This window comes from Micromonospora sp. NPDC023956 (assembly GCF_040639195.1).
Lineage (GTDB): Bacteria > Actinomycetota > Actinomycetes > Mycobacteriales > Micromonosporaceae > Micromonospora.
On sequence record NZ_JBEZZN010000007.1, the window covers coordinates 172664 to 229908 of the forward strand.

General features: G+C 73.4%; 46 protein-coding genes (2 of these 46 running past the window's edge). 26 read left to right on the forward strand and 20 right to left on the reverse strand.

The genetic code is table 11. The annotated features are described in order from the left end of the window. Positions 1–341 carry the final stretch of a 3-hydroxyacyl-CoA dehydrogenase family protein gene (locus tag AB0F58_RS16145; RefSeq protein WP_145836718.1) on the forward strand. Its footprint begins 508 nt before the window's first position, so the window shows 341 of its 849 coding nt (coding positions 509–849); its start codon lies off the left edge, out of view; the stop codon is at positions 339–341. A gap of 92 nt (positions 342–433) precedes the next feature. On the opposite strand, the gene AB0F58_RS16150 is transcribed toward AB0F58_RS16145, so the two are convergent. From AB0F58_RS16150 to AB0F58_RS16165, 4 genes are all read right to left on the reverse strand, one after another. Continuing rightward, on the reverse strand, positions 434–1279 hold the full coding sequence (locus AB0F58_RS16150) for an ABC transporter permease (protein WP_357142969.1): 846 nt from the start codon (positions 1277–1279) through the stop codon (positions 434–436). Then, positions 1276–2124: an ABC transporter ATP-binding protein gene (locus tag AB0F58_RS16155; protein WP_357142971.1), complete on the reverse strand. Its 849-nt coding sequence runs from the start codon at positions 2122–2124 to the stop codon at positions 1276–1278. The genes AB0F58_RS16150 and AB0F58_RS16155 overlap by 4 nt, the downstream gene beginning before the upstream one ends. Before the next feature lie 252 nt (positions 2125–2376). Next, positions 2377–2664: a DUF1540 domain-containing protein gene (locus AB0F58_RS16160; RefSeq protein ID WP_357142973.1), complete on the reverse strand. Its 288-nt coding sequence runs from the start codon at positions 2662–2664 to the stop codon at positions 2377–2379. Positions 2665–2716: 52 nt separating this feature from the next. Further along, the gene (locus AB0F58_RS16165; RefSeq protein ID WP_357142975.1) at positions 2717–3670 is read right to left on the reverse strand and encodes a polysaccharide deacetylase family protein; all 954 of its coding nucleotides are present in this window, start codon (positions 3668–3670) and stop codon (positions 2717–2719) included. A gap of 367 nt (positions 3671–4037) precedes the next feature. Here AB0F58_RS16165 and AB0F58_RS16170 point away from each other — a divergent pair, with 367 nt between their 5' ends. Next, complete coding sequence (locus AB0F58_RS16170; RefSeq protein WP_357142977.1) at positions 4038–4631, forward strand: hypothetical protein; 594 nt, start codon at positions 4038–4040, stop codon at positions 4629–4631. Positions 4632–4696: 65 nt separating this feature from the next. On the opposite strand, the gene AB0F58_RS16175 is transcribed toward AB0F58_RS16170, so the two are convergent. Beyond that, the gene (locus AB0F58_RS16175; RefSeq protein ID WP_357142979.1) at positions 4697–5296 is read right to left on the reverse strand and encodes a DUF4126 domain-containing protein; all 600 of its coding nucleotides are present in this window, start codon (positions 5294–5296) and stop codon (positions 4697–4699) included. 71 nt (positions 5297–5367) lie between these two features. On the opposite strand from AB0F58_RS16175, the gene nucS reads away from it, so the two are divergent. Further along, positions 5368–6027, forward strand: a complete 660-nt coding sequence (gene nucS / locus AB0F58_RS16180; protein WP_357142981.1) for an endonuclease NucS — start codon at positions 5368–5370, stop codon at positions 6025–6027. Positions 6028–6039: 12 nt separating this feature from the next. Here nucS and AB0F58_RS16185 read toward each other — a convergent pair whose 3' ends face one another. Further along, positions 6040–7536: an aldehyde dehydrogenase family protein gene (locus AB0F58_RS16185; RefSeq protein ID WP_357142983.1), complete on the reverse strand. Its 1497-nt coding sequence runs from the start codon at positions 7534–7536 to the stop codon at positions 6040–6042. 333 nt (positions 7537–7869) lie between these two features. Between AB0F58_RS16185 and AB0F58_RS16190 the strand changes: the two genes are divergently transcribed. The 4 genes from AB0F58_RS16190 to AB0F58_RS16205 all read left to right on the forward strand — a co-directional run bounded on the left by AB0F58_RS16190 (position 7870) and on the right by AB0F58_RS16205 (position 11555). Then, on the forward strand, positions 7870–8358 hold the full coding sequence (locus AB0F58_RS16190; protein WP_357142985.1) for an FHA domain-containing protein: 489 nt from the start codon (positions 7870–7872) through the stop codon (positions 8356–8358). A gap of 104 nt (positions 8359–8462) precedes the next feature. Next, on the forward strand, positions 8463–10253 hold the full coding sequence (locus AB0F58_RS16195; protein ID WP_357142987.1) for a 3-hydroxybutyryl-CoA dehydrogenase: 1791 nt from the start codon (positions 8463–8465) through the stop codon (positions 10251–10253). Positions 10254–10405: 152 nt separating this feature from the next. Then, positions 10406–10687 carry a hypothetical protein gene (locus AB0F58_RS16200; protein ID WP_357143260.1) on the forward strand — a complete coding sequence of 94 codons (282 nt, stop codon included), beginning with the start codon at positions 10406–10408 and terminating at the stop codon, positions 10685–10687. A gap of 67 nt (positions 10688–10754) precedes the next feature. Next, a complete protein-coding gene (locus tag AB0F58_RS16205) occupies positions 10755–11555 on the forward strand; it encodes an alpha/beta hydrolase (RefSeq protein ID WP_357142989.1) in 801 nt (266 codons plus the stop codon). Positions 11556–11604: 49 nt separating this feature from the next. Here AB0F58_RS16205 and bla read toward each other — a convergent pair whose 3' ends face one another. From bla to mce, 4 genes are all read right to left on the reverse strand, one after another. Continuing rightward, positions 11605–12540, reverse strand: a complete 936-nt coding sequence (gene bla, locus AB0F58_RS16210) for a class A beta-lactamase (RefSeq protein ID WP_357142991.1) — start codon at positions 12538–12540, stop codon at positions 11605–11607. A 10-nt stretch (positions 12541–12550) separates the two neighbouring features. Continuing rightward, positions 12551–14539 (reverse strand): hypothetical protein, encoded by a 1989-nt coding sequence (locus AB0F58_RS16215; RefSeq protein ID WP_357143262.1) that lies wholly within the window; start codon positions 14537–14539, stop codon positions 12551–12553. Positions 14540–14721: 182 nt separating this feature from the next. Next, positions 14722–15984: a DivIVA domain-containing protein gene (locus AB0F58_RS16220; protein ID WP_357142993.1), complete on the reverse strand. Its 1263-nt coding sequence runs from the start codon at positions 15982–15984 to the stop codon at positions 14722–14724. A 359-nt stretch (positions 15985–16343) separates the two neighbouring features. After that, complete coding sequence (gene mce, locus AB0F58_RS16225) at positions 16344–16808, reverse strand: methylmalonyl-CoA epimerase (protein WP_357142995.1); 465 nt, start codon at positions 16806–16808, stop codon at positions 16344–16346. 63 nt (positions 16809–16871) lie between these two features. On the opposite strand from mce, the gene AB0F58_RS16230 reads away from it, so the two are divergent. The 5 genes from AB0F58_RS16230 to AB0F58_RS16250 all read left to right on the forward strand — a co-directional run bounded on the left by AB0F58_RS16230 (position 16872) and on the right by AB0F58_RS16250 (position 23077). Continuing rightward, entirely contained in the window at positions 16872–18071 is a 1200-nt protein-coding gene (locus tag AB0F58_RS16230) for an acetyl-CoA C-acetyltransferase (RefSeq protein WP_357142997.1), read from the forward strand. Between the two features lie 50 nt (positions 18072–18121). Further along, positions 18122–19057 carry a methylmalonyl Co-A mutase-associated GTPase MeaB gene (gene meaB, locus AB0F58_RS16235; protein ID WP_357143264.1) on the forward strand — a complete coding sequence of 312 codons (936 nt, stop codon included), beginning with the start codon at positions 18122–18124 and terminating at the stop codon, positions 19055–19057. Between the two features lie 97 nt (positions 19058–19154). Continuing rightward, positions 19155–20843, forward strand: coding sequence for a methylmalonyl-CoA mutase family protein (locus AB0F58_RS16240; protein WP_357142999.1), 1689 nt, complete (start codon positions 19155–19157; stop codon positions 20841–20843). Positions 20844–20969: 126 nt separating this feature from the next. Continuing rightward, the gene (locus tag AB0F58_RS16245) at positions 20970–21887 is read left to right on the forward strand and encodes a tetratricopeptide repeat protein (protein ID WP_357143001.1); all 918 of its coding nucleotides are present in this window, start codon (positions 20970–20972) and stop codon (positions 21885–21887) included. A gap of 62 nt (positions 21888–21949) precedes the next feature. Further along, positions 21950–23077, forward strand: a complete 1128-nt coding sequence (locus AB0F58_RS16250; protein ID WP_357143003.1) for an arginase family protein — start codon at positions 21950–21952, stop codon at positions 23075–23077. An 81-nt stretch (positions 23078–23158) separates the two neighbouring features. Here the strand turns inward: AB0F58_RS16250 and AB0F58_RS16255 are convergent, their stop codons facing one another. Further along, positions 23159–25114, reverse strand: coding sequence for a penicillin-binding transpeptidase domain-containing protein (locus tag AB0F58_RS16255; protein ID WP_357143005.1), 1956 nt, complete (start codon positions 25112–25114; stop codon positions 23159–23161). A gap of 274 nt (positions 25115–25388) precedes the next feature. On the opposite strand from AB0F58_RS16255, the gene AB0F58_RS16260 reads away from it, so the two are divergent. Then, entirely contained in the window at positions 25389–30461 is a 5073-nt protein-coding gene (locus tag AB0F58_RS16260) for an NAD-glutamate dehydrogenase (protein WP_357143007.1), read from the forward strand. 69 nt (positions 30462–30530) lie between these two features. On the opposite strand, the gene AB0F58_RS16265 is transcribed toward AB0F58_RS16260, so the two are convergent. Beyond that, positions 30531–31253 (reverse strand): class F sortase, encoded by a 723-nt coding sequence (locus AB0F58_RS16265; protein WP_357143010.1) that lies wholly within the window; start codon positions 31251–31253, stop codon positions 30531–30533. After that, on the reverse strand, positions 31240–32268 hold the full coding sequence (locus tag AB0F58_RS16270; RefSeq protein ID WP_357143012.1) for a hypothetical protein: 1029 nt from the start codon (positions 32266–32268) through the stop codon (positions 31240–31242). Before AB0F58_RS16270 ends, AB0F58_RS16265 begins: the two co-directional genes overlap by 14 nt. Positions 32269–32760: 492 nt before the next feature. Between AB0F58_RS16270 and AB0F58_RS16275 the strand changes: the two genes are divergently transcribed. Then, positions 32761–34539, forward strand: a complete 1779-nt coding sequence (locus tag AB0F58_RS16275) for a glycoside hydrolase family 6 protein (protein ID WP_357143014.1) — start codon at positions 32761–32763, stop codon at positions 34537–34539. 113 nt (positions 34540–34652) lie between these two features. On the opposite strand, the gene AB0F58_RS16280 is transcribed toward AB0F58_RS16275, so the two are convergent. The 3 genes from AB0F58_RS16280 to AB0F58_RS16290 all read right to left on the reverse strand — a co-directional run bounded on the left by AB0F58_RS16280 (position 34653) and on the right by AB0F58_RS16290 (position 36856). Beyond that, the gene (locus AB0F58_RS16280) at positions 34653–35021 is read right to left on the reverse strand and encodes a hypothetical protein (protein ID WP_357143016.1); all 369 of its coding nucleotides are present in this window, start codon (positions 35019–35021) and stop codon (positions 34653–34655) included. A gap of 232 nt (positions 35022–35253) precedes the next feature. Continuing rightward, entirely contained in the window at positions 35254–36240 is a 987-nt protein-coding gene (locus AB0F58_RS16285; protein ID WP_357143297.1) for a hypothetical protein, read from the reverse strand. Positions 36241–36253: 13 nt separating this feature from the next. After that, positions 36254–36856 (reverse strand): hypothetical protein, encoded by a 603-nt coding sequence (locus tag AB0F58_RS16290; RefSeq protein ID WP_357143018.1) that lies wholly within the window; start codon positions 36854–36856, stop codon positions 36254–36256. Positions 36857–37340: 484 nt separating this feature from the next. Between AB0F58_RS16290 and AB0F58_RS16295 the strand changes: the two genes are divergently transcribed. The 7 genes from AB0F58_RS16295 to AB0F58_RS16325 all read left to right on the forward strand — a co-directional run bounded on the left by AB0F58_RS16295 (position 37341) and on the right by AB0F58_RS16325 (position 45975). Then, positions 37341–39881, forward strand: a complete 2541-nt coding sequence (locus AB0F58_RS16295; RefSeq protein WP_357143266.1) for a nitrate- and nitrite sensing domain-containing protein — start codon at positions 37341–37343, stop codon at positions 39879–39881. Next, the gene (locus AB0F58_RS16300) at positions 39881–40303 is read left to right on the forward strand and encodes a roadblock/LC7 domain-containing protein (RefSeq protein WP_357143020.1); all 423 of its coding nucleotides are present in this window, start codon (positions 39881–39883) and stop codon (positions 40301–40303) included. Before AB0F58_RS16295 ends, AB0F58_RS16300 begins: the two co-directional genes overlap by 1 nt. After that, positions 40293–40682: a DUF742 domain-containing protein gene (locus AB0F58_RS16305; RefSeq protein ID WP_357143022.1), complete on the forward strand. Its 390-nt coding sequence runs from the start codon at positions 40293–40295 to the stop codon at positions 40680–40682. Before AB0F58_RS16300 ends, AB0F58_RS16305 begins: the two co-directional genes overlap by 11 nt. Beyond that, positions 40663–41259, forward strand: coding sequence for an ATP/GTP-binding protein (locus tag AB0F58_RS16310; protein ID WP_357143024.1), 597 nt, complete (start codon positions 40663–40665; stop codon positions 41257–41259). Before AB0F58_RS16305 ends, AB0F58_RS16310 begins: the two co-directional genes overlap by 20 nt. A 108-nt stretch (positions 41260–41367) precedes the next feature. Next, entirely contained in the window at positions 41368–42405 is a 1038-nt protein-coding gene (locus AB0F58_RS16315) for a lactonase family protein (protein WP_357143026.1), read from the forward strand. Positions 42406–42549: 144 nt separating this feature from the next. After that, complete coding sequence (locus AB0F58_RS16320; RefSeq protein ID WP_357143029.1) at positions 42550–44286, forward strand: substrate-binding domain-containing protein; 1737 nt, start codon at positions 42550–42552, stop codon at positions 44284–44286. 219 nt (positions 44287–44505) lie between these two features. Further along, positions 44506–45975: a sugar transferase gene (locus AB0F58_RS16325; protein WP_357143268.1), complete on the forward strand. Its 1470-nt coding sequence runs from the start codon at positions 44506–44508 to the stop codon at positions 45973–45975. 135 nt (positions 45976–46110) lie between these two features. Here AB0F58_RS16325 and AB0F58_RS16330 read toward each other — a convergent pair whose 3' ends face one another. Further along, the gene (locus AB0F58_RS16330) at positions 46111–47241 is read right to left on the reverse strand and encodes a PP2C family protein-serine/threonine phosphatase (RefSeq protein ID WP_357143031.1); all 1131 of its coding nucleotides are present in this window, start codon (positions 47239–47241) and stop codon (positions 46111–46113) included. Positions 47242–47298: 57 nt separating this feature from the next. Here AB0F58_RS16330 and AB0F58_RS16335 point away from each other — a divergent pair, with 57 nt between their 5' ends. Next, positions 47299–47928, forward strand: a complete 630-nt coding sequence (locus AB0F58_RS16335; protein ID WP_357143033.1) for a MarR family transcriptional regulator — start codon at positions 47299–47301, stop codon at positions 47926–47928. Between the two features lie 114 nt (positions 47929–48042). On the opposite strand, the gene AB0F58_RS16340 is transcribed toward AB0F58_RS16335, so the two are convergent. The 3 genes from AB0F58_RS16340 to AB0F58_RS16350 form a co-directional block, all read right to left on the reverse strand. After that, positions 48043–49047, reverse strand: coding sequence for a cobalamin-dependent protein (locus tag AB0F58_RS16340; RefSeq protein WP_357143035.1), 1005 nt, complete (start codon positions 49045–49047; stop codon positions 48043–48045). After that, positions 49044–50780 carry a PP2C family protein-serine/threonine phosphatase gene (locus AB0F58_RS16345; protein WP_357143037.1) on the reverse strand — a complete coding sequence of 579 codons (1737 nt, stop codon included), beginning with the start codon at positions 50778–50780 and terminating at the stop codon, positions 49044–49046. Before AB0F58_RS16345 ends, AB0F58_RS16340 begins: the two co-directional genes overlap by 4 nt. A 91-nt stretch (positions 50781–50871) precedes the next feature. Continuing rightward, entirely contained in the window at positions 50872–52110 is a 1239-nt protein-coding gene (locus tag AB0F58_RS16350; protein ID WP_357143039.1) for an ROK family protein, read from the reverse strand. Positions 52111–52186: 76 nt separating this feature from the next. On the opposite strand from AB0F58_RS16350, the gene xylA reads away from it, so the two are divergent. The 4 genes in view from xylA to AB0F58_RS16370 are tightly spaced (at most 52 nt apart) and all read left to right on the forward strand, a layout consistent with a single transcriptional unit that may run on beyond the window. Continuing rightward, positions 52187–53374 carry a xylose isomerase gene (xylA, locus tag AB0F58_RS16355; RefSeq protein WP_357143041.1) on the forward strand — a complete coding sequence of 396 codons (1188 nt, stop codon included), beginning with the start codon at positions 52187–52189 and terminating at the stop codon, positions 53372–53374. Between the two features lie 11 nt (positions 53375–53385). Continuing rightward, on the forward strand, positions 53386–54837 hold the full coding sequence (gene xylB, locus AB0F58_RS16360) for a xylulokinase (RefSeq protein WP_357143043.1): 1452 nt from the start codon (positions 53386–53388) through the stop codon (positions 54835–54837). Positions 54838–54877: 40 nt separating this feature from the next. Continuing rightward, positions 54878–56053 (forward strand): DUF5925 domain-containing protein, encoded by a 1176-nt coding sequence (locus tag AB0F58_RS16365; protein ID WP_357143045.1) that lies wholly within the window; start codon positions 54878–54880, stop codon positions 56051–56053. A 52-nt stretch (positions 56054–56105) separates the two neighbouring features. Then, positions 56106–57245: the 5' portion of an MFS transporter gene (locus tag AB0F58_RS16370; RefSeq protein WP_357143047.1), read on the forward strand. It continues 264 nt past the right edge of the window; only the first 1140 of its 1404 coding nucleotides appear in the window; its start codon is at positions 56106–56108; its stop codon lies beyond the right edge, outside the window.

A 57245-nucleotide genomic window follows, 5' to 3' on the forward strand; every position in this document is an offset into this window, starting at 1 on the left:
CCGAGGAGGTCGGCAAGACGGTGGTGGTCGTCAACCGGGACATCGCCGGTTTCGTCACCACCCGGCTGATCGCCGCGCTGGTGGTCGAGGCGGTCAAGCTGGTCGAGTCCGGGGTGGTCTCCGCCGAGGACCTGGACACCGCCTGCCGGCTGGGCTTCGGCCACGCCATGGGGCCGCTGGCCACCACCGACCTGACCGGCGTGGACGTGCTGATGCACGCGGCGAAGAACATCTACACCGACACCGCCGACGAGAAGTTCTTCCCGCCGGAGCTGCTCCAGCGCATGGTCACCGCCGGCGACCTGGGCCGCAAGAGCGGCAAGGGCTTCTACACGTACTGAGTGGCCGCCCGGCGGCCAGGTCGCAGGGGCCCTCCTTCACCGTTCGGTGGGAGGGGCCCCTGCCACCACCTCAGTCCGACGTCGCCGGATCGTCAGCCGTCGCGGCGGGTGGTCCAGCGGAAGGTGCCGAGGCAGAGCACCAGACCGATCACGCACCAGGCGGCGAGGACCAGCGCGACCCGGTCGAGTTCGAAGGAGCCGCCCGGCTCGCGGGCACCGAAGCTCTCCGGCAGGAAGACCGAGCGCAGTCCCTGGCACATCCACTTGAGCGGGAACAGCGCCGCCACCTGCTGCATCCACGCCGGCAGGTTGGTGAAGACGAAGAAGACCCCGGAGATGAACTGGAGCACCAGTGCCACCGGGGTGACCACCGCCGAGCCACTGCGCGCGGTGCGGGCCAGCGACGAGATGGCGATGCCGCACAGGGTGCAGGCGGTCACCCCGAGCACCGAGACCCAGCCGAAGGTGAGCCACTTCCCGGCGGTGCCCGGCAGGTCCAGGTCGAACAGCGCCACCGAGACGGCGAGCAGGAGCGCGGTTTCGGCGACGCCGATCACCACCACCATGATCACCTTGCCGGCGAAGTAGACCCACTTCGGCATCGGGGTGCCCCGGTAGCGCTTGAGCACCCCCCGGTCCCGTTCGATCGGGATCCAGATGCCGAGGTTCTGGAAGCTCACCGTCATCAGCCCGGCCGCGATCATGCCGGTGATGAAGTACTGCGTGTAGCTGACGCCCGGGGCGATCTCGTCGCTGAAGATCGACGCGAAGATCAGGATCATGATGATCGGGAAGCCCATCGTGAACACGACGGACTCCCGGCTGCGCAGGAACTGCGTGATCTCCAGCCGTCCCTGACGCAGACCGAGGGCGGGCGCACCGGCCCGCCGGGTCCGGGCCGCGTCGGCGGGCGGGGCCGGCTTCGTCGTGGTGGTCATCTATGTCCGATCATCCGCAGGTAGACGTCTTCCAGGGTCGGCCGGGTCACGGTGAGGCCGGGCACCTCGCCGCCGTAGCGCGCGGCTAGCTCGGCCACCAGCGCCGTCGGCGTCGCGCTCTCCGCGTTCTCCACCCCACCCTCCGGGGTACGCCAGGAGACCGTCGCGACGGCCTCCTGGCGGTTGCCCAGCCGGCTCGGCGGGGCCACCTCGACCACCCGGCCGGCGGCGATCACCCCGACCCGGTCGGCGAGCGTCTCCGCCTCGTCAAGGTAGTGCGTGGTCAGCAGGATGGTGGTGCCGGCGGCGTTCAGGTCCCGGATCAGCTCCCAGAACTCGCGTCGGGCCTCCGGGTCGAAGCCGGTGGTCGGCTCGTCGAGGAAGAGCAGCTCAGGTCGGCCGACGATGCCGAGCGCCACGTCGAGGCGACGCTTCTGCCCGCCGGAGAGGGTGTGGGTACGGGCCTTCGCCTTGCCGGTCAGCCCGACCCGTTCGATGACCTCGGCCGGGTCGTCGGCGCCCGGGTAGAACGCGGCGAAGTGCCCGACCACCTCGGCGACGGTCAGCTCGTCGAACTCCCCGGTGCCCTGGAGCACGATGCCGATCCGGGCCCGCCAGTCCGGGGACGGGTGCGCCGGGTCGGTGCCGAGGACCCGCACCTCGCCCGCGTCGCGTTGCCGGTAGCCCTCGAGGATCTCCACCGTGGTGGTCTTGCCCGCGCCGTTCGGGCCGAGCAGGGCGAACACCTCACCGCGTCGGACGGCCAGGTCCACGCCGGCCACCGCGGCATTGCCGCCGTACGCCTTGCGCAGCCCCCGTACCGAGATCGCCAGCTCGTCATCCATGCCGTCAAGTGTGCGACCTGCGCCGGCCGGGCCGACGGTCGGGGCACGGACGGTCCGTGCCGTTCGTGCCCGATGGTCCGGCGCCGACGCCGGAGCGAGCTGTGTGGTTTTTCACCGGCCCAACGTGATGCCGGCCCCGCTGGACTGCGGAGCCGGCCGAGTGGACCTGCCGGTGCCGGTCGGCGGGATCATCCCGGCGGCCGACGCGGAGGAGCTGCGGGCCGCCGGGGTGGGCCGGGTGGCGGACGTGGCTCAGGCCGGCACGTAGGTCAGGCAGTCGGCGCTCTCCTCGCCGACCCGGATGCCCGGGGCGTGGCACTCCAGTTCGGAGTTGTGCCGGCAGTCCGCGCGCTGGCACGCGCCGACCTGGGCGATGAGCATCTCGATCCCGCCCCGCACCGGCATCTCCACGAAGGTGTGGCAGCGGGCGTGGGCACTGCTGCCCACCGTGATCGCGAAGGCGCGACAGCCGTTCTCGTTGTACGAACACCGGGTGACGGTGCACTCCTCGACACGGGGCATTTCGATGGCGCTGGTCATGACGGCCTCCTCTGGTCGTTATGACCGTATTTTACGTCTTTGCGGCCTTCGGTCAGGCGGGATCGGCGGGAAGCGGCCCGTCCCCGAGGACCTCGGACAGGGGGGCCGGCGTCAGACCGCGCTCGGCCAGCCCGGCGAGGATGTGCGGCAACGCCTCGTCGGTCATCGCGGCGTTCGCCTCGGTCACGTGCAGGACGATCACGGAGCCCGGCTTCACCTGGCTGAGCACGGCCCGGACGATCGGACGCCAGGCGGTGGCGAACGGGTCCCCGCTCACCACGTCCCCGTCGACCACCGTCGTACCCAGTGGTGCGAGCGCGGCGAGGGCGGGGCCGTCGTGGCAGAGCCCGGGAAAGCGGAAGTACCGCGTCTGCCGCCCGCCGTACGCCTCCACCAGTTCGAACGTCCGGGCGACGTCCGAGGTCATCTGGGCGGCCGGGATGCGGGGCAGGTTGTAGCAGTCCGACGTGAAGGCCAGATGCCCGTAGCTGTGGTTGGCCAGCTCGAAGCGCGGGTTCCCGGCCAGTCGCCGGGTCACGTCGGGATACCGCTCCACCCACTTGCCGGTGAGGAAGAAGGTGGCCGGCACCTCCTTCCGCTCCAGCAGCTCGATGATCCGCAGGTTCGCGTACGACCGCACCCGTCCGGTCCGCAACTGGTAGAGCATCGCGTCCGTCATGTCCGCGTCGAAGGTGAGGGCGACCTTGTCGCCGGTGCGGGGTCCGTGGTCGACGACCGGCGGCCGGGTGCCGGGCCGGGTGGCCCCGGGGATCCGCCCCGGGGTTCCGGTCGGCCCGCCCGACCGGTCCGGCCCGCCGGTTCCGTTCGGGGTCGGTCGTGCCGTGGAATCGCCGCCCGGGGCGCGGTCGGGCGTGCCGGGGGCCTGGGTGACCCAGGCGTCCGTTCCGGCGAAGCGCTGACCACCATCCCAGGTCAGCAGGGCGACGCCGGCCACGGCGACCAGGGCGGTGGCGAGCAGGACAACATGGATCTTCCTCAGGATCACCGCATGATGATCGCAGTGCCGGGTCCGCCGCCCGACCGTCGGACGGTGGTCGACTGTCCGGTTCAGCGGATCATGTCGGGTTCGTCGGTGTCATCGGGTCGGGGAATGGCGGGGGCGGGTGGGTGGTTGTACCGGGTCGACGGCCGAGGAGCCGCCCCGCTGGTGAGCGGGTGTGCGGGCCCGGTCGGTGGAATGCCGGCGGGTGCCGGATGGTTGTACATGGTTCGCCGGCGTGGACGGGCGGTACGTGGAGGCCCTCCGCTGGTACGGAAAATCCCCCGTTGTTCGTTCGGGTGCCTGCTGGGTGCTCGCGTGTCCCGGTGTCCCCTGTGCCGCCGGGCGTCGACCCCCCGATTGGAGTTCCCCCATGAACACGATGCTGCTGCGTAAGAGCGTGCTGGGTGTGGCCGGTGTGGCGTTCGCCGCGGGTGTGGTGGGCGGTCCGGTCGCCGCGACCGTCGACTCCCCGGCGGGGGCCGCGACCCCGGTGTCGTCGGTGGTGCAGGCGGAGAAGCCGGATGCGGGCAAGTTGATGCCGCACGGTGTGCAGGGCGCGCAGTCCCGGATCCCGCTGGACGCCGAGCAGACCGCCAACGTCAAGGCGATCGTCGAGGCGACGAAGAAGGCCGGCATGGACGAGCGGGCCGCCGTGGTCGCGATCGCGACCAGCCTCCAGGAGTCGAAGCTGGAGAACCTGGGTCACCTGGGTGACCGCAACGACCACGACTCGCAGGGCCTGTTCCAGCAGCGCCCGTCGTCCGGGTGGGGCACGGTCGAGCAGATCACCGACCCGCAGTACTCCACGACGGCGTTCCTGAAGGGCCTGAAGCAGGTCGACGGGTGGCAGGACATGCCGCTGACCGAGGCCGCGCAGACGGTGCAGGTGTCGGCCTACCCGGACCACTACGCCCAGTGGGAGAAGCAGGCCGCCGACCTCGTCACCGAACACTGGACCAGCTGACCCGCAACGTCGATGGGCCGGCACCCCGACCAGGGGTGCCGGCCCACTCGGGTGTCCGCCCTCCGTCAGGCCCGCACCCGACGTCGCCGACGGCGGTCGGCCCGTCGACGCAGGAACCAGAAGACGAAGACGACGAGCCCGGCCAGGAGGACGAGCACCAGCACCGGCAGGAGGATCGCCACCACGGACATCACCACGCTGGTGGCGTCCTCGGCGGTGCTGGCGACCGGCGCACCCACGCCGGCCGTGGTGGCGTTGACGATCGGCCGGGCGGCCGACTTCAGCAGGTGCACACCGAGCGCGATCAGCACGCCCACCACCACCGGCACCCAGTCGCTGGACGAGAAGAACTGCCCCGGATCGCTGACGGTCACGGTCTCCGAACTGGAGCCGGCCCCGAAGGCGAGGCCACCGGCGGTCGGGCGGACCACCGTCTGGACGACGTCGTTGACGTGGTCGACCACCGGCACCTTGTCCGCGACCACCTCGACGGCCAGCAGGACGACGAGGATCGCGATCACCCAGCCGTCGCCGAGCCACTGCCAGCCGGCCGGCAGGGTGATCACGTCGGTGTAGCGCGCCAGTAGCCCCATGGTGAGCAGCGGGATGTAGGCGTTCAGGCCGGCCGAGGCGGCCAGGCCGGTTCCGGTGAGGATTTCGAACACCAGTTCAGGATGGCACCGGCGCGCCAGCGGTGCTCGGTGGCGCCCGGCGGCCACTCCGCTACCCTCGTCGGGTGCGTCTGGTGATTGCGAAGTGCTCGGTGGACTATGTCGGACGGCTCTCGGCCCACCTGCCGCTGGCCACCCGGTTGCTGATGGTGAAGGCGGACGGGTCGGTCTCCATCCACGCCGACGACCGGGCGTACAAGCCGCTGAACTGGATGAGCCCGCCCTGTCGGCTGGAGGAGGCCCCCGGGGTGTGGCGGGTGGTCAACAAGGCCGGTGAGGAGCTGCGGATCACCCTGGAGGAGATCTTCCAGGACACCTCGTACGAGCTGGGTGTCGACCCGGGGCTGCGCAAGGACGGGGTGGAGGCGCACCTCCAGGAACTGCTCGCCGCCAATCCGGAGACCCTGGGGGAGGGGTACACCCTGGTCCGCCGCGAGTACATGACCGCGATCGGCCCGGTCGACCTGCTCTGCCGGGACGCCGCCCAGGGCACCGTCGCGATCGAGGTGAAGCGGCGCGGCGAGATCGACGGGGTCGAGCAGCTCACCCGGTACCTGGAACTGCTCAACCGGGATCCGCTGCTCGCTCCGGTCGCCGGTGTCTTCGCCGCCCAGGAGATCAAGCCCCAGGCGCGGGTGCTCGCCACCGACCGGGGCATCCGGTGTGTGGTCGTCGACTACGACAAGCTGCGCGGCATCGAGCGCAACGACCTGACCCTCTTCTGAGCGGCGGCCGGCTCAGCGGCCGTACATCAGCTTGGCCGCCTTGACCAGACGGGCGACGTCCCGTGGCGTCCGCTCGAAGGTCATCGCGGGTAGCAGCGACGGGCCACGCCGCCGGGTGATCGACTTCGGTCGGCCGAACTCGCGCAGGCCGTCCTCGCCGTGGATCCGGCCGAAGCCCGACTCGCCCACCCCGCCGAAGGGGAGGGTGGACATGCCGGCGAAGGAGAGCACCGAGTTCACCGAGGCCATCCCGGAGCGCAGCCGCCGTGCGACGGCCACTGCCCGCCGCCGGCCGAAGACCGCGCCACCCAGGCCGTACGGGACGGCGTTGGCGCGCGCCACCGCCTCGTCCATGTCGCGTACCCGGTTGATGGTCAGGGTCGGGCCGAAGGTCTCCTCGCGCACGGCGGCCGAGTCCTCCGGTACGTCCACCAGCACGGTCGGGTGCACGAAGGGCGGCTGGACGGCGTCCGCGCCACCGAGTACGGCCCGACCGCCCCGGGCCAGCGCGTCGTCGATGTGCCGGCGGATGACGTCGATCTGGGCGGGCATGGTGATCGGGCCGATGTCCGCGCCCTCCGCGCCGACGGTCAGCCGGCCGGCGCGCTCCACCACCTTGGCCACCAGGGTGTCGAAGACCGGCTCGGCCGCGTACACCCGCTCGATGCCGATGCAGGTCTGGCCCGCGTTCATCAGCGCGCCCCAGACGGCCGCCTCGGCCGCCGCGTCCAGGTCGGCGTCGACGTCCACGACCATCGCGTCCTTGCCGCCGGCCTCCACCAGCACCGGGGTCAGCGACTCGGCGCAGGCCGCCATCACCTTCTTGGCGGTGGCGGCGGACCCGGTGAAGGCCACCTTGTCCACCCCCGAGCGGCAGAGCGCCGCGCCGACGTCGCCGAACCCGTGCACGGCGGTGAGCACCGACTGCTCGCCGACCGCCTCGGTGAAGCTGTCGACCAGCCACTGCCCGACCAGGGGGGTGTACTCGCTGGGCTTGAGGACCACCGCGTTCCCGGCCGCCAGGGCGTACGCGACGGAGCCGACCGGGGTGAAGACGGGGTAGTTCCACGGGCCGATGACCCCGACCACGCCGTACGGCTGGTATTCCAGGTGGCCGGAGAACTCGGCGAGGATCAGCCGGGAGCGGACCCGGCGTGGCCCGAGCACCCGGCCGGCGTTACGGGCCGCCCAGTCCACGTGCTCGATGGCGGTGACCACCTCGACGACGGCGTCGGCTACCGGCTTGCCACCCTCGGCGTGCACCAGCTCGGCGAGCTGCTCGATCCGTTGGGCCAGCAGCGTCCGCCAGCGCAGCAGCCGGGCGCGCCGGCCGGTGAAGCCGAGCCCCGCCCACCGGGCACCCGCGGCACGGGCCCGCTCCACCGCGCGGCGGACGTCCTCCTCGGTGGCCAGCGGGAGGCGGCCCACCTCGACACCGGTCGCGGGACTGGTCGAGACGAGTCGGCCGTCGTCGATGAGGGGTGTACCCGGTGCATTCGCAACCGTCATGGACGAAGTCTAGACCGGGGGTCTACCGCCCGGTAGGGTCACGTTACGAGGTGACGGCACCGCGTACGGTGGCCGACCCCGAGGTGCTTCCCGCCGCCGGCGGTGTCACCGCGTTCCCGGCTCCGGCCCACGGTTGTTCCCCGGCTCCGGCCCACGGTAACGTCGCCGGACCCCGCCCGCCCTGCACCCGACGGCGGCCCGGTCGGCCGAATCGGTGAACGGGAGTCGCCCGGCCGTGGTCGGTGAGGTGTCCGGCCGGTGGTGGGATCGACGGCCGTGTGGTGGCAACCTGTGTCGTGGGGCGTACGGGTGTGGTGGAGGGGCGGACTGTCCATGGAGGATCATCCAGAGCTTCTGCCGGTCCTGACGGTGGCCGCCGGTCCGATGCGGGGTGCCCGCTTCCGGCTCCGGCCGGGTCCACTCGTGATCGGCCGCTCGCCGGCCGTGGACATCGTTGTCGACGACGCGCACCTGAGCCGGCGGCACGCCGTCGTCTGGAGCGGGGGCGACATGGTGACCCTGAACGACCTCGGCTCGACCAACGGCACCTGGCTCAACGACCGTCGCATCGTCGACGTGGAGCCGCTCACCGACGGTGACGTCATCCGGCTCGGCCGGACGGAGCTGCGCTTCTTCGACCCCGGCGTGGCCCGGACCGACCCGGTGGGGCTCAGCTTCGGCGTGATGCGCCGGCACCAGCGGGCGACCCTGCCGCTACCGGTCGCCGCTCCGCCGGCCCTGCCGGTCGCCGGTCCGCCGATCCTGCCGGTCGCCGCTCCGCCGGCCCTGCGCGCGGCCGGGGCGGTCGACCGGGGTCGGTGACATGTCCCACCGTGTGTCGGAGAACCGGCGTCACGTGGCAGACTCGCGCGCAGAACCTTAGCGACCGTTCACGTGGCGGTCCGGAAGCGACGGGGAGGCGGCTCGTGGCGCGCGAGTTCACCAGTGTGGGCGTGGTCGGGCTGGGCACCATGGGTGCCGGGATCGTCGAGGTCTTCGCCCGCAACGGCGTCGACGTCGTGGCGGTCGAGATCTCCGACGCCGCGGTGGAGCGGGGCCGCCGGAACCTGACCGGTTCCACCGACCGGGCCGTGGCCCGGGGCAAGCTCGCCCCCGCCGACCGGGACGCCCTGCTGTCGCGGGTGCGCTTCGCCGTCGGGCTCGACGCCCTCGACGCGGTGGACCTGGTGATCGAGGCCGTGCCGGAGCGTCTCGACCTGAAGCGACCGCTCTTCGCCGAACTGGACCGGATCTGCAAGCCCGAGGCCATCCTGGCCACCAACACGTCGTCGCTGAGCGTCACCGAGATCGCCGTCGCCACCGAGCGCCCCCAGCAGGTCGTCGGCGTCCACTTCTTCAACCCGGCACCGGTCATGAAGCTGGTCGAGGTGGTCAAGACGGTGGTCACCGCCCCCGACGTGGTGACCGACGTGCAGGCCCTCTGCGCCCGCCTCGGCAAGGTCGGCGTCACCATCGGCGACCGGGCCGGCTTCATCGCCAACCACCTGCTCTTCGGCTACCTCAACCAGGCCGTCGGGATGGTCGAGACGCACTACGCCACCCGCGAGGACGTCGACGCCGCGATGAAGCTCGGCGGCGGGCTGCCGATGGGCCCGCTGACCCTGCTGGACCTGATCGGCCTGGACACCGCGTACGAGATCCTGGACACGATGTACCGGCGGGGCGGGCGGGACCGCCGGCACGCGCCGGCGCCGCTGCTCCGGCAGATGGTCACGGCGGGACTGCTCGGCCGCAAGTCCGGCCGGGGCTTCTACACCTACGAGCGGCCGGGGTCCCCGAAGGTCGTACCGGACGAGCGGACGCCGGTGGTCACGGAGGCCGCGCTCCTCGACGGCGCGCGGACGGTCGCCACGGTCGGCGTGGTCGGCGACGGGCCGACCGCCACCGGGACCGTCGAGGCCCTGGCCCGCGCCGGCTATCAGGTGGTGGCGGTGGCCCGGGGCGGGGAGGGGCCCGTCCTCGTCCGGGAGACGGTCACCACCTCGCTGGACGGGGAGGTGGCCGCCGACCGGCTCGACCCGGCCGGCCGGGACGCCGCCCTGGCCCGGATCACCTGGGCGACGGCGCTCGACCAACTCGCCGACGTCGACCTGGTGGTCGAGGCGGTGGCCGAGGAGCTGAGCGCGAAGAAGGCCCTCCTCGCCGACCTCGACGGGATCTGCAAGCCGGGCGTGGTGCTCGCCACCACCACCGCCTCCCTGCCGGTGATCGACCTGGCGATGGCCACCGGGCGTCCGGCCGACGTGGTGGGGCTGCACCTCTTCGACCCGGTACCGGCGACGTCGCTGGTGGAGATCGTCCGGACCGTCCGCACCTCGCCGGAGGCCGTGGCGACCACCCGCGCGCTCGCCGCCCGGCTGGGCCGGACCGCCGTGCTCTGCGGGGACCGGGCGGGCTTCGTGGTCAACGCGCTGCTCTTCCCGTACCTCAACGACGCGGTGCGGATGCTGGAGGCCGGCTACTCCACCCCGGACGACATCGACCACGCGATGAAGCTCGGCTGCGGCTACCCGACCGGTCCCTTCGAGCTGCTGGACGCGGTCGGGCTGGACGTCGCCCTGGCCGTGGAGCGCCGGCTCTACCGGGAGCTGCGTGACCCCGGCTTCGCGCCCGCGCCGTTGCTGGAACACCTGGTCACCGCCGGTCACCTGGGCCGGGTGAGCGGCCGGGGGTTCCGCGACCACACCCCCCGCTGACCGCCGCCGCGCCGGGCCCGGCCGTCGCCCGGAGCGTGTCGATCCCGCCGCCGGACCGCCGTCGGCCGGAACGTCGACGATCGTGGTGCGCCCGTACGCTGGACGACGTGAGCCCTCGTCGCAACCGCCCCCGCCGGGACGACACCGCCCACCTGGACCCCGACCGGGCCCGACACGGGATCCCCACCGTCGAGCGATGGCGGGACGGCGAGTGGCAGGTACGCGGCATCAGCGGTGGCGCGTCGAGCAAGACGTACCGCTGCCCCGGGTGTGACCAGGAGATCCGCCCCGGGGTGGCGCACCTGGTGGCCTGGCCGGCGGACGGCCGGGGCGACCTGACCGACCGGCGGCACTGGCACAGCGGGTGCTGGCGGGCACGGGACCGGCGGGGCCCGGCCGTCCAGCGCGGTCGCGGCGCCCCACGACACGGTTGAGCGATCTCGGTCACCCCGTGGCCGCCCCCGCCCGGCGCGCGGCCCGGTGACGCGGGAGACTGGACGGGTGAGCACCCCGATCCGTGCGTCCTCGATCCTGCCCGGTCACCGCGAGGACATCGAACTGCACACCGCGGACGGCCTGACCCTCGTCGGCGAGCTGGCCCGGCCGCTCGACCGCGAGCCGGTGGCCACCCTGGTCTGCCTGCACCCGTTGCCCACCCACGGCGGGATGATGGACAGCCACGTCCTCCGCAAGGCCGCCTGGCGGCTGCCGGCCCTGGCCGACCTGGCCGTGCTCCGCTTCAACACCCGGGGCACCACCAGCGTCCGCGGCACCAGCGGTGGCGAGTTCGACAACGCCGTCGGCGAGCGCTACGACGTCGCCGCCGCCGTCGAGTACGCCGAGTTCGCCGAGCTGCCCAACGTCTGGCTGCTGGGCTGGTCGTTCGGCACCGACCTGGCCCTGAAGCACGGCTGCGACCCGACGGTCACCGGTGCCGTCCTGCTCTCCCCGCCACTGCGCTACTCGACCCCGGAGGACCTGACCGTCTGGGCCGACAGCGGCAAGCCGCTGGTCGCGCTGGTGCCCGAGTTCGACGACTACCTCCGCCCGGACGAGGCCCGGCAGCGGTTCGGCGCGGTGCCGCAGGCCGAGGTGGTGGGGGTGCCGGGAGCGAAGCACCTCTGGGTCGGTGACGCGGAGACCGTCCTCGACGAGGTGGTCCGTCGGGTGAACCCGGCGGTGCCGGTGCCGTTGCTCACCACCTGGGACGGCCCGATGGAGACCGGTGACGTCAGCGCGTACGCCGACCGGACGGTGGCCTCCTTCGCCGACCGCCCGGTCCCCGGCCCGCCCGCGACCTGACCGCCCCGGCCCGGCCGAGCCCGCGACCTGAGCGCCCCGGTCCGGCCGGTCAGTGGCCCAGGGCGTCGAGGGCCGCCCGGGTGGCCTCGGCGATCAGCGCGTCGTCGTGTTCGGCGTCCTCGGCGGCCCGGCTGGAGAGCACCGCCAGCACGATCGGCGCGCCCCCGGGCGGCCAGAGCACGGCGATGTCGTTGCGGGTGCCGTAGCCGCCCGTGCCGGTCTTGTCGCCGACCGCCCAGCCGGCCGGCACGCCGGCCCGGACCAGCCCGTCGCCGGTGGTGTTACGGCGCAGCCAGTCGGTGAGCAGCGCGCGGTCCGCGGCGTCGAGCGCGTCGCCGAGCACGTACGCCCGCAGGTCGGTGGCGAGCGCCCGGGGCGTGCTGGTGTCCCGGTCGTCGCCGGGAGCGGCCTCGTTGAGGCCGGGCTCGGTACGCGCCGGTTTCGTGGTCCGGTCGCCCAGCGCCTGCAGGTGCCGGGCGAAGCCGGCCGGCCCGCCGAGTTCGGCCAGGATCAGGTTCGCCGCCGTGTTGTCGCTGTACCGCACCGCCGCCTCGGCGAGGTCACGGAGGGACATGCCGGTCCCGACGTTCCGCCCGGTGACCGGCGCGTGGGGCAACAGGTCGGCCCGGGTGTAGCGGACCACCCGGTCGAGCTCCGCGGGACTGGTCGCGTCCAGCAGCGCGGCGGCGGCCAGCGCCTTGAAGGTGGAGGCGTAGCCGAAGCGCTCGTCGGCGCGGTGGGCCACGGTGGCGCCGGAGCCGGTGTCCACCGCGTAGACGCCGAGCCGCGCTCCGAACCGCGCCTCCAGCGCGCCGAACGCCCGGCCCGCCACCGGGCCGGCGGCGGGCGTCGGCGTCGACGCGGCAGCGCTGGTCGGTCCCGGGGCGGGGGACGGCGGCTCCCCGGGGCCGCAGGCGGTCGACGCGAGGAGCCCGGTCAGGGCGACCCCCGCCGCCACCCGTCGGACCCGTGTCGTCGGATGCATACCGGTTCGGCTACTCCGATTCGACGCGAACCTTGGTGGGCTTCGCGCTGCGCTCGTCGGTGGTCGGCTTGGTCGGTCGCTTCCCGCCCTCCCCGGTGCTGGTGATCTTCGTCGGGGTGGCGCCCCGACCCCCCTCGCCGGGCACCGCGGCCACCGTCGGCTCACCGTCGACCCCGGCGCTGGCGGCGCCGCCGTCCATGGTGGTGACCGGTTCGGCCACCGGTCGGGTCTTCGGCTTGCCGGCGTCGCCGTCCGCGGCCACCTCGGCCAACCGGCGGGCCTCCACCTGGGCCCGGGCCACCGACTCGCCGGCCTGCCGGACCGAGGCATCCGTCTCGTCCAACCGGGAGCGCTCGGTGCCCAACTGCTGACGGATCTCCTCCAGGGTGTGCTGGAGGTCGTCGGACTCCTGCCGGGACTTCCAGGTCTCCTGGCGCAGGTCGGCCAGCTCCTGCTGGGCCTGGGCGATCTCCAGCATTACCTGGGCCAACTGCTGCCGGCCGGCGGCCACCTCCTGCTGGGTGGCGGCGAGGTGCTGCTGGGTGGTCGCCAGGTGCTGCTGGGTGGTGGCCGCGTACTCCTCGAACTGCCGCCGGGAGGTCGACACGTGGTCGTCGGCCTTGCGCCGCTTCGCGGTGGCCTCCGCCTCGGCGTTGCCCAGCAGCTCCGCGGCCCGTTCCTCGGCCTCCCGGAGCAGCGTCGCCACCCGCTCCTCGGTCTCCCGGCGCAGCGTCGCGACCTCCTGCTCGGTGGTCTGCCGCAGGGTCGTCGCGTCCCGCTCGGCCTCCTGCCGGATCCGGGCGGCGCCCTGTTCGATCTCGTCCCGGCGCGCGGTGTACTCCCGCTCCAGTTCGTCCTGGCGGGCGGTGTACTGCTGCTCCAGTTCCTCGCGGCGGGTGGTGAACTCCCGGTCGGCGGTCTCCCGGCGCCCGGTCAGCTCCCGCTCGGCCGCCTCCCGCTGCGCCGCGACCTCCTTCTCCACCCCGGCCCGCCAGGTGCCCAGCTCCTGCTGGGTCTGGGCCCGTGCCTGCTGCACGTACGCCTCGGTCTCGGCGCGCATGCGCTGCACGTACGCCTCGGTCTCGGCCCGGCTGCGCTTGGCCGCCTCGGCCGCCTGCGTGGTGAGCTGGTGCGCCTCCTGCTGGGCCTTGGACCGGGCGGCCTGCGCCGCCTCGGCCGCCTGGTCGGTGAGCCTCTTGGCGTCCTGCTGCGCCTTGGCGTGCGTCGCCCGGCCGGCCTCGGTGGCCTGGTCGGTCAGGCGCTTCGCCTCCTGCTGCGCCTTGAGGTGCACCTCCTTGGCCGCGTCGCGGAGCTGGGCGGCCTCCTGCTGCGCCTTGGCGTGTGCCTCCTTGGCCGCCTCGCGCAGCTTGGTGGCCTCCTGCTGGGCCCGGTTGTGGATCTCCTTGGCGGCGTCCCGGAGCTGGGCGGCCTCCTGCTGGGCCTTGGCCAGCGCGGTCTGCGCGGCCTCGCGGAGCCGGGCGGCCTCCTCCTTGGCGGCGGTGACGGTCGCCGCCGCCTCGGCCCGCCGGCCGGCGCTGTGCCGCTCCTCCTCGGCCCGTCGGGCGGCCAGCGCGAGTTCGAAGTCCTTGAGCGCCTTCGCGGCCTGTTCGCGGGCTTCCTCGATGATGTGTTCGGCCGCCGTGCGGCGCGCCTCGATCTCCTCGTTGGCAGAGGCGAGGATGTCGTCGGCCTGCTCCTCGGCGAGGGTCAGGATCTGCTCCACCCGGGGCCCCAGGTGCCGGAACGAGGCCCGGTCCACCACGGTGCCCTGCCTGCGCACCTGCGCCAGGTCGCGCTGGAGGACCTCCACCTGGCCGGCGAGCTTGTGTATCTGGGTGTACGCCTGTTCCCGCTCGGCTGTCAGCGCCGCGATCTCGTGTTCGGCCCGGGCAACGTACCGGTCAACCTGTCGTTTTTCGTACCCCCGCAGGGCGGACTCGAAGCTGGGCTCCGTGGTCACTTCCCCGCCGAGAGCGAACAGTTCCTCGCCGTGCGACATGTCCCCATCCTCACACGCGTCCGCCCGCAGTGCGGCGATACGCACGGCGACGATGGGAGCCAGTTCACCCGGCGCGGGGGAGGCGCCGATCGGCGTCGGTGGACAGCGTATTGCGCGAGGTGCACCCGTTCAAGGTGACACCCCGCGCAATACGACTCATGCCCCGGATGACGTGCGGGCCGTCAGTTGGACTTCTCCGCGGGAACCCGCTCGGCGGCGGCCTGCTCGGCCTTGGCCGGTGCCGCGGCGGGCTCGGCCTTCTGCTGCGGTACGCCCGGGACGATGCCGGCCAGGCCGGAGAGCATCTGCCCGAGCTGCGAGGTGACCGCGTCCTTCTGGCGGGTGAGGTCCTCGACCTCGCGCCGGGCGGCCTGGGTGGTCAGCTCCGCCTCGGTGCGCGCCTCGTTCAGCAGGCGCTGCGACTCGGCCTTGGCCTCGGCCAGCGTCTTCTCCGCCAGCGACTTGGCCTTCTCGACGGTCTCGGAGGCGGTGCGCTCCGACTCGACCCGCCGGGCCTCGGCGCGCTGCTCGATCTCCTTGGCGCGCTCCTGCGCGGCGCGGGCCCGCTGCTCGGCCTCGCCGACCAGCTTCTGGGTCTGCGTGACCTGCGCGGCGTGCCGCTCGGACTCCTCGCGCTCGGCCTTCTCCCGCCGCTCGGCGAGCTGGAGTTCCAGGGCCTGAAGGTCCTTGTCCCGCTTGTCGCGGGCGTCGGTGAGCAGCTTGGTCGCCTCGGCGCGCTTCTCCTCGGCCTCGCGGGCCGCCTTGGCCCGCTGCTGGGTGATCTCCCGCTCGGCGGTGGCCCGCATGGTGGCCACCTCCCGCTCGACGGTCGACTTCAGCTCGGCCACCTCGTGCGCGGTCACCGTACGGAGCTGCTTGGTCTCCCGTTCGGCGTCGGCGCGCAGCGTGTCGGCCTCCCGCCGGGCCTGCACCCGGACCTCGGCAGCCTCCCGCTCGGCGGTGGTGCGGACGCTGCCCGCCTCGCGCTCGGCGGTGGCCTTCATCGCCGCCGCCTCGGCCCGCGCCTTGTCGGTGATCTCGCGGGCCTCCAGGCGGGCCGCGGAGAGGATGCCCTCGGACTCGCGCTTGGCCTCGTTGCGGTGGTCGTTGGCCTGCTCCTCGGCCAGCCGCAGGATCTGCTCGACGCGGGTGCCGAGGCCGGAGAGGGTCGGCCGGCTGTTCTCCTCGAGCTGCTTGTTCGTCTCGGCGAGCTTCTGCTCCAGCGCCGCCAGGCGCTGCTCAGCCTGCCGGAGCCGACGCTGCGCGTCGTTCATCCGCTGCTCGGCCTCGGCGCGGGCCTGCTCGGACTGGGTCAGCGCGGCGGTCAGCCGCCCGATGAAGTCGTCGACCTGGCCGGTGTTGTATCCGCGCAGGCCAACGGTGAAATCCGGCTGGGAGTTCGCGTTATCGAAGAACGCGAGAGGGGAGGACTGCTGCTGGGGCATTGGCCCATACTCGCAGACGCCCCGGGGTGCTTCGCAAGAGCGGTGCGGAGCTTTCGTGTCCTCTTTACATGGTCACCTCGGCGCGTCCCGCAGCTCGTCCGTACAGCCGATCTTGGCAGGTCCGGGCCGGGGCGCGGGGCGTGCCCGTTCGGCTGGAAAAGAACGCCCGCCGGTCGGGCCGCCCTTTTCCGCGTCACCGTGAGTATCGATCGATATGGTGCGCGCCGGGCACCGACGAAAGCCAATGCCGGCCACCGCAATCACGATCCCCTTCGGTCACGACGGGCGTGGCGGGTCGGGGTGGGTGCGGGGTCCCCTGGTCGCCCGGAAAGCGGTGACCGGGAACCCCTGCCACCACCTCAGGCGGGCTGGACCAGTTCGACGAGGACGCCCCCGGCGTCCTTCGGGTGGACGAAGTTGACCCGGGAGCCGGCGGTGCCCCGGCGCGGCGTCTCGTAGAGCACCCGCATGCCGCGCTCGCGCAGCGCCGCAGAGGCCGCGTCGACGTCGGTGACCGTGTAGGCGACCTGCTGTACCCCCGGCCCGTTGCGGTCCAGGAACTTCGCGATCGTCGACTCGGGAGTGAGCGGGGCGAGCAGTTGCAGGCAGCCGCCCTCGGTGGTCGGGCCGACCGCCAGCATCGCCTCGCGGACGCCCTGCTCCTCGTTGATCTCGGTGTGCACGCAGCGCATGCCGAAGGTGCGCTGGTAGAAGTCGATCGCCGCGTCCAGGTCCGCGACCGCCACACCGACGTGGTCGATTCGGCGGATACCGATGTCTGTGACGTAGTCCGCAGCGGGCTCGACGGGGGAGTTCTCAGCCATGGCGCTAGTCTGACCGAACAAACGTTAAGGCGTACAGGTTCGGCACCCCTTCGGAGGCAGACCATGGCTTCGGTGATCGTCAGCGGCGCGCGGACCCCCATGGGGCGCCTGCTGGGCAATCTCAAGGACCTCTCCGCGACCCAGCTCGGCGGGGTGGCGATCAAGGCCGCCCTGGAGCGCGCCGGGGTCGCCCCGGACCAGGTGCAGTACGTGATCATGGGTCAGGTCCTCCAGGCCGGCACCGGCCAGATCCCCGCCCGGCAGGCGGCGGTCGAGGCGGGCATCCCGATGACCGTGCCGGCCCTGACCATCAACAAGGTCTGCCTCTCCGGGCTCGACGCGATCGCCCTGGCCGACCAGCTCATCCGGGCCGGCGAGTTCGACATCGTGGTGGCCGGCGGCATGGAGTCGATGACCAACGCCCCGCACCTGCTGCTCGGCCAGCGCGCCGGCTACAAGTACGGCGACGTGACGATCAAGGACCACATGGCCCTGGACGGGCTGACCGACGCCTGGGACTGCTGCTCGATGGGCGAGTCCACCGAGCGGCACGGCGCCCGGCACGGCATCACCCGCCAGGAGCAGGACGCCTTCGCCGCGGCCAGCCACACCAGGGCCGCCGCCGCCCAGAAGAACGGCCACTTCGCCGAGGAGATCACCCCGGTGCTGATCCCGCAGCGCAAGGGCGATCCGCTGGTGATCAGCGAGGACGAGGGCATCCGGCCGGACACCACCGTCGAGTCGCTGGGCAAGCTCCGGCCGGCGTTCGCCAAGGACGGCACGATCACCGCCGGCAGCGCGTCGCCGATCTCCGACGGGGCCGCCGCCGTGGTGGTGATGAGCAAGGCCAAGGCCAAGGAGCTGGGGCTGACCTGGCTGGCCGAGGTCGGCGCGCACGGTAACGTCGCCGGCCCGGACAACTCCCTGCACTCGCAGCCCTCGAACGCGATCGTGCACGCCCTGAAGAAGGGCGGGCTGAGCATCTCCGACCTCGACCTCATCGAGATCAACGAGGCGTTCGCCGCGGTCGGCATCCAGTCCACCCGTGACCTCGGCATCGACCCGGCGATCGTCAACCCGAACGGTGGGGCGATCGCGCTCGGTCACCCGATCGGCATGTCCGGTGCCCGGTTGGTGCTCACCCTCGCGCTGGAGCTGAAGCGGCGAGACGGCGGGACCGGGGCGGCGGCGCTCTGCGGGGGCGGCGGCCAGGGCGACGCGCTGATCATCCACGTTCCGGCCGAGGGCGAGAACGCTCAGTGAGTGAGCACGGCACCACCGCACCGTCGATCCGACGCAGTCGGGACGTACCGATGCTGGTGGAGCGGGCCCGCGCGGGCGACCCCCGCGCGGTGGCCCGGCTGATCACCCTGGTCGAGTCCGGCGACGAGGCGCTGCCGCAGGTCGCGGCGGCCCTCGCGCCGTACTCCGGGCAGGCCCAGGTGGTCGGGCTGACCGGTTCGCCCGGGGTGGGCAAGTCGACCACCACGAACGAGCTGGTCCGGGCGCTGCGGGCTCGGGGGCACCGGGTCGGGGTGCTCGCCGTCGACCCGTCCAGCCCGTTCACCGGCGGGGCGATCCTCGGCGACCGGGTCCGGATGCAGGACCACGCCACCGACCCCGGCGTCTACATCCGTTCGATGTCCAGCCGGGGGCACCTCGGCGGACTGTCGGCGGCCACCCCGCAGGCGGTCCGGGTGCTGGAGGGCGCGGGCTGCGACGTGGTGCTGGTCGAGACGGTCGGGGTCGGGCAGGCCGAGGTCGAGGTGGCCTCGCTCGCCGACACCACGCTGGTGCTGCTCGCCCCCGGCATGGGCGACGCGATCCAGGCGGTCAAGGCCGGCATCCTGGAGATCGCCGACGTCTTCGTGGTCAACAAGGCCGACCGGGACGGGGCCGACGCCACCGTCCGCGACATCAACGGCATGATCGCGCTGGGCGAGCGGGGGCCGGGCGAGTGGCGACCCCAGGTGGTCCGCTCGATCGCCGCGCGGGGCGAGGGGATCGACGACATCGCGGCCGCGATCGACAAGCACCGGGGCTGGTTGGTCGAGCACGACCAGCTGCGCCGTCGCCGGGAGACGCGAGCCGCCGCCGAGATCGAGGCGATCGCACTCGGCGTGCTCCGCGCCCGGATCGGCTCGCTCCGCGACGGTACGGGCCTCCCGGCGCTCGCCGGGCGGGTGGCCGAGGGGGCGCTCGACCCGTACGCGGCGGCCGACGAGCTCCTCGCCGAACTGGAGCGGTGAGTTCGTGGCTACCGCCCGGTAGCAGATTCCTTAGCGATCGTTCAGGCTGCGCTCTACACTCGACGTGCAGTCGAGGACTCGAGGAGGAGCCCTGCGCATGAACGCCGACGAGATCGCCGCCGGACGGGCCCGCTGGCAGGCCCGCTACGACGCCGCGCGCAAGCGGGACGCGGACTTCACCACGCTCTCCGGCATGCCGGTCGAGCCGGTGTACGGCCCGCCGGAGGGGGTCGCGCACCCGGGCTTCGAGCGCATCGGCTGGCCGGGGGAGTACCCGTACACCCGAGGGCTGTATCCGACCGGCTACCGGGGCCGTACCTGGACGATCCGGCAGTTCGCCGGCTTCGGCAACGCCCAGCAGACCAACGAGCGCTACAAGATGATCCTTGGCGCGGGTGGCGGCGGACTCTCCGTGGCCTTCGACATGCCCACCCTGATGGGGCGGGACTCCGACGACCCGCAGTCGCTCGGCGAGGTCGGCCACTGCGGCGTGGCCATCGACACCGCCGCCGACATGGAGGCGCTCTTCGACGGCATCGACCTGGCCGGGGTCACCACCAGCATGACCATCTCCGGTCCGGCGGTGCCGGTGTTCTGCATGTACCTGGTCGCCGCCGAGCGGCAGGGCGCCGACCTCGGCAAGCTGGACGGCACGCTCCAGACCGACATCTTCAAGGAGTACATCGCGCAGAAGGAGTGGCTCTTCGACCCCGAGCCGCACCTGCGCCTGATCGGCGACCTGATGGAGTACTGCGCCCGGGACATCCCGCGCTACAAGCCGCTGTCGGTCTCCGGTTACCACATCCGCGAGGCGGGCTCGACCGCCGCGCAGGAGCTGGCGTACACCCTCGCCGACGGGTTCGGCTACGTCGAGCTGGGCCTCTCCCGTGGGCTGGACGTCAACGTCTTCGCCCCCGGGCTGAGCTTCTTCTTCGACTCGCACGTCGACTTCTTCGAGGAGATCGCCAAGTTCCGCGCCGCCCGCCGGATCTGGGCCCGCTGGCTGCGCGACGTCTACGGCGCCACCAGTGAGAAGGCGTTGTGGATGCGGTTCCACACCCAGACCGCCGGGGTGTCGCTGACCGCCCAGCAGCCGGTGAACAACGTGGTCCGTACGGCGGTGGAGGCCCTGGCCGCGGTGCTCGGCGGCACCAACTCGCTGCACACCAACGCCCTCGACGAGACCCTCGCGCTGCCCACCGACGAGTCCGCCGAGATCGCCCTGCGTACCCAGCAGGTGCTGATGGAGGAGACCGGGGTGACCAACGTGGCCGACCCGCTCGGCGGCTCCTGGTACGTCGAGGCGCTGACCGACCGGATCGAGGCCGAGGCGGAGGAGATCTTCGCCCGGATCCGGCAGCTCGGCGGGGACGGTCCGCACACCATCGGCCCGATGACCTCCGGCATCCTGCGGGGCATCGAGGACGGCTGGTTCACCGGGCACATCGCCGAGGCGGCCTTCGTCTACCAGCAGGCGCTGGAGAAGGGCGACAAGAAGATCGTCGGCGTGAACTGCCACACCGGCACGATCACCAAGGACCTGGAGATCCTGCGGATCTCTCACGAGGTGGAGCTGGAGCAGCGCAAGCTGCTCGCCGAGCGCAAGGCCGGGCGGGACAACGCCGCGGTCGCCGCCGCCGTCGAGCGGATGGTGGCGGTCAGCCGGACCGACGAGAACATGATCCCGGCGATGCTCGACGCGGTCCGCGCGGAGGCCACGCTGGGCGAGATTTGCGACGCGCTGCGTGCCGAGTGGGGCGTCTACCGCGAACCGGCCCGCTTCTGACGTCCGACGCGGGCGGTGCGGGTCCTCCATGGCACCCCGTACCGCCCGCGACCAGCCGTGGAAGTCACATGTGTCGGCACGTCGGCTGATCTGAACCGGACCCGGCACGTGCGAGACTAGATAACCATGAGCGACCCACGGATCACCTCGTCGATCTTCACCCGCGGCGCGGTCGACCTCAGCGCGCTGCGCCCGTCCACCCCCTCCCGTCCCGCTGCCCCCGCCCAGGGCGGCCCGCCCGCCGGTGTACCGGGCGGTGCCACACCGGGCGCCGGGGTCGCAGTGATCGACGTGACCGAGGCCACCTTCCAGTCCGAGGTGCTGGAGCGTTCGCTGAGCACCCCGGTCGTGGTCGACTTCTGGGCCGAGTGGTGCGAGCCCTGCAAGCAGCTCTCCCCGGTGCTGGAGAGGCTCGCCGCCGAGGGCGGCGGTGCCTGGGTGCTCGCCAAGGTCGACGTCGAGGCGAACCCCCGACTGGCCCAGATGTTCCGGGTGCAGGGCATCCCGATGGTCTTCGCGGTCGTCGGCGGGCAGCCGATCGACGCCTTCTCCGGGGTGGTGCCGGAGGCGCAGCTGCGGCAGTGGATCGACGCCGTGCTGAAGGCCGGCGGCGTCGCCGTCGAGCCGGCCGGTGACCCCCGCCTCGACGAGGCCGACGACGCACTGATGGTCGGCGACCTCGACGGGGCCGAGGCGGCGTACCGGAAGATCCTGGCGGAGAGCCCGGCGGACGCCGCGGCCGAGGCGGGGCTGGCCCAGGTCGGTCTGGTCCGCCGGGTCGGCGGGGCCGATCCGGCCGCCGCGCTCGCCGCCGCCGAGGCGAACCCGGACGACGTCACGGCGCAACTTCTCGCCGCCGACGTCGAGGTGCTCAGCGGTCAGGCCGAGGCGGCGTACGCTCGGCTGGTCGCCCTGGTCCGGCGGACCGTCGGTGACGAACGGGAGCAGACCCGCCAGCACCTGGTCTCGTTGTTCAGCGTCGCCGGTCCGGACGACCCCGCGGTCGGCAAGGCCCGCCGAGCCCTGGCCAGCGCCCTGTTCTGACATCCCACGCCAGCGCGGGCCGGCGGTGGCCGGCCCGCCCGACCTCACGAGGACGGGAGCCCATGACGCGCCGGATCGCCGTCCTCGACGCGCCGACGAACCTCGGCCTGCGCCCACCCACGTCGACCAGCGTGCCGGGCTGCACCAAGGCGCCGGGAGCGCTGCGCGACCACGGGCTCCTCGCCCGGCTGCGGGCCCGCGACGCCGGCTGCCTCACCCCACCCCGGTACGACCCGGCGGACTGGCGCCCCGGTGACGGCGTGTGCCACTCCCGGGAGATCGCGGAGTACTCGGTGGCGTTGGCCGGGCGGATCGGGGACATCATCGACCGGGGCGAGTTCCCGGTGGTGCTCGGCGGGGACTGCTCGGTCCTGCTCGGCTCCGCACTGGCCATGCACCGGCTCGGCGAGTCGGTCGGCGGCCGGATCGGCCTGGTCTTCGTCGACGGGCACTCCGACTTCCGGCACCCCGGTAACGCCTCCTACGTGGGGGCCGCCGCCGGCGAGGACCTCGCCCTGGTGACCGGCCGGGGACAGGCCGACCTGGCCGCGATCGAGGGCCGCCGGCCGTACTTCCGGGACGTCGACGTGGTGGTGCTCGGCATCCGGGCGCAGGACGAGTACCGCCTGGACCTCCAGGCGGCCGGCATCGTCACCCGGCCGGTGCCGGCGCTGCGCGCCGAGGGGGCGGCCCGGACCGCCCAGTGGGCCCACGAGCAGCTGGCCGACTGCGCCGGCTACTGGCTGCACGTCGACGTGGACGTGCTCGACCCGGCGGTGATGCCGGCGGTGGACGCCCCCGACCCGGGCGGCATCGCCTTCGCCGAGCTGGAGATCCTGATCGCCGGGCTGGTCGACACCCCGCACTGCCTCGGGGTGGAGCTGACCGTCTTCGACCCGGACTACGACCCGGACGGCGGGTACGCCGCCGAGATCGTCAACACCCTCGTCGCCGGCCTGGCCCCGGTCAGCGCACCGGGCGCGGTCCCGCCCACGCTGCTGCCACCCCGCGCGGTCCCGCCGCCCCGTCCGGCCACCCCCACGCCGTTCGCCGAGTCCGCCCCGGACCGGTCGTTCCCGACCGCTGCGGACCCGCCGGCGCCCCGCCTCGCGGACCCGTCGACTCCCGGCCACACGGGCCGCTCCTCCCCGGGTGACGCCGACGACCTGGGCCCGGTCGCCGCCGGCTGACCCCCGGCCGACCGCCCGATCTGGCGCACGAATCGGTCGCCTCGCAACCCCACCACCGCCGCCCGGGTCCCTAGGGAACCGTCAGCCGAGGGCGCGCAGGAAGCGGGCGGTGATCGGGACGGCGGACTCGGTGCTGGAGCCGCCCTTCTCCACGAAGACGGCGACGGCGACGTCCCCCTGCCAGCCGACGAACCAGGAGTGCGTGTTCGCCGGGTTGTCGTCGTACTCGGCGGTGCCGGTCTTGCCGTGCACCGGTTTGCCGGGGACCCCGCGCAGGGCGGTGGCGGTGCCGGCGGTGACCACCTCGCGCATCATCGTGCGCAGCGGCTCGACCGATTCCGGCTTGAGCTGCGGCCCGGTCGGCGCGGGTTGGCCGGGGACCGGGTCGAGCACCAGCTTCGGCTGTTCCCAGCGGCCGCGGGCGACGGCGGCGGTGGCGGCGGCCATGGCGACCGGGCTGACCAGGGTCGTGCCCTGCCCGAACGCGGCGGCGGCCCGCTCGGCGGGGGAACCGCCGGTGGAGACCTTGCCGGTGAAGGCGTCCACGCCGAGGTTCCAGGTGGCCTCCAGGCCGAGCGTCCGGCCGGTCTCGGCCAGGCCGGCGTCCCCGAGCTTCGGGGCGAGCGCGGCGAAGGCGGTGTTGCAGGACTTGGCGAAGTCGGTCCGGAAGGGCACCTTACCCAGGGCGAAGTTGTCGGAGTTCTTGAAGGAGCGGCCGTCGACGGTGCTGGTCTTCGGGCAGTCGACCGGCGCGTCCAGGGTCACCGCCTGCCGGTCGAGCAGCCCGAGCGCACTGACCATCTTGAAGGTCGAGCCGGGCGGCACCTGGGCGGTGAACGCGAGGTTCTCCCCGGCCGCACCGGGGCCGTTGGCCACGGCGAGCACCGCGCCGTCGCTGACGCGGACCGCGACCAGGGCGGACCGGTGTCGCTCCCCGCGCAGGGCGGCGTCCGCCGCGTTCTGCACCGCCGGGTCGAGTGTGGTCCGCACGGTCTGTCCGGGCTGCGGGTCCTGGCGGAACGCCGTGGTGCCGGTCGGTGCCCAGGTACCCTCCGGCCCCAAGCGTTCGGTGACCACGCTGATCCCGGCGACGCCGCGCAGCCGCTCGTCGTACCGGCCCTGGAGGCCACCGTGGCCGACCAGGTCACCCTCCGCGTAGACGTCGGGCTTGGCGGCCAGGTCCTCGGCGGTGGCCGGGTCGACCGCGCCGAGCAGGGCGCGGGCGAACTCCCGGGTGGGTGCCAGCTCCAGTTTCTCGCTGCGGAACTTCGTGCCGGGCAGGTCGTAGATGCGGTCCCGGATCTGCTGGTACGCCTCGTCCCGCAGGGTGACCACCTCGACGAAGGCGTCCGGCTTGGCATCCGCCAGCCGCTTCGGCAGGTCGGTCAGGTCGACCGGTGGGGTGATCGCCGGGCGTACCGTCCGGAACGCGGCGTCCAGCCGGCGGGCCAGACCCGCGGCGTCGGTGACCTCGCTCGGTTGCACGCCCACCCGGACCACGGGGCGGGGTGCGACGATCGGCGCACCGGACCCGTCGAGCACCCCGGCGCGGGGCGCGGCGACCCGGCGTACGGCCAGCCGGTCCCCGCGCACCAGGGCCTCCTGCACCAGGGCGGGCTCCCAGATCACCTGCCACGCGTCGTCCCCGCTGCGGGCCAGCCGGATCGGGCGTTCGTAGCGCCACCGGACGTCGTCGGGCAGCGTCCACTCGACGCTGATCCGTCCCTCCGCGGAGTCCCGGGTGATGGTGGGTTCCCCGGAACGGCGCAGGGTCGGCGGCCGGTCGGCCAGCCCGCCGGAGAGCGCCCGGATCTCCTCGGCCACCCGTTCCGCCGGCACCCGGGCCCCGGTGGGGTCGCGGAACCCGACCGCGTGCAGGTCACCGGAGCGCCAGCCGGCGAGGAAGGCGTCGACGCTCTTCTCCGGTCCGTCGCTGCCGGAACAACCCACCAGCGCGGTCGCCGTGACGACTGCTGCGAAAAGGGCGTTCCGGATACGGCGGGTACGCCGGTGGCGGGGCGGGTAGGACAGGGGCATGGACCCTCCGATCTCGGCCTGACCTGCACGCTAGTACGCGATCTGTCCAGCCGTGGCCCCGTGCCGGGGCGCCGAAGTCGAACCGGGGGTGGTGTGATGAACATCGCGCCTCGGGGTACTCCAGCCCCTGCCACCTCGAACCCGCAACGGGTGGATGGGCGAAGTCCCGAACCGGAAGTCCAGCCAGTGGTCCGCCGAGGAGCAACGTGATCGACAGGGCCTAGGCTGGACGGTGAGTGACCCACAACGCGGTGGGTCGAGGGGAGTGGCACCGATGGACCGGCGTCCGGCGATCAAACCGGGACCCGACCTCCGGCCGGATGGCTCCGGCCGCGACGACAGCTTCGAGTCGGCGACCGACCGCGATGGTATCGGCCGTATTCATGCAGGAGTTACCGGAATGTCCGGCTCGAGTATCGACACCTTGTACGACCTCGGCCTGCCGGTGGAGGCGCTCGGCGACGACGTGGAGGACGCCGAACTCGACGAGCCGGTACCCAACGCGGAGCGGCTGGTCGCCCAGGCGGTCACCCTGGCCGGTGACGACCACGGCGCGGCGACCCTGGTCGACCGGTTCTGGCGGTTCGCGCCGGACGAGGAGCTGATCGGGTTCACCGCCGAGGAGATGCTCGACGCCGCGCGGGCCCACCGGGAGCTGGCCGAGCAGCGGGTACCGGGCGAGTTGAAGCTGCGGATCCACGAGCCGGACGCCGAGCAGCACCACACGGTCGTCGAGATCGTCACCGACGACATGCCGTTCCTGGTCAGCTCGGTGACCGCCCTGCTCAACTCCCATCATCTCGACGTGCACCTGCTGGTGCACCCCCTGGTGGTGGTCCGGCGGGAGCCGCTGGGTCGGCTCGCCGAGGTGGCGGCGGACGTCGAGCCGGACGACGCGATCGACGGTGACATCGTCGAGAGCTGGATGCACATCGAGATCGACCCGATCCGGGACGCCGCCCAGCGGGACCGGCTCCGCGCCGAGCTGCAACGGGTGCTGACCGACGTCCGGGAAGCCGTCGAGGACTGGCCGAAGATGCGCCAGCAGGCCCTCGACCTGGCCGAGGAGCTCTCCTCGACGCGGACCTCGGAGCACCGGCCGCCGGTGCCGGAGAAGGACATCACCGACTCGGTGGAGCTGCTGCGCTGGCTGGCCCACGACCACTTCACCTTCCTCGGCTACCGGGAGTACCGCCTGGCCGAGGTGGACGGGGGTGGCGACGACCAGCCGCACGGACCGGCGTTGGAGGCGGTGCTCGGCACCGGCCTGGGCATCCTGCGCCAGGACCGCACCGAGCCCCGGACGCTGTCGTCGATGACGCCCGAGGCGCACGAGAAGGTGCTGGAGAAGCGCCTGCTGATCATCACCAAGGCGAACTCCCGGGCGACCGTGCACCGCTCGGCGTACCTGGACTACATCGGCTTCAAGATCTTCGACGAGCACGGCGAGGTGGTCGGGGAACGGCGGTTCCTCGGGCTCTTCTCCACCGCCGCGTACCGGACGAGCGTGCGTGAGCTGCCGGTGGTCCGCCGCAAGGTGGCCGAGGTGATGGAGCGCTCCGGGCTGAGCCCGCGCAGTCACTCCGGCAAGGACCTGCTCCAGATCCTGGAGACCTACCCCCGCGACGAGCTGTTCCAGATCAAGACCGACGACCTCTACCACGCGGTGATCGGCGTGCTCCGGATGGCCGGGCGTCGCCAACTGCGGGTGTTCCTGCGCCGGGACGGGTACGGCCGGTTCATCTCCTGCCTGATCTACCTGCCCCGGGACCGGTTCACCACCCAGAACCGGCTGCGCATGCAGGACATCCTGCTGCGTGAGCTGAACGGGGTCGGGGTGGACTACACCACCCGGGTCACCGAGTCGATGCTGGCCCGGGTGCACTTCATCGTCCGGACCGACCCGGCCGCCCCGCCCGGGGACGTGGACGCCGACCTGCTCGCCGAGGAACTCGCCGACGCGACCCGGCTCTGGGACGACGACTACCGGCTGGTGCTGGAGCGCAAGCTCGGCGACGAGCAGGCCAAGCACCTGTTCACCCGGTACGCCGACGCCTTCCCGGAGAGCTACAAGGACGGGCACACGCCGTACGAGGCGATGAAGGACCTGGCCAAGCTGGAGCTGCTGGAGGAACCCGGCCAGCTCGAGATGCACCTGTTCCGCAAGCAGCTCGCCCCGCGCAACGGCGCGCGGGCCACGGGTGCCGACGAGGCGATGGACGTCCGGTTCAAGGTCTACCGCAACGGCGAGCCGATGCTGCTCTCGGCCGTGCTGCCGGTGCTGCACTCCCTCGGTGTCCGGGTGGTCGACGAGCACCCGTACGAGGTGGACCGGATCGACGGGCGGATCTACCTCTACGACTTCGGCCTGCAACTGCCCGAGGGGCATCAGGAGCTGGCCGAGGTGCGCCCGCACGTGGAGAACGCCTTCGCCGCCGCGTGGCGGGGCGAGGCCGAGGTGGACGGCTTCAACGAGCTGGTGCTGCATGCCGGGCTGACCTGGCGGCAGGTCGTGGTGCTGCGCGCGTACGCGAAGTACCTGCGCCAGGCCGGCACGGTCTTCTCGCAGGACTACATGGAGTCCACCTTCATCGCGTACCCGAAGATCGCCACCCTGCTGGTGGAGCTCTTCGAGGTGCGCTTCGACCCGACGGCCGAGCTGGACGCCGAGGCGCGCCAGCAGCGGGGCGACGAGCTGACCGACACCATCAACGCGGCCCTGGACGACGTGTCCAGCCTGGACCAGGACCGCATCCTGCGGTCGTACCTGACGCTGATCCGGGCCACCCTGCGGACCAGCTTCTTCCAGAAGGTGGACGGCGGGCGGCCCAAGTCCTACGTGGCGTTCAAGCTGGACCCGCAGGCCATCCCGGACCTGCCGGCGCCCCGCCCGAAGTACGAGATCTTCGTGTACTCGCCCCGCTTCGAGGGCGTGCACCTGCGGTTCGGGCCGGTGGCCCGGGGCGGGCTGCGCTGGTCCGACCGGCGGGAGGACTTCCGTACCGAGGTGCTCGGCCTGGTCAAGGCGCAGATGGTGAAGAACGCCGTGATCGTGCCGGTGGGGGCCAAGGGCGGCTTCGTGCTCAAGCAGAAGCCGGGGGACCGGGACGAGGCGGTGGCCTGCTACCGGGAGTTCATCTCGGCCCTGCTCGACGTCACCGACAACATCGTCAGCGGCGCGGTGGTGCCCCCGACCGACGTGGTGCGGCACGAGGGCGACGACCCGTACCTGGTGGTCGCGGCGGACAAGGGGACGGCCACCTTCTCCGACATCGCCAACGAGATCTCCACGGCGCACCAGTTCTGGCTGGGCGACGCCTTCGCCTCCGGCGGGTCCGCCGGCTACGACCACAAGAAGATGGGCATCACCGCCCGGGGCGCCTGGGAGTCGGTCAAGCGGCACTTCCGGGAGCTGGGGCACGACACCCAGTCCGAGGACTTCACCGTGGTCGGCGTGGGCGACATGTCCGGTGACGTGTTCGGCAACGGGATGCTGCTCAGCGAGCACATCCGGCTGGTGGCCGCCTTCGACCACCGGCACATCTTCCTCGACCCGGACCCGGACCCGGCCACCTCGTACGCCGAACGGCGGCGGCTGTTCGAGCTGTCCCGCTCGTCGTGGCAGGACTACGACCCTGAGCTGATCTCCTCCGGCGGTGGCGTGTTCCCGCGTACCGCCAAGTCGGTGCCGGTCTCGCCGCAGGTCCGCGCGGTGCTCGGCCTCGACGAGGACGTCACCCAGATGTCGCCGCCGGAGCTGATGAAGGCGATCCTGACCGCCCCGGTGGACCTCTTCTGGAACGGTGGCATCGGCACCTACGTCAAGGCGTCCAGCGAGACCAACGCCGAGGTGGGGGACAAGTCCAACGATCCGATCCGGGTCAGTGGCAAGGACCTGCGCTGCCGGGTGGCCGGCGAGGGTGGGAACCTGGGCTGGACCCAGGCCGGCCGGATCGAGTACGCCCAGGCCGGCGGGCGGATCTACACCGACTTCATCGACAACGCGGCCGGGGTGGACTGCTCCGACCACGAGGTGAACATCAAGATCCTGCTCAACACGGCGGTCGCCGACGGGGAGCTGGACGTCCCGGAGCGCGACGAGCTGCTCGCCGAGATGACCGACGAGGTCGCCGAGCTGGTGCTGCGGGACAACTACGACCAGGCGCGGGCGTTGAACAACGCCCAGACCCAGTCCGCGTCCCTGCTGCCGGTGCACCGTCGGATGATCAGCGACCTGGAGCGCTCCGGTGTGCTGAACCGGGCGCTGGAGGCGCTCCCGTCCGACGAGGAGCTGGCCGCGCGGGCCGAGTCCGGGCTGACCCCGCCGGAGTTCGCGGTGCTGCTCGCGTACGTGAAGATCGCCCTGGAGCGGGAGATCCTCACCGACGGGCTGCCCGACGAGGAGTGGACGAAGGACGTCCTGGTCAACTACTTCCCGACCCCGATGCGGCAGCGCTTCGCCGACCGGATGGGGCAGCACCGGCTGCGCCGGGACATCGTCACCACCGTGCTGGTCAACGAGGCGGTCAACCGCGGTGGCATCACGTTCGTGTTCCGGGTGATCGAGGAGACGGCGGCCTCCCCGGCGGACGTGATCCGCGCGTACGCGGTGGTGCAGGAGGTCTTCGGGCTCCGCGAGCTGTGGGACGCGATCGAGGCGCTGGACAACCGGGTCGCCCCGGACCTGCAGACCGCCAGCTACCTGGACACCCGGCGGCTGCTGGACCGGGCGGTGCGCTGGCTGGTCACCAACCGGCGGTCACCGATCGACGTGCCGGCCGAGATCGCCCGCCTGCGCGACGGGGTGGCCCGGCTCCTGCCGGAGCTGGACGACCTCTTCTACGGCGCCGAGCGGGAGGCACTGGCCGCGCACGTCGACATGCTGTCCAAGCGGGGCCTGCCCCGGGAACTGGCCGAGCGGGTCACCCGGTTGATGTACAGCTTCGGCCTGCTGGACGTGGTGGAGACGGCGGCGCAGACCGGCAAGGACGTCAGCGAGGTGGCCTCGGTCTACTTCGTCCTCTCCGACCGGTTCCGGGTCGACTCGCTGCTGTCCAAGATCTCGCTGCTGCCCCGGGAGGACCGCTGGCAGACCCTGGCCCGGATGGCGTTGCGGTACGACCTCTACGCCGCCCTGGCCGCGCTCACCAGCGAGGTGCTCGACTCCACCGACGCGGGCCTGTCGCCGCAGGAGCGGGTGCAGGTCTGGGAACAGTCCAACGCCGTGTCGATCCACCGGGCGCACCGGGCGATGGGGGAGTTCGACGAGTCCCGGGCGGACCTGGCCGCGCTCTCCGTCCTGCTCCGGCAGATCAGGACGTTGGTGCGGACCTCCTCGGCGAGCTGAGCGAACGCGCCGCGGGTCCGGTGGGGTGGTACCACCGGACCCGCGGCGCGCTGGCGTCCGCCACCGTCCTCAGGACACCAGCGTGGCGAAGACGATCACGTTGTCCGGGTAGTCGCGGAGCCGCTCGTCGAACTGGCCACCGCAGGTGACCACCCGCAGTCCGGCCCGCTCGTTCGGCCCGTAGACCAGCGCGGAGGGAAACTCCGTCTTCGGGTACGACCGCACCGCGTCCACCCGGAAGGCGGCGGAGCTACCGTCACGTCGGGCGACGGAGATGGTGTCACCGGGGAGCAGCGCGCCGAGGTGGTAGAAGACGGCCGGTCCGATGTGGCTGGAGTCGACGTGGCCGACGATCACCGCGTTGCCGGTCTCGCCGGGGGAGGGGCCGGGCCGGTACCAGCCGGCGAGCTGTGCCTGCTCCAACGGGGGCACCTGGACGGTTCCCTCCGCCGTCACGCCCAGCGACATGACCGGGGCGTGCACGCCGATGCGGGGGATGGTGATGGCGGTCGGTTCGGACCGCGCCATCCCGGCCGCACCCGCTGCGCCCGGTGTCGCCGTCGCGTCGGGACCGCTTCCGGCCCGGTCGGCGGTGTCCGGCGCGGCTCCGGTGAGGGGAGCCTCCACCCCGATCACCGGCTGGGGCGGCCGGGCCGGTTCGGGATCGGCCAACCCGACCCCGAGCAGTCCTGCCCCCAGCACACCGGTCAGGGTCACCACGGCCGCGCCGGCGGCGCGCCACGGTTTCCCGTGACGGCCGCCGGCGGGCGTCCCCGCGTCAGACCAGCTCATCGGCCCGACGACGGCGCATCAGCACGATGCCGCCGAGGGCGGCGGCACCGAGCATCGCCGCTCCGCTGACCGCCATGCCGCGGTCGCCGCCGGCGACGCCACCGTCACCGCCGTCGACGTGGCCCTTGGGCAGGACCACCAGGGTGCCCTCGCCACAGGAGCCCTTGAGCTCGTACGTGCCGGGCTCGGCGTCCCACGGGATCTCGGCCTCGCCGTAGTACACGAACTTCGGCCCCTTCTTCCGGGCCTCCTCCTCGGCCGCCTCCTCCTCGGCCGCCTCTTCCTCGGCGGCGGCGGCCTCGGCCTCGGCCTTCTTCCGTGCGGCCTCCTCCTCGGCCTTCTTCTTGGCGGCGGCCTCGGCCTCGGCCTTCTTCTTGGCCTCGTCCTTGGCCTCGTCGCCGGCCCCCTTGCCGCCGGACTCGCTGTTCGAACCCGACTGCTCGGCCTCGTCGCCGTGGCTCTTCCCGCCGTTGCCGGACTCGTCGCCGTGGTTCTTTCCGCCGTTGCCGGACTCGTCCTCGTTCTCGGAACCGTTGCCGGGCCAGCCGCCCTCGGACTTGTCGCCGTTCTCCGAGTGGTTGCCGGACCAGCCGCCCCCGGGCCCCTCGTCGGTGCCGGACTCGTCGCCGTTCTCCGACCCGTTGCCCCAGTCGCTGCCGTTCTCGGAGCCGTGGCCCTTCTTCGAGTGGTGGCCCCGGTGGGAGCCGTTGCCGGACTCCTCGTCCTGCTGGTCGGCCTCGTGGTCCTTCTTGTGGTGGTCCCGCGCGTGGAGCTTGACCTTCCCGGTCACCTTCGACCAGACGAAGGCCTGCTCCTGCGGGGCCGCGCAGACCTCGATGAGCTTGACATCGTGACCGGGCTGCACGGCGTGCGGATCGGCGTAGACCTTGCCGTCACGGTGACCGTCGTGCCCGCCGCCGTTGTCGGCGAAGGCGATTCCCGGCGTGAAGACCAGCAAGGATGCTCCGCCGAGGGCGGCGCCTGCGACGACCTTCCCGAGCTTGTTGGTAGCCATGACCTGCGTCACTCCATCCCTTTTCGTCCTGACCCGGCGGCAGCCGAGCTAGTTCAGACGTTAGACCGATTCGCGACCTATGAGGGGAAAGATTCGCGTTTAGCAGTCTGTTGGCGGACTGGGCGTGCCGAGCGGTGAAGCGGGGTCCGTCCCGCCCGTCCGGGGTGCGCTGTTGCTGGCCTGTCGCCCGGAAATTGCCGGTCAGTGACGTGCAGGTATCGAGAGGTTGTCATGGAAGCGCTCCCATGCAAGAATCACTGCACTGCGTACGAGGAGCCACACCGCGCAGCTGGGAGCGTCGAGGGCAGCCGGTTTCACCGGACGACGTCACGGCTGCACCGGCAGGCTCCGTCCGGCCGCACCGCACCACCGCTGCCCGTCCGGGTCGGGCATCCCCATCACCCCCGAGGGCCTCTGTGGAACGACGTTTCCAGGGCCTGAAAGCAGCCGGGCCGTTCCCTGGTCCCGGTCTCGCCCAAGGAGATCACTGGCATGAATCTGTGGAGAAGTCTGTCCGCCAGGCGGCGGGCACTCGCGCTGACCGGCGCGAGCGCCCTGGTCGCCGGCGGCCTGGTGACCATTCCGGTCACCGTGGCGCACGCCGCGACGCAGTGCGACGTCAGCTACACGTCCAGCGACTGGCAGGGCGGGTTCACCGCCTCCGTCACCATCAAGAACCTCGGCGACCCGCTGAACGGCTGGACGCTCGGCTTCGCCTTCCCGGACGCCAACCAGCGGGTGCAGCAGGGTTGGTCGGCCCGCTGGTCGCAGTCGGGCCAGAACGTCACCGCGCAGAGCGAGGCCTACAACGGGGCGCTCGCCACCGGGGCCAGCACGAGCATCGGCTTCAACGGCTCCTGGAGCGGCAGCAACCCGAAGCCGACGTCGTTCACCATCAACGGCACGGCCTGCAACGGCGGGACGCCCCCCACCACCCCGCCGCCGACCACGCCGCCCCCCACCACCCCGCCCCCCACGACGCCGCCGCCCACCACGCCGCCGCCCGGTGGCCCCAAGGTGGACAACCCGTACGCCGGGGTGAAGGGCTACGTCAACCCGGAGTGGAAGGCCAAGGCGGACCGCGAGGCCGGCGGTAGCCGGATCTCCAACAACCCGACCGCCGTCTGGCTGGACCGGATCGCCGCCATCAACGGCACCGACGACAGCAGCTCGAACGGTTCGATGGGCGTGCGGGACCACCTGGACGCCGCGCTCGCCCAGGGCGCCGGCTACATCCAGTTCGTCATCTACAACCTGCCCGGCCGGGACTGCGCCGCGCTCGCCTCGAACGGTGAGCTGAAGGCGGACGAGCTGCCCAAGTACAAGGCGCAGTACATCGACCCGATCGCCGCGATCCAGGCCGAGCCGAAGTACGCGGCCCTGCGGATCATCAACATCATCGAGATCGACTCGCTGCCCAACCTGGTGACCAACACCTCGGGCAACCCGGGTGGCACCGCGATGTGCGACACCGTGAAGGCGAACGGCGCGTACGTCCAGGGTGTCGGCTACGCCCTGGCCAAGCTGGGCGCGCTCGGCAACGTCTACAACTACATCGACGCCGCGCACCACGGCTGGATCGGCTGGGACAGCAACTTCACCCCCACCGCCAACCAGCTCAAGGAGGCCGCGGTGGCCTCCGGCAGCACGGTGAACAACGTGCACGGCTTCATCGTCAACACGGCGAACTACTCCGCTCTGAAGGAGCCGTACGTCAAGATCACGGACCAGGTGAACGGCCAGTCCGTCCGCCAGTCGAAGTGGATCGACTGGAACCAGTACACCGACGAGCTGACCTTCGCCCAGGCGTTCCGCAACGAGCTGGTCCGGATCGGCTTCAACTCCAACATCGGCATGCTGATCGACACCTCCCGCAACGGCTGGGGCGGCTCCGCCCGGCCCACCGGTCCGGGTGCGACGACCAACGTGGACACCTACGTCAACGGTGGCCGTATCGACCGCCGGATCCACGCCGGCAACTGGTGCAACCAGGCCGGTGCGGGCCTCGGTGAGCGGCCGAAGGCCGCCCCCGAGCCGGGCATCGACGCCTACGTCTGGGTGAAGCCCCCGGGCGAGTCGGACGGCTCCAGCAAGCTCATCCCGAACGACGAGGGCAAGGGCTTCGACCGGATGTGCGACCCGACCTACACCGGTAACCCGCGTAACGGCAACAGCATGAGCGGTGCGCTGGACAACGCGCCGATCTCCGGTGCCTGGTTCTCCGCCCAGTTCCAGGAGCTCATGCGCAACGCGTACCCGCCGTTGTCCTGACCTCCGCCACACCTGCCCGCCGCTTCCGGTTGTGAGGCGCCGGAGGCGGCGGGCCTTCCCAGGGCCCCCGGCCCGACCCACGCGGTCGGCCGGGGGCCCTGCCCTGTCCGTGGTCAGGGCACGGTGCGCTCGACCGCCGCCCGTCCCTCCCGCGCCAGGTCGCGCCGGGCCCGTGCGACGTTCTCCGGATCCGGGTCCTGGCCGCGCGCCACCGCCAGGTCCTCCGGCTCCCAGGGCTGCTCCGCGCCGGTACGGACGGTCGTGCGGCCCACGCCGCTGGTGCCGGCGTACGCGTCGCCGATCAGCTCGTCGGTGTCAGCACGTTCCGCCGGGGACTCACCCGGTGTCACGAACTCCGGGTTCTCGTCGTCCGGGCCTCCGCCGGTCATCAACTGCGGCACCGTCGTGTCGTCGTCCGCCGCGGCGGCCATCTCGGGGCTCTCCTCCAGCGGCCGGTCGGCGTTACGCTCGCGATCCGTCATGGTTGCTGCCCTCCTGTCCCCAGGCGCGATCCCTGCTCCCTCGCGTACCCGGCAGGGCCCACCCCATGCGCCGGCCCTGCCGCGCGGCCGTCGAGAGGCACGCTGGCTCGGGGCCGGCCCGGCGCGGGCGAACCAGGACCCCGGGGGCCGGTGGCGGATCGCGGGCCCGGTACGCGGAACACCCCGGCCGCGACGCGACCGGGGTGTTCCGGGAAGGTGTCGGTTCGTCGGCTCAGCGGCCGAGGACCCGGTCGAGGAAGTCGCGGTACCGGCGTACCGCCTGGCGGAGCTGCTCGGTGTCGGCGGACCCGTCGTCCTGCCAACCGCCGATCTGGTTCTTCTGCTCGGCCAGGGCGGCGGCGAGCGCGTGGATCGCCTCCTCCACCAGCCCCTGTGCCTGCCCGGCCGCCGCCTTGGGATCGTCGACGAACCGGAGCTGGACGTCCCGCCAGCGGTCCCGGAAGCCCTGCGCGGTGCCCGGGTCCAGGAGGGTGGCCGGCTCGGTGAGGACGGACGCGGAGGAACCGGTCGTGCCGGCGGCGGTCAGGGTGTCCGGGCTGCCGGCGGTGGACGTCGGCACCGACGCGGCGTCCGGGTCCACCATGCTCGGGGCCGGGCTGCCGTAGCCGGCGCCGGTGTCCCGTCCTGCCCCGCCGTCCCAATCCGGGTCGGTCTCCCGACCGTCGGTCCGGTGACCGGCGGTCGCGTCGCCGGGTGCCCGGTCCCGGGGCTGGTCGGTCGGCTCGGCCTCGTCGACGGTCTGGGCGCGGTGGTGGCCGTGCAGCAGCGCGGTCGGGTCCGCCCGGTGGTCGACCCCCCGCTCGCCGGCGACACCGTCACCGGGGCGGGCGGTGCGCTCCTCACGGGGGTCCGGCTCGTCGGCGGGGATCGGGCTGGCCAGCGCCGAGGCGGCCACCGCACCGCCGACCGTGGTCGCGCCGAACGCGGTCGGCACCGGGCCCGGCTCGTGGAAGTCCGGCCGCTGGTCGCCGTCCCCCCGAGGACCGTCCCGGTGCTCCCCGGTCCGGTCGTGGCCCCGGTCGTCCCGGCGCGGTGCGTCCGAGGGTGCGTCGAAGGTGCCCCGGTCGTCGAGCGCGTCCTCGGGTACCTCGGTCCGACCGGCGCGGTCGGTGTGCCGGTCGGCCGTGTCGTGCGGTACCGGTACCGGCTCCGAGCGGACCACCTCGGGATGGTCGGTGTGGTGTTCCTGCTGGCGCATGGCGGCGGCCTCCTCAGCGGCTCGTGACGTCGTGCGGGGAATCGGTCTGTTCGGCGCTGCGTGCCGCCGGCGGCTGGGCCGCGACCGGGTCGCCGTCGAGCAGGTCGGTGACGAGCGCCCGGTAGTGGACGACTGCCTGCCGCAGCTCCTCGGTGCTGGCCTCGCCGCGCTCGTTGCGCAGGTGGATCTCGTGGGCCTCCCGGTAGCGGGTGAGCGTGCGGGCGTGCCCGACGGAGAGGTGGGCGGCCTGCTCGTCGAAGTCCCCGGTCGGGTAGCCGCGCTCGGCGATCAGCCGGGAGACCAGCGCGTCGGCGTCGCCGACCGCCTCGGCGGGCGTGTCGACGAAGCGGAGCTGGACCTCCTCCCACGCGGCGGTGTAGCGGGTGCGCGACTCCGGGCTGAGCGGGGTCAGGGTCAGCTCGGCGTGGCGGCGCTCGCGGGCGCGGAGTTCCTTCTCCGCCTCGCTGCGGTTCGCGCGCTCGGCGACGACCCGGTCGTATTCGGGTCCGAACCGCTGGCGCAGCTGCCGGCGGCGCATGGCCGTCACGGCCAGCGCGATCCCGGCGGCGACCACGAGTACGACGAGAACGATGACGACTACCTGCGTGGGCGACATGGCCTCCTCCTTCGTCACCTGGTATTCCCGCGTTGACCTGATCGCCAATCCCGATTGCGCCTACTTTCCCGCTGAGGTGTCCGACATGACCGGGCCGACATGATGATTGTGCGCGATAACTTGACTCGTTCCAGAAAGAGGGTTTGGGGGGAGTCATGCCGGTCTGCTCCGATCGGCACCGTCCGCCGGAACCCCGACCGCAACGACGGCCGGCACCCCGCCGGGGCGGTCCCACCCGCACCGGCCGGGTACGCGCGACCGGCGTCACCGGGCACCCCCGCGCGACCGCGGCGGGGTGCCGGCGTACGTTCGTCCATGATGGACCGAGTCGGCCCGAACCCGAGCGGACGGAACGGACGGTAGTGCATCAGCGCACGATTACGTATCCTGCCCAAGGCGCTCGTACCGGTGCCCGGTGCGCCGGGCGTCGCTGCCCGGCCGGCTGCCGGCGCCACTCCTGCCACACCTTCCGGGCGAGGTGCTGATGAACTCCCGCGACTGGCCGATCCGCAAGAAGCTGACCGCGCTGGTCGTCGTCCCGCTGTCCGCGCTGCTGGCACTGTGGATCTTCGCCACCACGCTGGCCCTCGGGCCGGCCCTCGACCTGCTCGCCGCCGGAACCCTCCTGCGTGACCTGGGTCTGCCGGGCGACCGGGTGGTGGTCGAGCTGCAACGCGAGCGCCGGCTCTCGGTGGTGCAGCTCGCCGGCCCCCGTGAGGTGGCCGAGCTGCGCGACCAGCGGCTGCGCACCGACGCGGCGGTGGCCGAGCTGCGGCGCCGGGCCGACGGCCGGGACCTGCGGGACGCCGCCGCCGACCTGGTCGACGCCCGCCTCGACCGGCTCCTCACCGCCCTGGACGCGCTCCCCGCCGGGCGGAGGTTCATCGACCAGCGGCAGGTGGACCGGGCCGGCGCGCACGGCCTCTACACCGGCGTGCTCACCACCCTGTTCCAGATCTACTCCGCCATGGCCACCGGCCCGGACGTCGACCTCACCCGGCAGGCGCGGGCGCTCAGCACCCTCGGCCAGGCCCGGGAACTGCTCGGCCAGACCGACGCGTACGCCGCCGGGGCGTTCACCGCCGGCCGGTTCGCCCGCGGCGAGCACGCCGCGCTGGTGCAGACCATCGGCAACCAGCGGTACGTCACCGGCGTGGCCGTCGACGACCTGCCGGCCACCACCCGCAGCGCCTTCCAGCGGCTGACCGAGGGGGCGGACTTCCTCCGGCTGCGGCGGATGCAGGACGAGCTGGTCGCCGCCGACCCGGCCGAACCGCCGTCGGTGGACGCCCGGACCTGGCAGACCACCCACGACGTCGTCCAGCGCCAGCTGCGGGAGTTCGAGCTGGCCGAGGCGGAGGCGCTGACCGAGCGGTCGGTGCCGGCGGCCCTCGGCATCCTCGGCCGGCTCGCCGCCGCCGGGCTGCTCGGCCTGGTGGCCGTGGTGGTCTCCCTGGTCGTGGCGCTACGGGTCGGGCGTTCGCTGGTCCGCCGGCTGACCGGGGTCCGGACGGCCGCCACCGAACTGGCCGAGCGGCGCCTGCCCGACGTGGTGGCCCGGCTGCGCCGGGGCGAGGAGGTCGACGTCATCCGGGAGGCCCCGCTCCTGGAGTTCGGCACCGACGAGATCGGCCAGGTCGGGCAGGCGTTCGGTGCCGTCCAGCGGACCGCCGTCCGGTCGGCCGTGGACGAGGCGGCCCTGCGGCACGGGCTCAACCAGGTCTTCCTCAACATCGCCCGGCGTACCCAGGGGCTGGTGCACCGACAGCTCGCCCTGCTCGACCGGATGGAGCGCCGTACCGAGGACCCGGAGGAGCTGGCCGAGCTGTTCCAGGTCGACCACCTCGCCACCCGGATGCGTCGGCACGCCGAGGACCTGGTCATCCTCGCCGGGGCGGCGCCGGGGCGCGGTTGGCGCAACCCGGTCGCCGTACTCGACGTGGTCCGGGGCGCGATCTCCGAGGTCGAGGCGTACGACCGGGTGGACATCGCCCCCGTGCAGCCCACCGCCGTGGTCGGCCGGGCGGTCGGCGACGTGATGCACCTCCTGGCCGAGTTGATCGAGAACGCCACTTCCTTCTCCGCCCCGGACACCCGGGTCTGGGTCCGCGGTGAACTGCTGCCCAACGGGTACGCCGTCGCGATCTCCGACCGGGGTCTCGGGATGACCGCCGAGGCGATCGAGGAGGCCAACCGGCAACTGGCCCGCTCGCCGGAGTTCGACCCGAGGACCAGTGCCCGCCTCGGGCACTTCGTGGTGGCCCGGCTCGCGGCCCGGCACGGTGTCCGGGTGCGGCTGCGCACCGGCGCGGAGGGCGGGGTGACCGCCGTGGTCCTCCTCCCGCCCGATCTGGTGACCACCGAGCCGCCCCGGCCGGCCGCCGACCGCTCCGGCGACCGGATGGCCAAGGTGACGAAGCTGAGCACGCTGCCGCGCCCCCGTTCGACCCGCGCGCGCAGGCGGGCGGAACCGCCCTCGGTGGTGCCGCTGGCGCGGTCGGGGCCGGCGCCCGCCGAGATGCCGATCGGCCCGGACGGGCTGCCCCGACGGGTCCGTCAGCGGGGTCCGGCCCGACAGGCCCGCCGCCCGGTCCCCGCCGAGCCGTCGCCACGTACCCCCGAGCAGGTGCGGGCGGCGATGGCGGCGCTCCAGTCGGGCACCGCCCGGGGGCGACGCGCGGGCGCCAACCCGACCGAGGCCGGCCGTGCGTCGTCCGTTCCGGCCGGGCCCGCGGCCGGTCCGTCCGCCCCGGCGGTTCCCGACGCGCCCTTGGCTCCGGCCGGATCCGGTGGTGCGCCGCCCGGGTCACCGGGCACCGCCGAAGCGCCGGGACCGGTGCGGCCGACCGCCTCCACCGGCGCGGCGGGCGGCACCCCCACCGGGCCGGTCGACGCCCCCACGGTGCCGGTCGCCCCGACCGTGTCGACCGAGGTGACCGCAGACCAACCGACCACGGAGCTACCCCGGGTGCGACCCGGTGGGGCGTCCGTCGAAACTGTCACCGGACGTGGAAGGGACGGGTAGTGGTGCAACCCACGAGGCAGACCACCGATCTCGGCTGGCTGCTCGACGAACTGGTGGACCGGGTGCCGGCCGCCCAGCAGGCGGTGGTGCTCTCCGCGGACGGGTTGCTCATGGGCGCCTCCGCCGGGCTGGAACGGGACGCGGCCGAGCACTTCTGCGCCCTGGCCTCCGGCTTCGCCAGCCTGGCGAAGGGGGCCAGCCGACACTTCACCGCCGGACCGGTCCGCCAGACGGTGGTCGAGATGGAGTCGGCGTACCTCTTCGTCACCTCCGCCGGCCACGGCGCGTGCCTGGCCGTGTTCAGCGACGCGGACACGGACATCGGTCTGGTGGCGTACGAGATGGCGATGCTGGTGACCCGGGTGGGGGAGACGCTGAGCAGTCCGTCCCGGGCCTCGACGGTCGTGGCCGATGCGGGCTGAGCCGCCGGGGCCCCGGCACGAGTGGCTGGACGACGAGGCCGGCCCGGTCGTCCGCCCGTACGCCGTCACCGGCGGGCGGGTAACCTCGGCCGCCGGTGACTTCGATCTGGTCGCGTTCGTGCTGGCGATCCGGGGCAGCGACCCGGACGACCACCCCCACCTGCACCCGGAACACCGGCACCTGGTCGAGTTGGCCGTGGAGCCGATGTCGGTGGCGGAACTCGCCGCGCACCTCGACCTCGCCGTCGGCGTGGTCCGGGTGCTACTCGGCGACCTGCTCACCGGTGGACTCGTCACCGTGCACGAGCCGCCGTCCACCTCGTACCTTCCCGACGACAACATTCTCAAGGCGGTGGCGAATGGACTCCGTGCACTCTGACCGTGCCGGATCCGGTCAGCGGGTTCCGCTGGCACTGAAGATCCTGATCGCCGGGGGCTTCGGGGCCGGCAAGACGACCCTGGTGAGTGCGCTGAGCGAGGTCCGTCCGTTGCAGACGGAGGAGGTGCTCACCAGCGCCGGCGTCGGCACCGACGACACCTCCGGCGTGGAGGGCAAGTCCACCACCACGGTCGCCATGGACTTCGGCCGGATCACCATCAACGAGGACCTCCAGGTCTACCTCTTCGGTACGCCGGGGCAGGACCGCTTCTGGTTCCTCTGGGACGAGCTGGCCTTCGGCGCGCTGGGCGCGGTGGTGCTCGCCGACACCCGTCGGCTGGCCGACTGCTTCCCCTCGGTGGACTACTTCGAGCAGCGGGGCATCCCGTTCGTCGTCGGGGTCAACTGCTTCGACGGGGCCCGCCGGTTCGACCTCAACTCGGTGCGGCGCGCGCTGGACCTCGACCCGGACGTGCCGCTCGTGCTCTGCGACGCCCGGGACCGCCAGTCCGGCAAGCTGGTGCTGGTCTCCCTGGTGGAGCACGTCGCGGCGCAGCGCGGTGAGCCGGCCGCCTGACGGCGGTGGCGTTCCCGGACGGGCGGAAAAGTCCGGCGGAGCGGGTTCACCGGGCGGTGATCACGGGAAGGCTGGTGGGGTCGACCCGGACCAGAGGAGAGGGGTGCCGTGACCGACCAGCGGAACGTCGTCCACATCGGCGGCTACACCAGGGAGAGCGACGGGAAGGGCGACGGCATCGTGGCCGCCCGGCGGGATCCGCGGACCGGCGCGTTGACGCCGCTCGGCACGGTGGCGGTCACCGCGTCGCCGTCGTTCCTGGTCCGGCATCCCACCCTGCCGGTGCTGTACGCGGCGAACGAACTGCCCGAGGGGCAGGTCAGCGCCTGGCGGATCGGGCCGGACGGCGACCTGATCCCGCTGGGCACCGGGGACACCGGTGGAGCCGAACCCTGCCACCTGGCGGTCACGCCGGACGGTCGTCACCTGGTCGCCGCCAACTACGGCGGGGGCAGCGTGGCGGTCTTCCCGCTCGACGGGGCGGGGGTGCCGACCGGGCGAAGTGACCTGGTGGTGCACTCGGGGCAGGGCCCGGACCCGGAGCGGCAGGAGGCGGCCCACGCGCACATGGTCTCACCGGACCCCGACGGTGGGCCGCTCTACGTCGTCGACCTCGGCACCGACTCGGTGTACCGGTACGACCTGGACGCCGCCACCGGCCGGCTGGTGCCGTGCGAGCCCCGGGCGCGGGTCCAGGCCGGAAGCGGCCCCCGGCACCTGGCCCGCCACCCGGACGGCCGCCGGGTCTACCTGGTCGGCGAACTGGACGGCACGGTCACCGTCCTGGACCGGGACGCCGGGGGCGCGCTGCGACAGCGGGGGCGGGTACCGGCCAGCGCCCGGACCGGGCACGTGCAGCCGTCGGAGATCGCGGTGGGTCCGCAGGGACGGTTCCTCTACGTCGCCAACCGGGGCGTCGGCACGCTGGCGGTCTTCGCCATCCACGGTGATCTTCCGGAACTCGTCGCCGAGGTGGACACCGGCGGGGAGTGGCCCCGGCACTTCGCCTGGGCCGGGCAGGATCTCTACCTGGCCGACCAGCGAGCCGACATGGTCCGGGCCTTTCGGGTCGACCCGGTCACCGGAGTGCCCGAGCCGGCGGGCGAACCGGTACCGGTGCCGAGCCCGAGTTGCGTCCTGCTCTGACCGTTCGTACCTGTTAACCACCCAGCGTGAACAATTGTGAATAAGCCCAGGTCAGCTGTTCATCCTGTGTAACTTTCGTCCGAACGGAGGTAGCCGCGCCGTTCATCGGGCCGCAACATGGTCAGGGTGTCGGGCCGCCATCGCATGCGTTCAGGATTTCGCGGAGCAGGCGCCGTCGCCTCGGCGACGGCGCTTGTCGTCGTTGTCGCCGGGTCGTGGTTCGGCTACCGACAGTTGTCCCCGGCGGGCTGCTCCGGGCAGGTCGAGCTGACCGTGGCGGCTGCCCCCGAGATCGCCCCCGCAGTGCAGGCGGTGGCCGAGCAGTGGCAGACCGGGGGCGCGTCGGCCGGCGGCACCTGCGTCACGGTCGAGGTCTCCGCCCAGGATCCGGTCGAGGTGGCGGCGGCGGTCGCCGGCAAGCACGGCGTCACCCTGGCCGGGGTGGGGCAGGCCAGCGGCACGGCGATCACCCCCGACATCTGGGTGCCGGACTCCTCGACCTGGCTGCTGCGGATCAGGAACAGCGGCGCCACCGCCTTCGCCCCCGGCAACGGCGGCTCGATCGCCCGCAGCCCCGTCGTGGTCGCCATGCCCGAGCCGGTCGCCACCCGGCTGGGCTGGCCGCAACAGAAGCTGACCTGGGTGGACCTGGTCCGGCAGATGAACACCGACACGAAGCTGCGGACCGGGATCGTCGAACCGACCCGCGACGCCGCCGGCCTGGCCGGGCTGCTCGCCCTCACCCGGGCGGCGGGCTCGGTCGGGGGCGACAGCCAGCAGGCCAAGACGGCCGCCCTGCGGGCCCTGGCCACCGGCCGGTCCGCGCTGCGACAGGACCTGCTCGCCCGATTCCCCCGTTCCACGGATCCGGCCGCCCTCGCCGCCGGCCTCGGCGCCGCCGCCCTCTCCGAGGAGGACGTGATCGCCTACAACCGGACCAAGCCGCCGGTGCCGCTCGCCGCGCTCTACCTGGATCCCGCACCGCTGCCGCTGGACTACCCGTACGCGGTGCTGCCGGGGATCGAGCCGGCCAAGGCGTCCGCCGCGGAGGCGCTGTTCGGGGCGCTCACCGCCCCGACGGTCCAGGACCGGCTGGTCGGACAGGCGCTGCGCGGGCCGGACGGGGTCGGTGGGGCCGGGTTCGAGGCCCCGACGGGGGCGCCGACCGGGGACGTGGTCGCGCTGCGGGGCAACGGTGGCACGGCGGCCGGCGGGCCGGACCCCTCGGCGGTCGACGCCGCCGTGTCGGGCTGGTCGATCGCCACCCAGTCCGGTCGGATGCTCTGCGTCATCGACGTCTCCGGCTCGATGAAGCAGCCGGTGCCGACCGCCGGCAACGCCACCCGGGCCCAGGTCACCGTCGCCGCCGCCCTGCGGGGCATGGATCTCGTCGACGACTCGTGGGCGGTCGGGCTGTGGACCTTCTCCACCGAGATGGTCGGCCGCCGGGACTACCGGGAACTGCTCCCGATCGGTCCGCTCTCCACCCAGCGGAGCCAACTGAAGGCCGCGCTCGGGGGGATCCGCCCCACGCCGGACGGGGACACCGGCCTCTACGACACGGTGCTGGCCGCCTACCGGACGGTCCAGGGCGACTGGGAGCCCGGTCGGGTCAACTCGCTGGTGCTCTTCACCGACGGCAAGAACGAGGACGCCGACGGGATCAGCCAGCGCGAACTGCTCGCCGAGTTGACCCGGATCGCCGACCCGGAGCGACCCGTCCAGGTCGTGATCATCGGGATCGGTGGGGAGGTCAGCCGGGCCGAGCTGGAGGCGATCACCAAGGTCACCGGTGGTGGGGTGTTCGTCACCGAGGACCCGAAGGGGATCGGCGAGATCTTCCTCCGGGCGGTCGCGCTCCGGCCGAACGCGCCGCGCTGACCGGCCGGACAGTGAGGGGCGCTCCGGGGCACCACGCGCGGCCGTGGCGCGGTCGCGTCCGTCCACACTGGACCTTCCTTCTGACGGCATTCCGTCCGTGGCTACCGTGACCGGCGGCTTTCGGGGGAAGATGTCCGGGTGCCTCGCGGCACCGGCCACCGGGAGCCGGTCCGGGCGGGGCGCCATCGACGCTAGTGGGGAGGGTCGTTGACCTCGGCGCTGTTGACCCCCGCCTCGACGTCGGCCGCGTCCGCCGGGCGGCGGACGACGCGGGCGACCCGAGCCGACGAACGGGCCTACATCCGGACGTTGGTGGTGTTCGACACCGCCATCATCGCCGTTGCCGTGCTGGTGGGTTACGTCACCCGGTTCGGCGAGTACGAGCCGCGCGGCTCGGAGGTCCCGTACGTCCTGGTGGCTCCGGGGGTGATGATCGCCTGGCTGCTCTCCCTGAAGATCCTGCGCTGCTACGACGCCCGACTCCTCGGCTACGGCGCCGACGAGTACCGCCGGGTCACCCAGGCGAGTCTCCGACTGGCCGCGACGATCGCCATCACCGGTTACATCGCCGACGTGGGCGTCTCGCGCGGGTTCCTCGCCATCACCCTGGCGGTCGGTACGGTCGGGCTGCTGGTGGCCCGGTTCGCCGTCCGCAAGCGGCTGCACCTCGACCGGTGTCGGGGGGCCGGCTGGTCCCGTCGGGTGCTGGCGGTGGGGGACACCCCGCACGTGCTCGAACTCGTGCACACCCTGCGCCGCGAGCCGTACGCCGGCTACCACGTCGCCGGTGCCTGCATCCCGGACGCCCTGCTCGCCCCGGTCCCGCAGCGGCTCGGGGACGTGCCGGTGGTCGGGTCGTTCCGGGGCATCGTGGAGGCGGCCGAGGCCATCGGGGCGGACACCGTGGCGATCACCGCCTCGGCCGAGCTGACCGCGGCCCGGCTGCGTCGGCTCGGCTGGCAGCTGGAGGGCACCGGGATCGACATGGTGCTCGCCCCGGCGCTGACCGACGTGGCCGGCCCGCGCATCCACACCCGGCCGGTCGCCGGCCTGCCGTTGATCCACGTGGAGGCCCCCGAGTTCCGGGGCGCCCGCAAGCTGGTCAAGGGACTCGTCGACCGTTCGATCTCACTGTTCGCGTTGGCGCTGTTGGCGCCGCTGCTGGCGCTGATCGCCCTGGCGATCCGGGTGGACAGCCGGGGCCCGGTGCTGTTCCGGCAGGTCCGGGTCGGGCAGGGCGGACGCGAGTTCGGCGTCTTCAAGTTCCGGACCATGGTGGTCAACGCCGACGCGATGCTCGCCGAGTTGACCGTCCGCAACGAGAGCGACGGGCTGCTGTTCAAGATGCGCGACGACCCCCGGGTGACCCGGGTCGGCCGGTTGCTGCGCAAGTGGTCCCTGGACGAGCTGCCCCAGCTCGCCAACGTGCTGATCGGGCACATGAGCCTGGTCGGCCCGCGCCCGCCGCTCCCCTCCGAGGTGGCCCGTTACGACGGCGACGTCGCCCGCCGGCTGCTGGTCAAGCCGGGCATGACCGGGCTCTGGCAGGTCAGCGGACGCTCCGACCTGAGCTGGGAGGACGGCATCCGGCTCGACCTGTACTACGTGGAGAACTGGTCCCTGGCGGCCGACCTGACCATCCTGTGGAAGACCTTCGGCGCGGTGGTCAACAGTCGCGGCGCCTACTGATCGACGGTCCTCGTCCGTGACGGGCGGCCGGTCGGTGCCCCCGACACCCGTCGGCGTTCCCCGGCCGGCGACCGGTGACCGGTCCGGCAGCCATCGGCGTTCCACCGGCCGGCGACCGGTGCCCCCTCCGCCCCGTCAGGGCTGGGGACCGGTCCAGTCCAGGCACACCACGACCGCGTCGTCGACCAGGTCCCGGGTGACGAAGGCGCGCAGGTCGCCGATGAGCGACCGGACGGCGTCCAGCGGTGCCATCGGCCCGGTCCGGCGCAGGAAGCGGGCCAGCGCCGTGTCGCCGTACCGGACCTCCTGCCCGGCGGCCTCGACCACCCCGTCGCTGACCACGAAGAGCCGGTCGTCGCGTTCCAGCCGGAACTGTTGGGACCCGTAGTCGGTGCCGTCGAACATGCCGAGCGGGAACTGCGCCTCCAGCGGGTGCTCGTGCACCTCGCCGCCGCGGAGCAGCACCAGCCGGGGGGAGCCCGCGTCCACCACGGTCACCGTCCCGTCGCGCAGGTCCAGCTCCAACAGGAGCACGGAGAGGTGCTGGTCGCCGTGGTGCATCGCGTAGATCGCCTGGTCGGCCAGCGCGGCCTGGTCGGCCAGGCACAGTCCGGCCCGCCGGGCGTTGCGCAGCGCGTGGACGGCGAGCGAGGTCAGCATCGAGGCGGCGACGCCCTCGCCCATCCCGTTGATCACCGACAACCAGAGCCGGTTCCCGTCGTCGGACCAGTCGAAGCTGTCGCCGCGCACCGCGTACGCCGGTTCGAGCTGTCCGGCGAGGCTGAACGACGGCCGGACCCGGCTGCGTCCGGGCAGCAACTCCCACTGCATCTCGGCGGCGAGCGTGAGTCGGCGGCTGCGTCGTGCCCTGCGGTAGACGTCGGTGCCGGCCGAGACGGCGGCCAACTCGTGCCCGAACACGGTGGCGATCTCGGCCAGTTCGGCGACGACCGCCGGGTCCTCCGGCACCGGGGTCAGCCGGAGCACGCCGCCCCGCTCGCCCCGCACGCTCACCGGGAAGTAGCCGGTGCCGGCGGCCAGCACCGGCTCCTGGTGGTCGAAGCAGCGCCAGCCGGGGTGGCCGGGCTCGGTCAGCGGCGTCCCGTCGCCGAGCGGCAGCAGCATCGACAGCCGGTAGTCGACCTGGAACAACTCGACGCCGTCGACCGCGTACGAGCGGGCCAGTTCGGCGGCGATCCGGTCCAGCAGGAGATCCGCCGGCGCGTCGGTCAGGGCGCGTCGTGCCCGGTTGACCGGTTCGCTCATGGCTGCTCCTTCTGACAGTCCGCCCACCAGCGGATCGGGGGTAGTCTCAGGTACACGATGGCCGAAGAACACCGTCCGCCCGAACCAGAAGCGAGTATGGTCGCCGCGCTCGACGATGCGGTGGCCGCCCTGGTGTCCGTGTGGGAGGAAGCACGGGAGCGGACGACGAACCGGCTCTCCACCGCCCAGCTCCGGGCGGTCATGGTGGTGGAGCAGCACGACGGGATCAACCTCCGGCGACTCGCCACCACCCTCGGGACGCTGCTCTCCTCGGCCAGCCGGCTGTGCGACCGGCTGGTCGCCGCCGGCATGCTCGACCGTGAGCCCGGCCGGTACGACCGCCGGGAGATCTCCCTGCACCTCACTCCGGAGGCCGCGCGGTTCCTCGCCGAGCTGCGCGCCGACCGGCAGGCGCGGCTGGCCGAGATACTCGCCGGGATGAGCCCGGCCGGACGGGAGGCGCTGCGGCGCGGGCTCGGTGAGTTCCGGGAGGTGTCCCGCCGCTCCCCGCCGGCCGGTCCGCACCGGCCCGCCTCCGAGCCGCACCGGCCCCCGGCCGACCCGCCCGGTCCCGGTGCCGAGTCGTACCGCCCGCCGGCCGCTCCGCCCGAGCGGCGGTTCCCGGCCGGGTCGCCCGAGCCCCGCCGGGCCTACGAGCCGCCCACCTCCACCGTCCGCTCCGCCTGAGACCACCCGCGCGCGGACTCCCGGGTCCGGTCGGGAAGTGCCCGGCCCACCCGCCGGCCGGGCCAGGTGCCGGATGTCCGCCAGCGGTGGAACCGGCTGCGGCGCCGGGTGCCGCTACCCGGCGGTCCGGGCGAGCCGCAGGTAGTCGAGGGCGCGGGGGTGTTCGCCGAGCGCGGCGGCGCAGCCCCTCAGGAGCGGGTCGAGCAGGGAGCCACGGCTGCCGAGGGCGTGCCGTTGCCACCGGACGAAGTCGGCGAGCAGGTCGGGGTCGCCGACCAGGAGCGCGGCGGCGAGCGAGTCCAGCACCTGGGCGGCGATGCCCGCCATCGACTCGGCCTCGTCCCCGGCCGGGACCACGGCACGGGTGACCCCCTGCACCACCTCGCGGCGGCGGCGCAGCACCGCGGCGTGCTCGTCGTCGGGCGGTGTCGGGGCCGGCTCGCCCGCCGAGCCCAGATGGTCGTGGCGGTCCAGCAGCTCCACCGCGTCCCGGGCGGAGGCACCCCAGGCGGCGGCTCCCACCGCCCCGGCCCAGCGGCCGTCCGCCCCGAAGCCGGGTCCACCGGCGACGACCGGGACGTCCGCCGTCCGGCACGCCGCGACCGTCCGCGCGGCCCGGACCAGCCGGCTCGGCTGCACGCAGCTCAGCAGCACCGCGTCCGGTCCGGTCTGGTGCAGGTAGCTGACCAGGTGGCGGGGCGGCACGCTGGCGCCGAGGAAAGTGACCCGCCAGCCGCCGGCCCGGACCACCTCGGCGACGATCCGTGCGGCCAGCGCGTGCCACTCGCCCTCGACACAGGCCATCACCACGTGGCCGGGGCCGGTCGACCGGCCGGTCCGGCGGCCGACGGCGGCGACCACCTGTTCGCTCACGTGCGTCGCGGCATGCTCCTGGGCCACGCTCCACCCGCCGGACAGCCAGCGTCGGCCGACCTCCCGCTGCGCGGCGGCCACCACGTCGACCAGGACGTCCGCGACCGACCAGCCCCGGTCCAGCAGGTCGAGCGCGAGCCGGGTGGCGCCCTCCGGGTCCACCCGGTCCAGATGGTCCAGGTACGTCCGGACGACGTCCGGGTCGGACGTCGGCTCCCCGAGCGGCGCTCCGCCGTCCCCGGTCACCGTCGTGGCCCAGGTCGGTCCGGTGTCGGGGCGATGGCGAGCATGGCGATGTCGTCCTGGCTCTGCCCGTCCAGCCACTCGTCGACCAGTTGCAGCACCCGGTCGATCACGACCTCGGGTGGCAGGCCGGCTCCCGAGGCGAGCGCCTGGCGCAACCGGCCCTCGCCGAACATCTCCAGCACCCCCGGGCCGCCGCGCGCCTCGGTCACCCCGTCGGTGTACGCCAGCAGCAGCTCACCGGGGGCGAGCCGGATCCGCGTCTCGACGAACCGCGCGGAGCTCAGCGCCCCGACCGGCATCCCGCCGACGGTGGCCGAGCGGACGGCACCGTCCACCCCGACGACCAGCGGTGCCGGGTGCCCGCCCCCGGCGACCCGCAGGCACAGCGCGCCGTCCGGCTCGACGGTGAAGGTGCCGAGCAGCAGCGTGGTGAACTGGTTGCGCCGGATCGCCTCGGGCGCGTCGAACAGGGCCCGGTTGAGCAGCGCCATCAGCTCCAGCGGACGCCGTTCGACCAGCCGCAGGGTCTGGAGGGACTGCCGCACCCGGCCGGTGAGCACGGCCGCTCCGACGCCCTTGCCGCAGACGTCGCCGAGGGCGAAGGTGCCGCCGTCGGCGGTGACCGAGACGTCGTAGAAGTCGCCCCCGATCCGCAGGCTGTCGCCGGCCGCCCGGTAGCCGCCGGCCAGTGACACCCCGGGGATCCCGGGCAGGTCGGGCGGGAGCAGGCTGGTCTGGAGGACCCGGGCCAGGTGGGTCTGCTCGCCGTAGAGGTCGGCGGTGGCCAGGGCGGCCCCGGCCCGTGCGGTGAACTCCCGGACCACCTCGACGTCGCGCTGGTCGAAGCCGGCCCGGTCCGGTCGGCGCGCCAGGATCAACGCCCCGGCCGCGCCGCCCGCCCCGAACAACGGGGTGACCAGGATCGTGCCGGGCCGGCCGAAGCCCTCCGGCAGCACGTGACCGAGGTCGGACAGTTCGGCGTCGAGCCACGGGCTGGCGTCGGAACGGTCCCCGTCGAGCGCCTCGGCGAGTCCGGGCACCGACCCGGGCAGTTCGGCCGGACCGCTTCCGCTGACCGGCGCGGGGTCGCCGTCGGCGAAGCGTACCCAGACCGGCCGGGCGTCGGCCGGGGCCGGCGGCGGCGGGCGGTGGACGACCACGGCCGCGTCGGCGAGGTAGGGCACGGCGAGGGTGACCGACGTCCGTAGCGTCTGCTCCCGGTGCAGGGAGAGGCCGAGCCGGCTGCCGGCCCGGGCGAGGAAGGCGGTGCGGGAGCGTTCGGCCAGCAGCGCGTCGGTACGGTCCCGCTCCTCGGTGACGTCCCGGACGTACCAGGCGTGTCCGCCGGCCCGGAGCGCGCGGCACGTCCCGCGCAGCAGCCGTCCCCGGTGCTCGACCTCGAAGCTGGACGCCCCGGCGCGGGCGGCCCCGGCCAGCGCCGGTACGGCGGCCTTCGCCACCGTGCTGCCGGGGGTGACCTCGGGCAGCAGTTCGGCGGCCATCGCGTTGACCAGGGTCACCACGCCCCGCGCGTCGGCGGTGACGACCGCCTCGGCCAGCCCGTCGAGCAGTTCGCGGGCGAGCGCGGCGTCGGTGGGGACGCTCCCCTCGGCAGCGGACCGGTCCTCGGACCGGGCGGACCGGCCGGCGCCGCTGACCGGCCCGGCGTGCCCTCCGCGTCGGGTGGCGGTCACCGTCGGTGGCCGGATGCCCTGGTCTGCTGACCTGTGCACATGCTGGGCAGGAACTCCTCGGGTCCGCAACAGTTGCTCGACGGCAAGCGTACCGAGCCCGGCGGCGGATCGCCCATCGGCCGATGCGGGGTCAGCCGGCGCGGGCCAGCCAGGCGGTTGGCCGGGCGATGACCCGGCGCACCACCGATCCCGCCGCGCCGATCGCGGCGGCGTCCCCGCCGAGCACCGCCGGGCGGACGGTGACCGGGGACCAGGGCGCGGCGAGCACCCGCCGGGACAGCTCGGTGGCCACCGGGGGGATCAGCCACTCCGCGAGCGGTGCGTAGCCGCCGCCGAGGACCACGGTGTGCAGGTCGAGCAGGTTCACCACCCCGGCGACCGCCACGCCGAGGGCGGTCCCCGCCCCGGCCAGCGCGGCGAGGGTCGCCGGTTCGCCCCCGGCGGCGAGCCGGGCCAGCCGGACGGCGTCGCCGGCCACGTCCGCCCCGGTCAGGCCGGCGGCGGTGAGGATCGCCTCCTGGCCGGCGTACGGCTCGAGGCAGCCCCGCCCGCCGCAGCGGCAGGGACGGCCCTCCGGGTACACCGGGAGATGGCCGATCTCGCCGCTGAACCCGCGGGCCCCCCGGTACAGCGCGCCGTCCAGCACGATCCCGGCCCCGATCCCCACCTCGCCGGAGACGTAGAGGAAGTCGGTGGCCCCGGTTTCCCCGGTGTGCAGCTCGCCCAGGGCGGCCAGGTTGGCCTCGTTCTCCACCACCAGCGCCGGCAGGCCGGGCACCGTTCCGGTGAGCGGCGGGTGGGCGGCGAGCAGCGCGGGTACGTCCACCTCCCGCCAGCCCAGGTTCGGGGCGAGCCGGACCACGCCGTCGGCGTCCACCAGACCGGGCACGGCGAGCGCCGCCCCGGCCAGGGTGAGCCCCTGTGCCTCGGCGTCGACCCGGGCCTGCCGGGCCAGGTCCACCACGCGGGCGAGGATCTCGGCGGGGGAGACCGGGCGCAGGTCGGCCCGGTGCACGGTGCGGTGGCGGACCGTGCCGGCCAGGTCGAGCACGCAGACCGCCAGGTAGTCGACGTTGATCTCCAGGCCGAGACCGGCCGGCCCGTGCCCGGCGAGCAGCAGGCCCCGGGCGGGTCGGCCCGCCCCGGTACGGGGCGCCGGATCGACCTCGGTGACCAGCCCACCGCCGATCAGGTCGTCGACCACGGCGGAGACGGTCGCCCGGGTGAGCCCGGTGGCGGTGGCCAACTCGGCGCGGGACGGCGGTCGGGGCGCGGCGGCGATCCGTCCGAGCAGCAGGGCGAGGTTGAGCTCGCGGAGGCTGGCCTGGCGGACCGCTCCGACCGGCGCGGGGTCGGCGGGATTGCTCACGGCCTTGACACTGCCACAGCACCGCCAAATAATTCAACCGGTGAACAAATAGTCGCTCGCACCCCGGAGGTCCGCCATGGCACCCCGTCCCACCCCCGCCGACAAGTTCTCCTTCGGGCTCTGGACGGTCGGCTGGCAGGGTCGCGACCCGTTCGGCGACGCCACCCGCCCCGAACTGGACCCGGTCGAGGCGGTGCACCGCCTCGCCGAGCTCGGCGCGTACGGGATCACCTTCCACGACGACGACCTGGTGCCCTTCGGCGCCGACGCGGCCACCCGCGACCGGGGGATCGCCCGGTTCCGCACGGCCCTGGCCGAGACCGGCCTGGTCGTGCCGATGGTCACCACCAACCTCTTCACCCACCCGGTCTTCAAGGACGGCGGCTTCACCAGCAACGACCGGCAGGTCCGGCGGTACGCGCTGCGCAAGGTGCTGCGCAACATCGACCTCGCCGCCGAACTGGGGGCGAAGACCTTCGTCATGTGGGGCGGCCGGGAGGGCGGCGAGTACGACGTCGCCAAGGACGTCCGGGCCGCGCTGGACCGCTACCGGGAGGCCGTCGACCTGCTCACCCAGTACGTCATCGACGCCGGCTACGACCTGCGCTTCGCCCTCGAACCCAAGCCGAACGAGCCGCGCGGCGACATCCTGCTCCCCACCGTCGGGCACGCGATGGCGTTCATCTCCACCCTGGCCCACCCCGACCTGGTCGGCCTCAACCCCGAGGTCGGGCACGAGCAGATGGCCGGGCTGAACTTCGTGCACGGCATCGCCCAGGCGCTCTGGCAGGGCAAACTGTTCCACATCGACCTCAACGGCCAGCGCGGCGTCAAGTACGACCAGGACCTCGTCTTCGGTCACGGCGACCTGCTCAACGCCTTCGCCCTGGTCGACCTCCTCGAACACGGCGGCATCACCGGCGCACCCGGCTACGACGGCCCCCGGCACTTCGACTACAAGCCCTCCCGCACCGAGGACATCGCCGGGGTGTGGGCGTCGGCGGAGGCGAACATGCGGACGTACCTGCTGCTCAAGGAGCGGGCGGCGGCCTTCCGGGCGGACCCGGAGGTGGCCGGGGCGCTCGCCGCCAGCCGGGTCGCCGAGTTGGCCGAGCCCACCCTCGCCCCCGGCGAGACCACCGCCGACCTCCTCGCCGACCGCTCCGCCTCCGAGGACCTGGACGTCGACGCGGTGGCCGCGAAGGGCTTCGGCTTCGTCCGGCTCAACCAGCTCGCCGTCGAGCACCTGCTCGGCGCGCGCTGAGGGGGCAGCCGATGCCGCTCGTCGCGGGCGTCGACTCGTCGACCCAGTCCTGCAAGGTCGTCGTCCGGGACGCGGAGACCGGCGCGCTGGTCCGGCAGGCCCGGACCGGGCACCCGGACGGCACCGAGGTCGACCCGGAAGCCTGGTGGCAGGCGCTCACCGGTGCGCTCGATGACCTCGGTGGCCTGGCCGACGTGGCCGCCGTCTCCGTCGCCGGACAGCAGCACGGCATGGTCTGCCTGGACGACGCCGGCCGGGTGGTCCGTCCCGCGCTGCTCTGGAACGACACCCGCTCCGCCGGGGCCGCCGCCGAACTGGTCGCCGAGGCGGGCCCGGGGGAGGCCGGCCGGCGGTTCTGGGCCGACGCGGTCGGCACCGTGCCGGTGGCCAGCCTGACCGTGGCCAAGCTGCGCTGGCTGGCCCGGCACGAGCCGGCCAACGCCGAGCGGGTGGCGGCGGTCTGCCTGCCGCACGACTGGCTGACCTGGCGGCTCGGCGGCGGTGGCCCGCACGACCGGCCCGGCAGGCCTGACCTGTCCGCGCTGCGCACCGACCGCAGCGATGCCAGCGGCACCGGCTACTGGTCCCCGGCGACCGGTCGGTACCGGCTCGACCTGCTCGAACAGGCCCTCGGCCGGCGACCGGAGGTGCCCGTCGTGCTCGGCCCGGCCGGGTCCGCCGGCACGCTCGGAGGGCTGCCCGGCGGGGCGCTGCTCGGCCCCGGAGCCGGCGACAACGCCGGGGCGGCGCTCGGGGTCGGGGCCCGCCCCGGCGACGTGGTGGTCTCCATCGGCACCTCCGGCACCGTGTTCAGCGTCGCCGACACCCCGGCCGCCGACGCCACCGGCACGGTCGCCGGATTCGCCGACGCCACCGGCCGTTACCTGCCTCTGGTCTGCACGCTCAACGCCGCCCGGGTGCTGGACGCCGCCGCCGCGCTGCTCCGGGTGGACCTGACCGAGCTGGCCGACCTGGCGCTCGCCGCCCCGCCCGGGGCGGACGGGCTGGTCCTGGTGCCGTACCTGGAGGGCGAACGGACCCCGAACCGGCCGGACGCCAGCGGGGCGGTGCACGGGCTCACACTGCGTACCTCCACCCCCGCGCACCTGGCCCGCGCCGCTGTCGAGGGGATGCTCTGCGCACTCGCCGACGGGCTCGACGCCCTGCTCGCCCAGGGCGCCCGGGTCGACCGGGTGGTCCTGGTCGGTGGGGGCGCGCGGTCGGAGGCGGTCCGCCGGATCGCGCCACAGGTCTTCGGCTGCCCGGTGCTCGTCCCGCCGCCCGGCGAGTACGTCGCGGACGGTGCGGCCCGCCAGGCCGCCTGGGTCGCCCTCGGCGGCGCGGCGGCACCACAGTGGTCGGTCGGCGGGACCGGGGAGTACGCCGCCGACCCGGTCCCGGCGATCCGCCAGCGCTACGCCGAGGCGCGGGAACGCTTCCTCACCCGCGCCACTGACGGGTAATCGACTGTACGGGGGAGGCCGGGCTCGGGATCATCGACAGATGCCGTCGCTCGACCTCCCCACCCCGTCGCTCGACCTTCCCCACCCGGCCGTCCCCGTGCCGGCGGTGGAATCCGTCCCGGCCCTGCCGTCCGTCCTGCGCCACGACGACACGGACACCCCGTGCGACGTCATCGACGCGCTGGCGCTCGCCGACTTCATCACCGGCCGGCACCCCTGGTCGCACACCGTCCGCCTGCCCCGGGCCCGGCCCGACGCGCCGCTCGTCCCCGCCGGCGGACGGCTGCTGCGCACCGCCATCGAGGCCCGGCAACGCTCCCAGCTGCTCGGTGGCGACGGCTGGACCGCCCGGGTGGTCACCTGGAAGGGCTACGGCGCGGAGGTGACCGTCACCGCGGTCAGCGGCGAGGTCGGCCAGGCCGCGCTCGACCGGATCGTGGCCGGGGCGACCGTGCCGGAGGACGACGGCGTGGGCCGGATCGGGTTCTGGCACCAGAACCCGCGCCGGGGCGCGCAGCGGGACGTCCGGAACGTGGCCACCCCCGAGTGGGCCACCATCCGGGACAACTACACCGCCACCGCCCGACGCGCCTTCGACCAGCTGATGACGGTCACCCCGGAGAGCGTGGTGGGCCGGCTGGTGCTCCTGCACGGCGCGCCCGGCACCGGCAAGACGACCGCGCTGCGCGCCCTCGCACACGCCTGGCGGCAGTGGTGCCAGGTCGACTGTGTCCTCGACCCGGACGTCCTCTTCGCCGACGCCGGGTACCTCTCCGAGGTGGCGGTCGGCAACGAGGACGAGCCGGACGGCGGCCCCCGCTGGCGACTGCTGATCGTCGAGGACTGCGACGAGCTGATCCGGGGCGAGGCCCGGCAGACCTCCGGTCAGGCGCTGTCCCGGCTGCTCAACCTCACCGACGGGCTGCTCGGCCAGGGACGGGACGTACTCGTCGCGATCACCACCAACGAGGACCTGTCCCGGCTGCACCCGGCGGTCACCCGGCCCGGCCGGTGCCTGGCCCGGATCGAGGTCGGCCCGCTGTCCCATCCGGAGGCGACCGGCTGGCTCGCCACCGCCGACGGGACCACCGGGACGCCGTCCGACCGGGCCACGGCGGTGCCGTCCGCCGGAGCGACCCTCGCCGAGCTGTACGCGCTGCGCGCCGGAGGCCACCCCCCGTCGGCCGGCCGACACGAACCGGGCGGATACCTCTGACGCTTCCGCGCGTCGTCACCCGGTCGTTATCTGACCCTGGTTCAGTGCCCGAATGACCACCACCAGCGGCGGTACGCGGGCACACCGGCTCTACAGCGTCGTCGTCTTCGTGATCCTCGCCTCGCTGGACAACGTCGCGATCGGACTGGTCCCACCGCTGTACGGCCCGATCGCCGACTCCCTGGACGTGCCGCAGCGCATGGTCGGCCTGGTCACCGCGGTGACCTTCCTGGTCAGCGCGGTGGCCGCGGTGGGCTGGGCGTACATCGGCGACCGGACCAACCGTAAGCCGCTGCTGATGGCCGGCACGCTGCTCTGGGCGGCCGGCACCGCCGGCAGCGCGTTCGCCCCCGGCTTCCCGGTCTTCCTGCTGGCGCAGCTGGTCGCGGCGGTCGGGCTCGGTGCGGTCGGCTCGGTCGGCTTCTCGGTGGTCACCGACCTGATCTCGCCCCGCCGCCGGGGCCTGGTGATGAGCTTCTGGGGACTCTCCCAGGGCGTCGGCACGCTCGCCGGCACCCTGGTCGGCGGCATCCTCGGCGCGGCGGACTGGCGTCGGCCGTTCCTGCTGCTCAGCGTGGTCGGGCTGGCCGCCACGGCGGCCTACCTGTTCACCTACGACGTCCGGCGCGGACAGAGCGAACCCGAGCTGGCCGGCGCGCTCGCCCACGGCGCCGAGTACGACTACCGGATCAGCCGGTCCGACCTGCCCCGGATCCTGGACCGGCGGACCAACCGCTGGCTGGTCCTCCAGGGGCTCACCGCGCAGGCGGCCTTCGGCTCACTGGTCTGGCTGCCGGTGCTGTTCACCGAGCGGGCCGAGGACCAGGGGTACTCTCCGGCCACCGCGATCGTGGTGGGCAGCGTCTTCGCCACCCTGTTCCAGCTCGGCGGGGTCTTCTCCATCGTCGGCGGGCTGGTCGGCGACGCGCTGCAACGGCGTACCCCGCGCGGCCGGGCCCTGGTCGCCGCGGTCGGCATCCTCGCGGCCGTCCCGTTGTACCTGGTGCTCTTCTTCGTGCCGATCCGGATCGACGTACCGGACGGCGCGGGCGCCGGTGCGGTGATCGCCGCGGTACTGGCCAGCGTCCTGACCGAACCGACGGTCGGGCTGAGCCTGCTCACCGCCGTCCTGGCACTCGCGCTGACGTCGGCCAACTCGCCGAACTGGTTCGCCCTGATCGCCGACGTCAAC

Bases quoted from the DNA above. Each gene is read 5' to 3' on its own strand.
- AB0F58_RS16150 (WP_357142969.1), bottom strand. From the start codon at position 1,279: ATGACCACCACGACGAAGCCGGCCCCGCCCGCCGACGCGGCCCGGACC.
- AB0F58_RS16155 (WP_357142971.1), bottom strand. From the start codon at position 2,124: ATGGATGACGAGCTGGCGATCTCGGTACGGGGGCTGCGCAAGGCGTAC.
- AB0F58_RS16160 (WP_357142973.1), bottom strand. From the start codon at position 2,664: ATGACCAGCGCCATCGAAATGCCCCGTGTCGAGGAGTGCACCGTCACC.
- AB0F58_RS16170 (WP_357142977.1), top strand. From the start codon at position 4,038: ATGAACACGATGCTGCTGCGTAAGAGCGTGCTGGGTGTGGCCGGTGTG.
- AB0F58_RS16185 (WP_357142983.1), bottom strand. From the start codon at position 7,536: ATGACGGTTGCGAATGCACCGGGTACACCCCTCATCGACGACGGCCGA.
- AB0F58_RS16190 (WP_357142985.1), top strand. From the start codon at position 7,870: ATGGAGGATCATCCAGAGCTTCTGCCGGTCCTGACGGTGGCCGCCGGT.
- bla (WP_357142991.1), bottom strand. From the start codon at position 12,540: ATGCATCCGACGACACGGGTCCGACGGGTGGCGGCGGGGGTCGCCCTG.
- AB0F58_RS16215 (WP_357143262.1), bottom strand. From the start codon at position 14,539: ATGTCGCACGGCGAGGAACTGTTCGCTCTCGGCGGGGAAGTGACCACG.
- AB0F58_RS16220 (WP_357142993.1), bottom strand. From the start codon at position 15,984: ATGCCCCAGCAGCAGTCCTCCCCTCTCGCGTTCTTCGATAACGCGAAC.
- mce (WP_357142995.1), bottom strand. From the start codon at position 16,808: ATGGCTGAGAACTCCCCCGTCGAGCCCGCTGCGGACTACGTCACAGAC.
- AB0F58_RS16230 (WP_357142997.1), top strand. From the start codon at position 16,872: ATGGCTTCGGTGATCGTCAGCGGCGCGCGGACCCCCATGGGGCGCCTG.
- meaB (WP_357143264.1), top strand. From the start codon at position 18,122: ATGCTGGTGGAGCGGGCCCGCGCGGGCGACCCCCGCGCGGTGGCCCGG.
- AB0F58_RS16240 (WP_357142999.1), top strand. From the start codon at position 19,155: ATGAACGCCGACGAGATCGCCGCCGGACGGGCCCGCTGGCAGGCCCGC.
- AB0F58_RS16245 (WP_357143001.1), top strand. From the start codon at position 20,970: ATGAGCGACCCACGGATCACCTCGTCGATCTTCACCCGCGGCGCGGTC.
- AB0F58_RS16250 (WP_357143003.1), top strand. From the start codon at position 21,950: ATGACGCGCCGGATCGCCGTCCTCGACGCGCCGACGAACCTCGGCCTG.
- AB0F58_RS16255 (WP_357143005.1), bottom strand. From the start codon at position 25,114: ATGCCCCTGTCCTACCCGCCCCGCCACCGGCGTACCCGCCGTATCCGG.
- AB0F58_RS16260 (WP_357143007.1), top strand. From the start codon at position 25,389: ATGGACCGGCGTCCGGCGATCAAACCGGGACCCGACCTCCGGCCGGAT.
- AB0F58_RS16265 (WP_357143010.1), bottom strand. From the start codon at position 31,253: ATGAGCTGGTCTGACGCGGGGACGCCCGCCGGCGGCCGTCACGGGAAA.
- AB0F58_RS16270 (WP_357143012.1), bottom strand. From the start codon at position 32,268: ATGGCTACCAACAAGCTCGGGAAGGTCGTCGCAGGCGCCGCCCTCGGC.
- AB0F58_RS16275 (WP_357143014.1), top strand. From the start codon at position 32,761: ATGAATCTGTGGAGAAGTCTGTCCGCCAGGCGGCGGGCACTCGCGCTG.
- AB0F58_RS16280 (WP_357143016.1), bottom strand. From the start codon at position 35,021: ATGACGGATCGCGAGCGTAACGCCGACCGGCCGCTGGAGGAGAGCCCC.
- AB0F58_RS16285 (WP_357143297.1), bottom strand. From the start codon at position 36,240: ATGCGCCAGCAGGAACACCACACCGACCATCCCGAGGTGGTCCGCTCG.
- AB0F58_RS16290 (WP_357143018.1), bottom strand. From the start codon at position 36,856: ATGTCGCCCACGCAGGTAGTCGTCATCGTTCTCGTCGTACTCGTGGTC.
- AB0F58_RS16295 (WP_357143266.1), top strand. From the start codon at position 37,341: ATGAACTCCCGCGACTGGCCGATCCGCAAGAAGCTGACCGCGCTGGTC.
- AB0F58_RS16305 (WP_357143022.1), top strand. From the start codon at position 40,293: ATGCGGGCTGAGCCGCCGGGGCCCCGGCACGAGTGGCTGGACGACGAG.
- AB0F58_RS16310 (WP_357143024.1), top strand. From the start codon at position 40,663: ATGGACTCCGTGCACTCTGACCGTGCCGGATCCGGTCAGCGGGTTCCG.
- AB0F58_RS16320 (WP_357143029.1), top strand. From the start codon at position 42,550: ATGCGTTCAGGATTTCGCGGAGCAGGCGCCGTCGCCTCGGCGACGGCG.
- AB0F58_RS16330 (WP_357143031.1), bottom strand. From the start codon at position 47,241: ATGAGCGAACCGGTCAACCGGGCACGACGCGCCCTGACCGACGCGCCG.
- AB0F58_RS16335 (WP_357143033.1), top strand. From the start codon at position 47,299: ATGGCCGAAGAACACCGTCCGCCCGAACCAGAAGCGAGTATGGTCGCC.
- xylA (WP_357143041.1), top strand. From the start codon at position 52,187: ATGGCACCCCGTCCCACCCCCGCCGACAAGTTCTCCTTCGGGCTCTGG.
- xylB (WP_357143043.1), top strand. From the start codon at position 53,386: ATGCCGCTCGTCGCGGGCGTCGACTCGTCGACCCAGTCCTGCAAGGTC.
- AB0F58_RS16365 (WP_357143045.1), top strand. From the start codon at position 54,878: ATGCCGTCGCTCGACCTCCCCACCCCGTCGCTCGACCTTCCCCACCCG.